The sequence below is a fragment of the Actinosynnema sp. ALI-1.44 genome, assembly GCF_001984155.1.
In the GTDB taxonomy this organism is placed as follows: Bacteria; Actinomycetota; Actinomycetes; order Mycobacteriales; family Pseudonocardiaceae; genus Kibdelosporangium.
This window is the reverse complement of sequence record NZ_MTQO01000040.1, coordinates 171,840-227,944: the sequence shown is the minus strand read 5'-3', so window position 1 is coordinate 227,944 and position 56,105 is coordinate 171,840. Positions and strand designations below refer to the sequence as shown.

General features: G+C 67.9%; 53 protein-coding genes, 8 tRNA genes and 1 pseudogene (2 of these 62 cut by a window edge). 34 read left to right on the top strand and 28 right to left on the bottom strand.

The features are described from left to right. Positions 1-390 carry the end of an SLC13 family permease gene (locus tag ALI144C_RS15080; protein WP_076987707.1) on the top strand. 885 nt of this gene lie to the left of the window's left edge, so 390 of the gene's 1,275 nt are visible here — the last part of the coding sequence; its start codon lies beyond the left edge, outside the window; the stop codon is at positions 388-390. Here the strand turns inward: ALI144C_RS15080 and ALI144C_RS15075 are convergent. The 3 genes from ALI144C_RS15075 to ALI144C_RS15065 all read right to left on the bottom strand — a co-directional run bounded on the left by ALI144C_RS15075 (position 373) and on the right by ALI144C_RS15065 (position 3,182). Then, a complete protein-coding gene (locus ALI144C_RS15075) occupies positions 373-1,071 on the bottom strand; it encodes a hypothetical protein (protein WP_143230653.1) in 699 nt (232 codons plus the stop codon). The genes ALI144C_RS15080 and ALI144C_RS15075 overlap by 18 nt on opposite strands. A gap of 57 nt (positions 1,072-1,128) precedes the next feature. Then, complete coding sequence (locus ALI144C_RS15070) at positions 1,129-2,319, bottom strand: glycosyltransferase (protein ID WP_076987706.1); 1,191 nt, start codon at positions 2,317-2,319, stop codon at positions 1,129-1,131. Positions 2,320-2,525: 206 nt separating this feature from the next. Further along, positions 2,526-3,182 carry a transcriptional regulator gene (locus ALI144C_RS15065; RefSeq protein WP_076987705.1) on the bottom strand — a complete coding sequence of 219 codons (657 nt, stop codon included), beginning with the start codon at positions 3,180-3,182 and terminating at the stop codon, positions 2,526-2,528. 17 nt (positions 3,183-3,199) lie between these two features. Between ALI144C_RS15065 and ALI144C_RS15060 the strand changes: the two genes are divergently transcribed. Further along, positions 3,200-4,441 (top strand): PEP/pyruvate-binding domain-containing protein, encoded by a 1,242-nt coding sequence (locus tag ALI144C_RS15060; protein WP_076987704.1) that lies wholly within the window; start codon positions 3,200-3,202, stop codon positions 4,439-4,441. A 118-nt stretch (positions 4,442-4,559) separates the two neighbouring features. Here the strand turns inward: ALI144C_RS15060 and ALI144C_RS15055 are convergent, their stop codons facing one another. After that, entirely contained in the window at positions 4,560-5,240 is a 681-nt protein-coding gene (locus ALI144C_RS15055) for a class I SAM-dependent DNA methyltransferase (RefSeq protein ID WP_076987756.1), read from the bottom strand. 68 nt (positions 5,241-5,308) lie between these two features. Between ALI144C_RS15055 and ALI144C_RS15050 the strand changes: the two genes are divergently transcribed. Continuing rightward, positions 5,309-6,475, top strand: a complete 1,167-nt coding sequence (locus ALI144C_RS15050) for a cytochrome P450 (RefSeq protein ID WP_237774147.1) — start codon at positions 5,309-5,311, stop codon at positions 6,473-6,475. Here the strand turns inward: ALI144C_RS15050 and ALI144C_RS15045 are convergent. From ALI144C_RS15045 to ALI144C_RS15025, 5 genes are all read right to left on the bottom strand, one after another. Beyond that, positions 6,472-6,852, bottom strand: a complete 381-nt coding sequence (locus tag ALI144C_RS15045; RefSeq protein ID WP_143230652.1) for a hypothetical protein — start codon at positions 6,850-6,852, stop codon at positions 6,472-6,474. The genes ALI144C_RS15050 and ALI144C_RS15045 overlap by 4 nt on opposite strands. A 432-nt stretch (positions 6,853-7,284) precedes the next feature. After that, a complete protein-coding gene (locus tag ALI144C_RS15040; RefSeq protein ID WP_076987702.1) occupies positions 7,285-9,666 on the bottom strand; it encodes an FtsX-like permease family protein in 2,382 nt (793 codons plus the stop codon). Beyond that, on the bottom strand, positions 9,663-10,424 hold the full coding sequence (locus ALI144C_RS15035; RefSeq protein WP_076987701.1) for an ABC transporter ATP-binding protein: 762 nt from the start codon (positions 10,422-10,424) through the stop codon (positions 9,663-9,665). Before ALI144C_RS15035 ends, ALI144C_RS15040 begins: the two co-directional genes overlap by 4 nt. A gap of 121 nt (positions 10,425-10,545) precedes the next feature. Then, positions 10,546-11,979, bottom strand: coding sequence for an alpha/beta hydrolase (locus tag ALI144C_RS15030; RefSeq protein WP_076987700.1), 1,434 nt, complete (start codon positions 11,977-11,979; stop codon positions 10,546-10,548). A 71-nt stretch (positions 11,980-12,050) separates the two neighbouring features. After that, positions 12,051-12,683, bottom strand: coding sequence for a class I SAM-dependent methyltransferase (locus tag ALI144C_RS15025; RefSeq protein ID WP_076987699.1), 633 nt, complete (start codon positions 12,681-12,683; stop codon positions 12,051-12,053). 77 nt (positions 12,684-12,760) lie between these two features. Here ALI144C_RS15025 and ALI144C_RS15020 point away from each other — a divergent pair, with 77 nt between their 5' ends. From ALI144C_RS15020 to ALI144C_RS15010, 4 genes are all read left to right on the top strand, one after another. Further along, positions 12,761-13,813, top strand: a complete 1,053-nt coding sequence (locus ALI144C_RS15020) for a sensor histidine kinase (protein WP_143230651.1) — start codon at positions 12,761-12,763, stop codon at positions 13,811-13,813. 92 nt (positions 13,814-13,905) lie between these two features. Then, positions 13,906-14,076: a hypothetical protein gene (locus ALI144C_RS55465; protein ID WP_168211257.1), complete on the top strand. Its 171-nt coding sequence runs from the start codon at positions 13,906-13,908 to the stop codon at positions 14,074-14,076. Next, complete coding sequence (locus tag ALI144C_RS15015; protein WP_076987697.1) at positions 14,073-14,729, top strand: response regulator; 657 nt, start codon at positions 14,073-14,075, stop codon at positions 14,727-14,729. The genes ALI144C_RS55465 and ALI144C_RS15015 overlap by 4 nt, the downstream gene beginning before the upstream one ends. A 15-nt stretch (positions 14,730-14,744) precedes the next feature. Then, entirely contained in the window at positions 14,745-15,320 is a 576-nt protein-coding gene (locus tag ALI144C_RS15010) for a GNAT family N-acetyltransferase (RefSeq protein ID WP_076987696.1), read from the top strand. Positions 15,321-15,410: 90 nt separating this feature from the next. Here the strand turns inward: ALI144C_RS15010 and ALI144C_RS15005 are convergent, their stop codons facing one another. Together ALI144C_RS15005 and ALI144C_RS15000 are read right to left on the bottom strand one after the other, a co-directional pair. Then, entirely contained in the window at positions 15,411-16,187 is a 777-nt protein-coding gene (locus ALI144C_RS15005) for a class I SAM-dependent methyltransferase (RefSeq protein ID WP_237774146.1), read from the bottom strand. Positions 16,188-16,231: 44 nt separating this feature from the next. Continuing rightward, positions 16,232-16,849: an HD domain-containing protein gene (locus tag ALI144C_RS15000; protein WP_076987694.1), complete on the bottom strand. Its 618-nt coding sequence runs from the start codon at positions 16,847-16,849 to the stop codon at positions 16,232-16,234. 103 nt (positions 16,850-16,952) lie between these two features. On the opposite strand from ALI144C_RS15000, the gene ALI144C_RS14995 reads away from it, so the two are divergent. The 11 genes from ALI144C_RS14995 to ALI144C_RS14955 all read left to right on the top strand — a co-directional run bounded on the left by ALI144C_RS14995 (position 16,953) and on the right by ALI144C_RS14955 (position 20,776). After that, on the top strand, positions 16,953-18,722 hold the full coding sequence (locus ALI144C_RS14995) for a chitinase (RefSeq protein WP_330359588.1): 1,770 nt from the start codon (positions 16,953-16,955) through the stop codon (positions 18,720-18,722). A gap of 39 nt (positions 18,723-18,761) precedes the next feature. Continuing rightward, the gene (locus ALI144C_RS14990) at positions 18,762-19,322 is read left to right on the top strand and encodes a pentapeptide repeat-containing protein (RefSeq protein ID WP_076987692.1); all 561 of its coding nucleotides are present in this window, start codon (positions 18,762-18,764) and stop codon (positions 19,320-19,322) included. Positions 19,323-19,666: 344 nt separating this feature from the next. Beyond that, positions 19,667-19,754, top strand: a tRNA-OTHER gene (locus ALI144C_RS55460). A gap of 14 nt (positions 19,755-19,768) precedes the next feature. Next, positions 19,769-19,840, top strand: a tRNA-Glu gene (locus ALI144C_RS14985). Between the two features lie 4 nt (positions 19,841-19,844). Beyond that, positions 19,845-19,918, top strand: a tRNA-Leu gene (locus ALI144C_RS14980). 3 nt (positions 19,919-19,921) lie between these two features. Then, a tRNA-Leu gene (locus ALI144C_RS14975) sits at positions 19,922-19,994 on the top strand. 11 nt (positions 19,995-20,005) lie between these two features. After that, positions 20,006-20,076 (top strand) — tRNA-Gln (locus ALI144C_RS14970). Positions 20,077-20,090: 14 nt separating this feature from the next. Further along, a tRNA-Ser gene (locus ALI144C_RS14965) sits at positions 20,091-20,177 on the top strand. A gap of 2 nt (positions 20,178-20,179) precedes the next feature. Then, positions 20,180-20,253, top strand: a tRNA-Lys gene (locus ALI144C_RS14960). A 10-nt stretch (positions 20,254-20,263) separates the two neighbouring features. Then, positions 20,264-20,334 (top strand) — tRNA-Cys (locus ALI144C_RS55455). A gap of 109 nt (positions 20,335-20,443) precedes the next feature. Further along, a complete protein-coding gene (locus ALI144C_RS14955) occupies positions 20,444-20,776 on the top strand; it encodes a winged helix-turn-helix transcriptional regulator (protein WP_076987691.1) in 333 nt (110 codons plus the stop codon). Here ALI144C_RS14955 and ALI144C_RS14950 read toward each other — a convergent pair. Genes ALI144C_RS14950 through ALI144C_RS14940 form a run of 3 tightly spaced genes read right to left on the bottom strand, consistent with a single transcriptional unit; the run spans position 20,757 to position 24,342 of the window. Continuing rightward, a complete protein-coding gene (locus tag ALI144C_RS14950) occupies positions 20,757-22,838 on the bottom strand; it encodes a xanthine dehydrogenase family protein molybdopterin-binding subunit (protein WP_076987690.1) in 2,082 nt (693 codons plus the stop codon). The genes ALI144C_RS14955 and ALI144C_RS14950 overlap by 20 nt on opposite strands. Next, positions 22,838-23,824 carry an FAD binding domain-containing protein gene (locus ALI144C_RS14945; protein WP_076987689.1) on the bottom strand — a complete coding sequence of 329 codons (987 nt, stop codon included), beginning with the start codon at positions 23,822-23,824 and terminating at the stop codon, positions 22,838-22,840. The genes ALI144C_RS14950 and ALI144C_RS14945 overlap by 1 nt, the downstream gene beginning before the upstream one ends. Then, a complete protein-coding gene (locus tag ALI144C_RS14940; protein ID WP_076987688.1) occupies positions 23,821-24,342 on the bottom strand; it encodes a 2Fe-2S iron-sulfur cluster-binding protein in 522 nt (173 codons plus the stop codon). Before ALI144C_RS14940 ends, ALI144C_RS14945 begins: the two co-directional genes overlap by 4 nt. A 185-nt stretch (positions 24,343-24,527) precedes the next feature. Here ALI144C_RS14940 and ALI144C_RS14935 point away from each other — a divergent pair, with 185 nt between their 5' ends. Continuing rightward, positions 24,528-25,295: an SDR family oxidoreductase gene (locus ALI144C_RS14935; RefSeq protein WP_076987687.1), complete on the top strand. Its 768-nt coding sequence runs from the start codon at positions 24,528-24,530 to the stop codon at positions 25,293-25,295. A 106-nt stretch (positions 25,296-25,401) separates the two neighbouring features. Here the strand turns inward: ALI144C_RS14935 and ALI144C_RS14930 are convergent, their stop codons facing one another. Continuing rightward, positions 25,402-25,752 (bottom strand): DUF7919 family protein, encoded by a 351-nt coding sequence (locus tag ALI144C_RS14930; protein ID WP_076987686.1) that lies wholly within the window; start codon positions 25,750-25,752, stop codon positions 25,402-25,404. A 300-nt stretch (positions 25,753-26,052) separates the two neighbouring features. Between ALI144C_RS14930 and ALI144C_RS14925 the strand changes: the two are divergent. Further along, positions 26,053-26,925 (top strand): annotated as a pseudogene (locus ALI144C_RS14925) (RNA polymerase sigma factor); the annotation flags it as partial. Here ALI144C_RS14925 and ALI144C_RS14920 read toward each other — a convergent pair. From ALI144C_RS14920 to ALI144C_RS14915, 3 genes are all read right to left on the bottom strand, one after another. Then, positions 26,905-29,022, bottom strand: a complete 2,118-nt coding sequence (locus ALI144C_RS14920) for a putative bifunctional diguanylate cyclase/phosphodiesterase (protein ID WP_076987684.1) — start codon at positions 29,020-29,022, stop codon at positions 26,905-26,907. The pseudogene ALI144C_RS14925 and the gene ALI144C_RS14920 sit on opposite strands and share 21 nt — an antisense overlap. Positions 29,023-29,026: 4 nt before the next feature. Beyond that, positions 29,027-29,161 (bottom strand): hypothetical protein, encoded by a 135-nt coding sequence (locus tag ALI144C_RS58400; protein ID WP_269086679.1) that lies wholly within the window; start codon positions 29,159-29,161, stop codon positions 29,027-29,029. Positions 29,162-29,500: 339 nt separating this feature from the next. After that, positions 29,501-31,072 carry a Na+/H+ antiporter gene (locus ALI144C_RS14915; protein ID WP_237774145.1) on the bottom strand — a complete coding sequence of 524 codons (1,572 nt, stop codon included), beginning with the start codon at positions 31,070-31,072 and terminating at the stop codon, positions 29,501-29,503. A gap of 205 nt (positions 31,073-31,277) precedes the next feature. Here ALI144C_RS14915 and ALI144C_RS14910 point away from each other — a divergent pair, with 205 nt between their 5' ends. Genes ALI144C_RS14910 through ALI144C_RS14890 form a run of 5 tightly spaced genes read left to right on the top strand, consistent with a single transcriptional unit; the run spans position 31,278 to position 36,942 of the window. Then, positions 31,278-31,778, top strand: coding sequence for a formate dehydrogenase subunit gamma (locus tag ALI144C_RS14910; RefSeq protein ID WP_237774144.1), 501 nt, complete (start codon positions 31,278-31,280; stop codon positions 31,776-31,778). Continuing rightward, a complete protein-coding gene (locus ALI144C_RS14905; RefSeq protein ID WP_076987683.1) occupies positions 31,775-33,316 on the top strand; it encodes a formate dehydrogenase beta subunit in 1,542 nt (513 codons plus the stop codon). The genes ALI144C_RS14910 and ALI144C_RS14905 overlap by 4 nt, the downstream gene beginning before the upstream one ends. Continuing rightward, positions 33,313-36,123 carry a formate dehydrogenase subunit alpha gene (fdhF, locus tag ALI144C_RS14900; RefSeq protein ID WP_076987682.1) on the top strand — a complete coding sequence of 937 codons (2,811 nt, stop codon included), beginning with the start codon at positions 33,313-33,315 and terminating at the stop codon, positions 36,121-36,123. The genes ALI144C_RS14905 and fdhF overlap by 4 nt, the downstream gene beginning before the upstream one ends. Positions 36,124-36,131: 8 nt before the next feature. Further along, the gene (locus ALI144C_RS14895; protein ID WP_076987681.1) at positions 36,132-36,347 is read left to right on the top strand and encodes a formate dehydrogenase subunit delta; all 216 of its coding nucleotides are present in this window, start codon (positions 36,132-36,134) and stop codon (positions 36,345-36,347) included. Between the two features lie 55 nt (positions 36,348-36,402). After that, positions 36,403-36,942, top strand: a complete 540-nt coding sequence (locus ALI144C_RS14890; RefSeq protein ID WP_168211256.1) for a zinc-binding dehydrogenase — start codon at positions 36,403-36,405, stop codon at positions 36,940-36,942. Here the strand turns inward: ALI144C_RS14890 and ALI144C_RS14885 are convergent. Then, positions 36,931-37,689: a TetR/AcrR family transcriptional regulator gene (locus ALI144C_RS14885; protein WP_076987679.1), complete on the bottom strand. Its 759-nt coding sequence runs from the start codon at positions 37,687-37,689 to the stop codon at positions 36,931-36,933. The two genes, ALI144C_RS14890 and ALI144C_RS14885, sit on opposite strands and share 12 nt — an antisense overlap. Before the next feature lie 107 nt (positions 37,690-37,796). Here ALI144C_RS14885 and ALI144C_RS14880 point away from each other — a divergent pair, with 107 nt between their 5' ends. After that, complete coding sequence (locus ALI144C_RS14880; RefSeq protein WP_076987678.1) at positions 37,797-38,729, top strand: ATP-binding cassette domain-containing protein; 933 nt, start codon at positions 37,797-37,799, stop codon at positions 38,727-38,729. A 156-nt stretch (positions 38,730-38,885) separates the two neighbouring features. Next, positions 38,886-39,674 carry an ABC transporter permease gene (locus tag ALI144C_RS14875; RefSeq protein WP_076987677.1) on the top strand — a complete coding sequence of 263 codons (789 nt, stop codon included), beginning with the start codon at positions 38,886-38,888 and terminating at the stop codon, positions 39,672-39,674. A gap of 130 nt (positions 39,675-39,804) precedes the next feature. On the opposite strand, the gene ALI144C_RS57435 is transcribed toward ALI144C_RS14875, so the two are convergent. The 3 genes from ALI144C_RS57435 to ALI144C_RS55450 form a co-directional block, all read right to left on the bottom strand. Continuing rightward, on the bottom strand, positions 39,805-41,361 hold the full coding sequence (locus ALI144C_RS57435) for an acetylserotonin O-methyltransferase (protein ID WP_237774143.1): 1,557 nt from the start codon (positions 41,359-41,361) through the stop codon (positions 39,805-39,807). A 36-nt stretch (positions 41,362-41,397) separates the two neighbouring features. Next, a complete protein-coding gene (locus ALI144C_RS14865) occupies positions 41,398-42,555 on the bottom strand; it encodes a 4-hydroxybenzoate 3-monooxygenase (RefSeq protein ID WP_076987676.1) in 1,158 nt (385 codons plus the stop codon). A gap of 202 nt (positions 42,556-42,757) precedes the next feature. After that, positions 42,758-42,910, bottom strand: coding sequence for a hypothetical protein (locus ALI144C_RS55450; protein ID WP_168211255.1), 153 nt, complete (start codon positions 42,908-42,910; stop codon positions 42,758-42,760). Between the two features lie 86 nt (positions 42,911-42,996). On the opposite strand from ALI144C_RS55450, the gene ALI144C_RS14860 reads away from it, so the two are divergent. Together ALI144C_RS14860 and ALI144C_RS14855 are read left to right on the top strand one after the other, a co-directional pair. Then, complete coding sequence (locus ALI144C_RS14860; protein WP_076987675.1) at positions 42,997-43,965, top strand: GlxA family transcriptional regulator; 969 nt, start codon at positions 42,997-42,999, stop codon at positions 43,963-43,965. A gap of 113 nt (positions 43,966-44,078) precedes the next feature. After that, entirely contained in the window at positions 44,079-44,492 is a 414-nt protein-coding gene (locus ALI144C_RS14855; RefSeq protein WP_076987751.1) for an SsgA family sporulation/cell division regulator, read from the top strand. Between the two features lie 115 nt (positions 44,493-44,607). Here ALI144C_RS14855 and ALI144C_RS14850 read toward each other — a convergent pair whose 3' ends face one another. Further along, positions 44,608-45,828, bottom strand: a complete 1,221-nt coding sequence (locus ALI144C_RS14850) for a helix-turn-helix domain-containing protein (RefSeq protein ID WP_168211254.1) — start codon at positions 45,826-45,828, stop codon at positions 44,608-44,610. A 749-nt stretch (positions 45,829-46,577) separates the two neighbouring features. Between ALI144C_RS14850 and ALI144C_RS14845 the strand changes: the two genes are divergently transcribed. From ALI144C_RS14845 to ALI144C_RS59030, 3 genes are read left to right on the top strand one after another with little or no spacing between them, the layout of a single operon-like run. Then, complete coding sequence (locus ALI144C_RS14845) at positions 46,578-47,282, top strand: hypothetical protein (RefSeq protein WP_076987673.1); 705 nt, start codon at positions 46,578-46,580, stop codon at positions 47,280-47,282. Next, positions 47,279-47,632, top strand: coding sequence for a hypothetical protein (locus tag ALI144C_RS14840; RefSeq protein ID WP_076987672.1), 354 nt, complete (start codon positions 47,279-47,281; stop codon positions 47,630-47,632). The genes ALI144C_RS14845 and ALI144C_RS14840 overlap by 4 nt, the downstream gene beginning before the upstream one ends. Positions 47,633-47,646: 14 nt before the next feature. After that, a complete protein-coding gene (locus tag ALI144C_RS59030; RefSeq protein ID WP_441297560.1) occupies positions 47,647-48,123 on the top strand; it encodes a DUF6545 domain-containing protein in 477 nt (158 codons plus the stop codon). Here the strand turns inward: ALI144C_RS59030 and ALI144C_RS14830 are convergent. Next, positions 48,017-48,502 carry a sigma-70 family RNA polymerase sigma factor gene (locus ALI144C_RS14830; RefSeq protein ID WP_237774142.1) on the bottom strand — a complete coding sequence of 162 codons (486 nt, stop codon included), beginning with the start codon at positions 48,500-48,502 and terminating at the stop codon, positions 48,017-48,019. The two genes, ALI144C_RS59030 and ALI144C_RS14830, sit on opposite strands and share 107 nt — an antisense overlap. 391 nt (positions 48,503-48,893) lie before the next feature. On the opposite strand from ALI144C_RS14830, the gene ALI144C_RS14825 reads away from it, so the two are divergent. Continuing rightward, the gene (locus tag ALI144C_RS14825) at positions 48,894-51,077 is read left to right on the top strand and encodes an ATP-binding protein (RefSeq protein WP_076987669.1); all 2,184 of its coding nucleotides are present in this window, start codon (positions 48,894-48,896) and stop codon (positions 51,075-51,077) included. A gap of 71 nt (positions 51,078-51,148) precedes the next feature. On the opposite strand, the gene ALI144C_RS14820 is transcribed toward ALI144C_RS14825, so the two are convergent. The 3 genes from ALI144C_RS14820 to ALI144C_RS14810 all read right to left on the bottom strand — a co-directional run bounded on the left by ALI144C_RS14820 (position 51,149) and on the right by ALI144C_RS14810 (position 54,950). After that, positions 51,149-51,352 carry a cold-shock protein gene (locus ALI144C_RS14820; protein ID WP_033381005.1) on the bottom strand — a complete coding sequence of 68 codons (204 nt, stop codon included), beginning with the start codon at positions 51,350-51,352 and terminating at the stop codon, positions 51,149-51,151. A gap of 144 nt (positions 51,353-51,496) precedes the next feature. Next, entirely contained in the window at positions 51,497-52,381 is an 885-nt protein-coding gene (gene rarD, locus ALI144C_RS14815) for an EamA family transporter RarD (protein WP_076987668.1), read from the bottom strand. After that, a complete protein-coding gene (locus ALI144C_RS14810) occupies positions 52,368-54,950 on the bottom strand; it encodes a helix-turn-helix domain-containing protein (protein ID WP_076987667.1) in 2,583 nt (860 codons plus the stop codon). The genes rarD and ALI144C_RS14810 overlap by 14 nt, the downstream gene beginning before the upstream one ends. A 424-nt stretch (positions 54,951-55,374) precedes the next feature. On the opposite strand from ALI144C_RS14810, the gene ALI144C_RS14805 reads away from it, so the two are divergent. After that, positions 55,375-56,082, top strand: a complete 708-nt coding sequence (locus ALI144C_RS14805) for a hypothetical protein (protein WP_143230650.1) — start codon at positions 55,375-55,377, stop codon at positions 56,080-56,082. Here the strand turns inward: ALI144C_RS14805 and ALI144C_RS14800 are convergent. Next, positions 56,063-56,105, bottom strand: partial view of a hypothetical protein gene (locus ALI144C_RS14800; protein WP_143230649.1) — the final stretch only. 377 nt of this gene lie beyond the right edge of the window; 43 of the gene's 420 nt are visible here — the last part of the coding sequence; its start codon lies beyond the right edge, outside the window; the stop codon is at positions 56,063-56,065. The two genes, ALI144C_RS14805 and ALI144C_RS14800, sit on opposite strands and share 20 nt — an antisense overlap.

Here is a 56,105-nt window from a genome sequence, read left to right as displayed (position 1 = left end):
GGCCTGTTCCTGGTGATCGACACGCTCGGCAGGCACGGCCTCGGCGACCTGATCCAGGCCGTGGTCGGCGCGGATGACGGCGCGCTCGGCGCAGCCCGTGCGGCCGGGGCGGGCGCCGGACTGTCGAACCTGGTGAACAACCTGCCCGCGTACGTGGCAGGCGAGGCGATCGTCCCACCGGACAACCACTTGCAGTTGCTGGCGCTGCTGATAGGTACGAATGTCGGCCCGGTCATCACGCCATGGGCGTCATTGGCGACATTGTTGTGGTACGAACGGTGCCACGCGGCCGGTGTCAAGGTGCCGTTGGGGCGATTCATGTGGACCGGCGCCATACTCGCGGTGACGGCACTCGCCGCGTCCGTCGGCGTGCTATTGGTGGTCGGTTAACTTCACACAGGCGGCAATGGCCTGGCTCGCGACAGCCGCGGCGGCAATCGTCTCCGGCCGGTCGCATTTCTGCCGCCGCACGCGATGAGTGGACACATCGAGGTCAGCGAGTGACAGATCGACCGCGTTCGGATTGGTCAGGCCGAGCGCGACGGTCACCACCAGTTGCGCGGGATCCGGTACCACCGTCTGGTGGAACACACCGGCGGGCAACTCGTAGCAGTCACCGGAACGGTAGACGTCGACGACGGCCGTCTCATGGCGAACCAATCGGCCGGTCGCTCTGATCTCGTCGCCTTCGGCACTGCTGTGCACTTCGAAAACGCGGTGCGTCGGGGCCGCATTGTCGTCGAGCACCCTGATCACCAGGTTGTGCAACTCACCGGCGAGCACACAGCTGAGCAGTTCCCAACTGTGGCAGTGCGTCGGCAGGGTCGTCAGCGAGGTGTGCCACTGCGGGCCCCACAGGTGCACGCACACGCCTTCGTCCCCGTCCCTGTGCACTGGCAGGCACAGAAAGCCGAGTGGGTGCCTTATCGCGGTCATGGCGGCGCGGCCGGACGCCACATCGTCGAGAACACCGGCGGCCCATTCGCCGACCTGGCCGGTCCTGCCGTTCTTGATCGCCTCGGAAAGAGTGAAGTACAGCGTCATGCCGAACACCCGGGGAATAGGGTTCACTTTCCCCGAGTGTATCCGACTGCCGCGCTCACCCCAACGGCGTGATGAGCCGATGGATCAATTCGCCGGAATGCCGGACAGCACGTGCCGTGCGGCGATCTCGACGCCGTCGACCGCGATTTCGGCCGACACCTCCCCGGCCCGTGCGACGACCTCGGATCGCAGCGCGTGGTCCAACGCCGCCGCCAACGACTCGGCCGTCGGCGCTTTCGACAGGTGCGCGTGCCCGATCCCCAGCGCCCGCACCCGGTCGGCGAAGTAGAACTGGTCGAACATCTGCGGGACGACCACCTGCGGCGTGCCCGCCCGTGCGACGGTCGTCGTGGTGCCCGCACCGCCGTGGTGGACGACGGCGGCCAACCGCTTGACCAACTCCTGGTGGTTGACCTCGCCGATGGCGACGCAGTCCGGGGAACTGTCGACGACGGACAGATCGGCCCAGCCCCGCAGGACGATCGCGCGGCGGCCGAGTTCCCGTGCCGCACCGATCGCCGCGGCGCTGTACTCCGGCCCGACCCGCATGCTGCCGAATCCGAAGTAGACCGGCGGCTCGCCGTCGTCGAGGAACTTCACCAGGTCCACGTCCAGCGGGCGCTCGTCGGCGCGGATCCACGCCCCCGTCTGCAGCACGCCGCCGGGGTCCGGCCATGGCGCCAGCACGGGGTCCGCGGCCAGCATCGGCCGTTCGCCGAGCATGTGCTCGCGGACGTCGGCGATCTCGGGCATTCCGGCCGACGTCCGGCAGGAGTTGAGCACGGCGAGGAAACCGGCGTTGAACCGGTCGGCTTCCCTGGCCCACAGCGTGGTGTTGCCGACGCCGGGCTCGTGCGTCCAACCACCGAACTGCAGCGGAGGGTGCGCCGCGGACGGCAGGCTCTGTGGGCAGAAAGTGCCGAAGGCGTACGGGATGCCGAGGCGCTCGGCGGCCGAGTGGGTGGCCGGCTGCAGCATCCCGGTTCCCACGACGGCGTCGAATCCCTCCGCCTGCGCGGAAACCGTTTCGAACTGGTCGATGACGCTCTGTTCACCGGCCTTGCGCAGTTGCTCCGGCGTGAGCTTCGCCGACGCCTTCCCGCCGAGGTCCGGTCCGATCGGGACGAACGAGATCCCCGGTGTTCCCATCAGGCCGCGGAAATCCGGCGGCGCGACCAACCGCACCTCGTGGCCGAGCGCGTACAACCGAACTGCCAGCGCCAACGTCGGCTCGAACTCCCCACGCGACCCGATCGTGGACAGCAGTACTCGCATCAGCTTTTTCCTCACGTCCGACACGTGAGCGCCACCGCTCACGGCCGACGATTGTGGAGCGTACCCGGGGTCTTGCCGCAAGCCCCCCACCCTGCTATACGTTGAAGTGGGAAGAAATCCCCTCGCCTTTCGGGCAACTCCAGCGAATCGCCGAAACCCGTCGCCTCGCCTGCCGCCGGGATGATTGGGTCATTCAGATGTTATCATCATCCGAACTGGTGGTCACGCGGGATGCCGAGGGTGGTGAGCAGGTCTTCATGCAGCTGGAACCAGGTGGAGTGGTACGAGTCCATCCGGTCGGTCAGGTAGTCGAGCCGACCTGCTTCGGCGTGCGCGAGCGCGTCGCCCAACCGGATCTGGTATCGACCGAACCGCGACAGCGCCGACGTGAGAACCGAGCAGACAGCCACAGCCCGCTGGTGGAACTCCGTGAACCGGGCGAGCACCCTGCTGTCGTACGCGGCGTCGGTGTGGTCGTTCATCCGCGCAGTGCCGCCGACGGGTCGCATCTGCCACGCCGAGCACAGGTCGAGCAGTTCCGGGTTGAGCACGAGGAAGTCCTCGAACGCCTTCGTGATCACCGCCCGCGCCCCCGAAGCGTCGAGCTCCGCGGCGATCCGGTCGGCGTCGGCCACGCGGCCGTCGCCGGTGAGGTTCCAGCCGCCGCCGAACTCGCCCGTCGACCGGGTGACGAGCCCGGCGACCGCGAGGTCGATCAGTTCGGACTCCACATCGGACTCCGACATCCTCGCGCCGGAAGGGTCGAGAGCGGCGGCGATCCGGTCGATCGTGGCATGGCCCATGCAGCGCAGCGTGTGCAGCACCAACAGATCGCTGCCGGTCTTATCAGGAGAGTTCGACACGACCCCAGGCTACCGCCGTGAAGTGGATCCGCCACCTCTCGCCCGAGATCGAGGAATCCCCGGAAACCATTGGCGGCAAGGCGTTCGGCCTTGTCACGCTGATGCGCCTCGGCCTGCCCGCACCACCGGGGTTCGTCATCACGACGGCGGCCTGCCGCGCGTTCCTCCACACCGGACAGTTCCCCGGCGGGCTGGTGACCGAGCTGGCGTCGGCGCTCACCGAACTCGGCGCCCGGCAGGTGTCAGTCCGGTCGGGCAGCGAGGTGTCCATGCCCGGCATGATGGACACGGTTCTCAACGTGGAACCGGAGGACGTCGAACACTCGGTCGCCGCGGTGTTCGGATCGTGGAACACACCACGCGCCAGGACCTACCGCGCGCTCAACGACATCCCGGACGACCTCGGCACAGCGGTGACCGTGCAGAAGATGGTGTACGGCAACCGTGACGAACACAGTGGTACGGGCGTCGCGTTCAGCCGCAACCCGAACACAGGCGAGCCTGCCCCGTACGGCGACGTCCTGTTCGGGCACCAAGGGGAAAGTGTCGTCTCGGGAGCGGCATCGCCCCTGCCGCTGGCCGCGCTCGACCGCGAGCCCCAGGTCCTCGAAGCGCTCACCGCGGCACTGGCCCGGATAGAGGGCCACTACCGCGACGCGTGCTACGTGGAGTTCACGTTCGAATCAGGCGAACTGTGGCTCCTGCAGACACGACCGGGCCGGTTCGTCGGACGCGCCGCGATCCGTGTCGCCGTCGACGTGGCGGACGCTGGAATCATCAGCCGTGCCGAGGCCGTGCACCGAGTCTCGCAGCACGACATCGAGACCGCCCAGACGGCTCATATGGAGGCAACCGCCGTCCTTGCGCGCGGCCTCGGCGCGTGCCCGGGCGTCGCCACGGGCACGGTCGTCACCACCTCCGACAAGGCCGCGCAGGCCAACGGACCGGTCATCCTCGTCCGGCCTGAGACGTCACCGCTCGACATGCACGGCCTGGCAGCGGCCAAAGGCGTGGTCACCGCACGCGGCGGCCCCACCAGCCACGCGGCTGTGGTCGCCCGTGCCATGGGCAAACCCGCTGTCGTCGGTGTGCCGGGCCTCGCGGTCGATCACGGCTCCATCAGCGTGAACGGCCAGGCGGTCCCGGAAGGAACACTCGTCACGATCGACGGCACGAGCGGCGAGATCGCACTCGGCCGGGTAGAAGTCACCACAGCCGGAAGCGACCCGCACCTGACCCGGCTGCTCGGGTGGGCATAGTGCGCACGCGCGAAAGGGCGTACCGGCGCACCGCGATTCGGCCCAACAGGGCATGATCGGCCCGGTGTTCGGTGTCAGCGTCATCACCCCTGCTGCCCTCGCCCGTTCGGCCGCACGGCTAGGCGTCGGGCATCGGGCTGACTGTGTGGGCGAGGATGCAGGCCTGCGGCCACTTGCTGCCTTCGGACAACAGGTGAGCGGTGACAGTGAACCCGGCTTGAGCGAGCAGTTCCGTGACGTGGTCGGGCTGCAGCAGATATGCGTCGTACGAAACCGGGTGGCCGTAGGAGGTCTCCGGGTGCAAGTGCTCGTCACCGACGTGGAACCCGACGAGCAAGTGCCCACCTGGTGCGAGCGTGCGCTGGAACTCGGCGAACACCACTGGCAGGCTCTCCGGGGGCGTGTGGAAGATCGACCACCACGCCACGATGCCTGCCAACTGGCTGTCCGGCAGGTCGAGCCCGGTCATCGAGCCGACCTCGAAGCGCAGGTCGGGATACGAGCGGGTGGCGATGTCGACCATCCGCGGCGACAGGTCGATCCCGAACGCGGACAGGCCGAGGGAGGTCAGGTGCGCGGTGACGTGCCCGGGGCCGCAGCCGATGTCGGCGACCGGTCCGCCGCCGCAGTCGAGCACGATTTCCGAGAACGCCCCTAACATCGCTCTACCCAAGGGCTCCTGCGCGAAGAGGGTGGTGACAAGTTTGGTGTAGTCCTCGGCGACGGTGTCGTAGGAGTCACGGGTCGCGGCAAGGTATGCGGGCTCGCTCACGGCCGGAGACCCTATCGGTTGACACATCCGGCGGCTGGCGAACCGCGTGGACTCGATCAATGATTGTCGTCGGCATGACAGGAAAGGGAGAGCAAGTGGCTGCGAACGTGCGCAAGGTCGACCGGGGCGAAGCCGAAAGCGACTGTCCAGTCCAGCGGAACCCCGACGGGACTTGGCAGATCAACGGCTACTCCGCCGGACGAGCGTTCCTGCGCGAACACGCCACGGTACAAGCAGGTCTCGGTATCGAGACCGTCGAGAACTTCCCGGAGAAGATCCGCAGGCCGGTGCTGTACCGGGACGGCAAGGAACACCGGGAACACCGCAAACAGACTGCCCGGTTCTTCACACCCCGGCGTGTCGACGAGTCCTACCGGTCGGTGATGGAACGAGTCGCCGACGCCCAGGTCGCGTTGCTGCGCAAGGGCGACGCGGTCCAACTGGCCGACATGAGCTTCCAGCTGGCGGTGGACGTGACATGTGCCGTGATCGGCCTGACCGAGAGCAAACCTGGGATCAAACGACGACTGGACCGGTTCTTCCCGGAAAAGTTCGGCAGTCCCGGGTTCACCAGCCTGAGCGGGCTCTACTGGACCTGGCGCCAACTGGCGGGCTGGTCGTCGATCTACTTCAACGACGTCCGGCCGGCGGTCCGCGTCCGGAAGGCCGACCGCAGGGACGACCTGATCTCGCACCTGCTCGACGAAGGCTGCAGCGCGGCGGAGATCCTCGGCGAATGCCTGACTTTCGCGGCTGCCGGAATGGTCACCACCCGTGAGTTCATCGTGATGGCGGCGTGGCACATGTTCACCGACGACGACCTGCGATCCCAGTACCTGGCGGCCGACGAGCCGAACCGGTTGCTGATCCTGCACGAGGTCCTGCGCCTGGAACCCGTGCTCGGTCACCTGAAACGGCGGACGACCAACGACATCGAGGTGGAGTCGGTGACTGTGCCCGCGGGTTCGACCGTGCGGATCCACATCGATCACGCCAACCTCGATACCGGGGTGGTCGGCGAGGAACCCCTTGCGCTCTGCCCCGGCCGCACGATCGGCGACGGCGGCAGCACGACCGGTCTGTCCTTTGGAGAAGGTGCACACAAGTGCCCAGGCTCGCACGTCGCGATGCTGGAGTCGGATATCTTCCTGCACAAGCTGTTCTCACTGGACAAGGTACGGATGGTCGAGCCACCGCGGATCGCGTTCAAGGACGAGATCGCCGGATACGAACTGCGGGGCATGACGGTCGCCGCCGGCTAACGGATGCGCACGGCCTCGACCCAGGCAGGCGGCTGCGGTGGCCTGTCGCCGACGAGTCCCGCGATCATCCGGCACGCGGGATTCTCGTCCGGCCAAGGCGTGTGGCCGTCGGTCAAGACGATGACGAGCTGCGGTCGGCCCGGTGTGGACAGTGCCGCGTTGATGCCTACGCGCATGTCCGTCCCGCCGCCGTCCGCGAGCTCGTCGACCGGCGTCCGCGCCACGAAGCGCGCCGCGAGGAGTTCGATCCGGGCCACCATGACGCGGGCGGTCAGCTCGTCGGCGCCCTCGAATCCATGAACGCTCGACCCAGGAACCCCGAATCGGCGGCCCCGGGCCCAAACGCTGAGAACCTCGGAACTGAACAACGCCCCCATTGCCCCCTCCACACCCCGAAAGTCCACCCGGGAAAAAGCCCGGCGAGCAGAGAGACCAGCCGCCTACCTGCTTCTCCGCCAGCTAGGTCACTGCTGTGGCGAGGTCGGCGAGGTGGCGCGGCGGTGGACTTGGCCGTCCTGATCCCAGCCAACCCGGTTCTTGCTGACCTGATCTCCGCCAACGTGCCCTCCGTTGCTGAGCCCTGCGGGATCCTGGCCGTCGATATCTAGGGCGGGCGGGGACAGTGCAGCGTTTCCTTCGCGGGTCGCCGAGTGGGTGACACGGTTTGCTGCCCTGGTTGATCCTTGGCGGGCGGGGTCATGGGATCGTGGTCCATACTCCTGAGGAGATCGGGGTACTGGTGCGTCCTTTGCGGTGGTTGATCGGCTGGAAAGCCTGATCGGGATGGTGGCGGGCACGTCCGAGTGGGCTTACTCCGTGGCCAGGGCTGTTACGGGTGCTGAGCGGGCTGCTCGTCTGCCTGGCAAGACTGAGGAGATCACTCCGGCGACTATTGCCACTATGGCGACCACTGCTGTCTGGGGTGATGACATCGAAAAGGTCACCGTAGTGAAGTTCAGTTCTTTGCTGACCGCCTGTGTTCCGATCCAGCCGAAGAAGGTGCCTGCCGCGATGCCGACTGCTGTGCCGACTGTGCTCAGGAGGATGGCTTCGATGGCCAGCATCTTCCTGAGTCCGGTGCGTTGCATTCCCAGTGCGCGGAGTAGTGCGGATTCTCTGGTTCGCTCCAGCACTGACAGGCCCAAGGTGTTGCCGACGCCGGTGAGGGCGATCAGTACGGCCACTGCCAGGAGCATGGTGGTGAGCATCAGTAAGCGGTCGAGGAATTCGGCGTAGCTGGCCTTGGCTGACAGGCCTCCGCCGACCTCGGCGCCTGTGATGGGGGCGACCACTGCGCGCAGTTGGGAGCGCAATGCGGTGATGTCCACGTCCGGGGCTGTGGTCGCCCACACCGTTCCCACTGCCGCTGTCGAATCCACTGTGGCCAGTGTTTTTGGCGAGACCACCACTGTGTCGGCGGGTGCCAGGTAGTCACTTGTCGCCGGCAGTGTGACCGATCCGGTTTTGCCGAGGAGGGTTGCTGTTGTCAGCTTCAGGTACGGGTCCGCGAGTATCTGGTTGTCGCTGACTCCTGGGACGCCGAGGACACGCAGGTTTGTGCCGTTGGCCTGGACTCGCGTTGACCGGAGTTCCTGAGTGCTTGTGATTCCTTGCACTGCGGCGATGTCTCGCGCCGCGCCTGGTGGTAGCTCGCCGTCGAACAGGGAAACCGTGACATCGACGGGGAACCGGTGGCTGAGATTGGCGTTCGCCGTTGCCTTCATGCTCGCCGCGCCGACCTGGAGGGTGACGACGATGCCCACGGCGACGATCAGTGCCGCGCCGGTTGCCGCCGCTCGACCCGGGTTCCGTGTCGTGTTGTTCGCGGCGAGCCGGGCTGTTGGGCCGAAACGGGCCAACAGCCCTGTCGCCACTCTCAGGAGAGCGGGGAGGTAGATGCCCGTTGCCGTGAGCAGTCCAGTCGCGAACACCAGCAATCCTCCGACGGAGAACAGCAACGCGAACGGCGACTCACCCGTTCCCAGCCAGACCCCCGCCAATCCCACCACCATCAGTACGGTCGAGAGCACGGCACGAGACCTCGACGCGCGCCGCTCGGCCTGCCTGTCCGCGACTGGCCGCAGTGCTTCCAGCGGTGAGATCCTGATCGCCCGGCGCGCCGGGACGACGACCGACAGCACGGCCAGCACCACGCCGACCAGGGCGACGGCCGCTATCTGCCCCGTCGGCACCGTGAGCACTTGACCCAGCCGGTTGGCCACGATCGCGGACACGCCGACGCCGAGTACCAGCCCGAGCGACGAGCCGATCAGGCCGATCGCGGTCGCCTCGACGAAGAGCCCGCGCCTGATCTGCGTGTTGCTCGCGCCAAGAGCTCGCAGCAGACCTATCTGCCTGCGCCGCTGGGTGACCAGGATGAGGAACGTGTTGACGATCATGATTCCGCCGACCAGCAACGCGATCGCCCCGAACACCAGCAGGAGCAATTGGAAGAGGAACACGCCGTTGGTCTGCTCGCTCATCTTCCGTTGCGCGAACTCGGACGAGGTCTCCACCGCGTTGCCGCCCGCGACCTGCTCGATCCGCTCGGCCAGGCGCTCCGGCGTGGCAGCCCCTGTTCCGATCACGAGGATCTCGGTCTGCAGCGAAGTCCGGATCGACGCTGCGCCGGTGTAGAACGCCGGTGCCACGAAGGAACTCTGCGCCAGGCCGGACAGGAGCGAATCACCTTCGTCGGTCAGCCCGACCACCCGCAGCGTCGCCGAGGAGTTCGCGTCGTTGATCGTGATCTCGTCGCCGACGGTCATGGTCAACTGCTTGGCCGTCACTGTCCCGAGCGCGATCTCGTCCGGCCCCTGAGGCCAGACTCCCTGCGCCACGCCGGTCCACCGCAACGCCGGGTTGTCCGGTACGGACTGCTGCTGCACCCACTCCGACGAACCTGTCACCCGCCCGTGTGACAGGTAGCTGAGGTTCGCGGACGCGACACCGTCGATCCCGCGGACACGCTGCACCAGGCCTGGATCGTCGGCGGTCACGGTGACCACCACGTCCGTCTTCGCCGTGCGGGCGATCACGCTCCTGTCCAATGTGGCGCTTTCGCTGGCCAGCACCGTCGCCGATGCGGCCAGATACCCGACGCTGATCGTGATGGCCAGGACGACCGCGACGATCCGCCGGGGATTCGCGCGCACCTCCGCCAACGCCATGCGCAGCACGACCGCCCTCATGACGCCAGGCTCCGCATCGCGCCGAGCACCGCATCAGGCGTGGGGGAACTGACATCGTCGACTATGCGGCCGTCGCTGAGCACCAGGGCACGGTCGGCGAACGACGCCGCGATCGGGTCGTGGGTGACCATCACGATGGTCTGGCCGAGGTCGCGGCACGACGTACGCAGGAAGGACAGCAGCGTCGATGCCGTCGTCGAGTCGAGCGCGCCCGTCGGCTCGTCGGCGAAGAGCACGTCGGGTCTGGTGACCAGGGCACGGGCGATCGCCACCCGTTGCTGCTGGCCGCCGGACAGTTCACCGGGACGGTGGTGCAGCCGGTCGTGGATCTTCAGCGAACAGACCACCGAGGACAACAGGTCCCTGTCCGGCTGCCGCCCGGCCAGGTCGAGTGGCAGCAGGATGTTGCTCAGTGCCGTCAGCGTCGGGACCAGGTTGAAGGACTGGAACACGAAGCCGACGCGGTCCCGGCGCACTCTCGTGAGCTCGCGGTCGGACAGAGCCGTGATCTCCTGGCCGCCGATGTGCACTTCGCCGCCGTCGGCGCGGTCGAGCCCGGCGAGGCAGTGCATCAGGGTGGACTTGCCCGAGCCCGATGGCCCCATGATCGCGGTGAACGTGCCCGCGGGGAACCCCACGGTCACGCCTCGGAGGGCCGATACCGCCGTATCGCCCGTGCCGTATGTCTTCGTCAGGCTTTTCGCCGCTGCTGCGCTTCGCACGTGATCGAAGCTACGGATCCGGGGCCTGGCGCACATCGGACCACGGTCCGGAGTTGTCTATGACCGTGGTCCGATGCCGGATGTCCTGTCAGGACGCCGCGAGAACGTCGGAGACCCACACCCGGTTACTCATGTCTGAAACGACCTGTCACCGGCGTCACCGGGCGCACCGGACATCACCACCTGGTCGCTGACCCGTCACCAGGAACGCCGTCACCAACCGGTCACCGCACTCGCTGCCCAGTTGCAGGTACACGCCGTGCCCACCGGTACCCACCGTCACCATCGCCGCGCGCTGGCCGAGTGCCCGCCGCAGCCGCAGCGCTCCGACCAGGGGCGCCGCCGGGTCACGGGTGCTCTGCACCATCAGGATGGTGCTCGGGCCGTCGGCCGACACCCGGACCGGTTTGTCGGCGGGGAACGGCCAGAACGCGCACGGCGCGACGTTCGCGACCATGCCGGCGGTCATCGGGTACTGCGCACGCGACCGCAGCACGTCCCGCTGGTAGACCTGGACTGATGTCGGCCACGCGACGTCGTTGCAGATCGTCGCCCCGGCCACGGCGGCGATGTTCTGCAGCACGTTCTCCGGCGGCAGCGGGAACGGCGGCGGAGTGCCTCCGGTTCGCGCCGCGTTCATGGTTTTCGCGATGAGCGGGAACCCCGCGTCGGTGTTCATCCCGCGCACCACCGCTTCGCGCAGCGCGTTCCCGTTGAAGGAGCCGATCGGTGCCTGGTCGAGCCGGGCGGCGAGCTCCAGGTACAGCGGGCGGACAGCCTCCGGCGAGCCGGCCACGCGATCCGGGTTGTCCGGGCGGCTGGCCCACGCGGCGAAGTCGGGGAAGCGGTCTTCCACGCCGATCGCCTGGTTGGCCATCACCTTGCGCCACAGTACGTTCGGGTCGACCTCGTCACTGCTGTCGAGCAGGACGCGGTCGGTGTTGCCCGGGTGGAGCGTCGCGTAGTAGGCGCCGACAGCGGTTCCGTACGAATGCGCCCAGTACGAGATCTTCCTCTGTCCCAATGCCTTTCTGATCTGGTCGATGTCGTGTGCCTCGTTGCGAGTGCTGATGTGCCGCAGCAACGGTCCGGCGTTGCGGACACATGTGTCGGCTATTCGTTTGGCACGCGTGACGTTCTCGCTGATGTCGCCGCCCGGCCCGGGCCACTGGCTCAGGCTTCTGACGTCGTCGGAGGTCAGGCCGCAGCTGACCGGGTTGCTGCGGCCGACTCCGCGCGGGTCGAAACCGATGATGTCGTAGCGGTCCTTGACCTCCTGCGGCAGCCGCGCCCCCAGCTTCCACGGCCGGTCAAGTCCGGAATTGCCAGGGCCGCCGGGGACGAGCAGCAGCACACCGCGCCTGCTCTCCGGGCGTGCGGCGGCGATCCTGGACACGGCAAGGGAAATCCGGCCCCCAGCCGGGTTGGCGTAGTCGACGGGGACGGACACGGTCGCGCATTCCTGTCCCAGGTCGACGGAATCGGGCGGGCACTCGCCCCAGTCGAGTGCCCCCGCCGCCGACGCTGACGCCGCCGCCGGAACTGCCGTCAACGCGGCGGCGGCGACCAGCACAGTCGCTAGTTTCCTCATACGGCCAAGACTGGCTCGCGGCGCCGGGGCTGACCATCAGGCCAGCCTGACGGGCAGTGGTGAGGGCAGCCCTACGGCTTGCGCGCCATGAAGTACCCCTGCGGTCCTTTGTCGTAGTCGGCCGCCACTCGCTCCAACCGGGCCACCTCGGTGAATCCGGCCCGTCCAGCGAGTTCCGCGACCCGGTCGACCGGCATCCAGTACACGTCTATGGACACGTCGTGACCGTAAGCGCGTGTCAGGTGCCGCCGCTCATCACCGCTCTTGAACGCGAGCAGCAGCTGCCCGCCGGGTTCGAGCACCCGGAAGAACTCGGTGAAGACGCCGGGCAGCTCGTCCTGCGGCAGGTGGATGATCGAGTACCACGCGACCACGCCGCCGACGGAACCGTCCGGGAGGTCGAGTGCGGTCATCGAGCCGACGTCGAACCGCAGGCGCGGGTACTCGCGCCGAGCGACTTCGACCATCGCGGGCGACAGGTCGATGCCGAAGACATCGAGGCCGAGGTCGGCCAGGCGCGTGGTGATCCGGCCGGGACCGCAGCCGATGTCGACGACGGTGCCCCGCACGCCTTCGGCGAACGCGGCCAGCATCGCCCGGTCGAACGGCATGCTGTCATGCGCGTCTTTCAGCGTGTCGTGGTAGGCGTCGGCGACGGTGTCGTACGAGTTCCTGATCTCGGTCAAGTAGCTGGGTTCGGTCACGGCCTCAGACCCTAGTCATAGGATGTTTCGGACCGTGGTCGGATGCGGGGGCACCCCGAAATGCCTAGTTTGGACCCGTGCCCCCACGCCCATGGATCGCGGACACGGTCTGGGCGGCCGTGCTGGCCGCCCTGAGCGTCTACTTCGCGTACCCCTATCCAGCCGGTTGCCTGCTGGCGCTGCCGTTGTGCGCGGCGCTGGCCATCAGGCGCACCTGGCCCGTCATCGCGCTCGTGGTCGGCGCCGTCGCCGCAGGCGTCCAGGCAGTCGTGCTGACCCAGGTCACCGTGTCGATCCTGGCCGTGCCGATCATGGTGTACAGCCTGCGGCGCTGGTCGGGCCGGACGTTGGGGGTGATCAGCCTGGGCATCGCGTTACTGGGCGCGGTCGCGGCGCCGGTGATCTGGCTGCAGGGCACAAGCGCGCGGGACATCGGGGTCACGGTGCTCTGCTACGCGCTGGTGATCGTCGTCGCGTACGGCGTCGGCCTGCGCGTACGCGAGCGGGAGGAGGCCGCGCTGGCCACCGCGCGTGCCGAAGCGGCCGAGGAACGCGCCGAGATCGCGCGCGAGGTGCACGATGTCGTGGCGCACTCGTTGTCGTTGATCGCGGTCCAGGCCGAGGGCGGCCGTTCGAAGGCCATGCGCGATCCGGCCAGCGCACCGGCGATCCTCGGTGTCATAGCCGACGAATCGCGGCACGCGCTGGACGAGATCAGGGACATGGTCACGGTGCTGCGCAAGGGCGGGGTGTCGAACGACCAACGCGGCGCAGCGGGGATACAGGATCTCGTCGCACGCCTGGGTGACCGTGCCCGGCTCACGGTCGTCGGCGAGATCGGCCCGTCGATGGGCTTCACCATCTACCGCGTCGTCCAGGAGGCGTTGACCAATTTCCTGCGCCACGCCGGGCCGCTGGCGACGGTCGCCGTGACCGTGGCTGTGGACAACGCCCAGGCCGAGGTCACTGTCCAGGACGACGGCCTCGGCACGGCGGCGTCGACCGACGGCAAGGGCCACGGCCTGACCACCATGCGCGAACGGGTGCAGGCTCGCGGGGGCACTTTGACCGCGGGTCCGCTGGCAACCGGTGGTTATCAGGTCCGCGCAACGGTTCCGGTGATGTCATGACGCCACAACACACTTCCCCCAGCGTCCCGCCGCCGATGACCACGGCCTCCGATCGCGTTGAGCGCCACCGCGCAGCGCCTTGCGAGTGGACGATGTCGATGCTGATCCTGATGCGCGCGATCGTGGAAACGCGGAATCCGGTTCGCCGCACCGGCCCGACTGTCGCGGAAGCCTTGCGTCACACCGCTTCCACGCTGGACGCGGTTCGCATGGTCGACGATGGTGTGCCGCGGCCTTGGTCGTCTGGTGGTATCGGGGCATGAGCCTTTCGGTTTTCCTTGTCGACGACCAGCGGCTGGTTCGGACCGGGTTCCAGATGATGATCGAGTCCGATCCCGGTCTGCGGGTGGTCGGCGAGGCCGGGGACGGGGCCGCCGCCGTCGAGGCCCTTCGGTCGGTGGATGCCGATGTCGTGCTGATGGACGTCCGGATGCCGGTGATGGACGGGGTGCAGGCGACTGCCGCGCTCACTGAATCGGGGCATCGGGCCAAGGTGCTCATCCTGACCACTTTCGACGTGGACCAGTACGTGTTCGCCGCGCTCAAGGCCGGGGCCGCCGGGTTTCTGCTCAAGGACGCCCGTCAGGAGGAGTTGCTGTCGGCCATCCACGCTGTGGCCGATGGCGGGTCGGTCGTCGCGCCGACCGCGACCCGCCGGTTGCTTTCCCATGTGCTCGGCTCCTTGCCCGGCAAGACCGCGGACCCGCGGGTGGACACGCTCACCGGGCGGGAGGTCGACGTGCTGCGGCAGATCGCCGCGGGCGCCACCAACAAGGAGATCTCCGATCACCTCACCATGGCCGACGGCACTGTCAAGACCCATATCGGCAACCTGCTGGCCAAGCTCGACTGCCGGGATCGCGTCGGGCTGGTGCTGTTCGCGTTCGAAACCGGATTGGCGAAACTGCCGGGTTAGCGGTGTGATCAGGGTGTGACATCGATCTGGACGGGTGAACGAGTTCGGCTGCGTGGCGTCGAACCCACGGACTGGGAGGTGTTTCGGCGGTTCGACGAGCACTCGGCGGACATGCGAGCGGCCGACATGATGTATCCACCCCGCTCCGCGGAGGGATACCAGCGGTGGGCCGAGGACCAGTCCACCCGCGAGCCTCGGGACGACGAGTTCGCACTGGCCATCGAGGCCGACGGGGCGTTGGTCGGGTCCATCTCGACGAGCGATGCCGACCGGCTCGCCGGAAGGTTCAGCTACGGCGTCGCCATCGGCGACGAACACAAGCGGCGTGGATACGCCAGTGAAGCAGCCATCCTGGTGATGGCGTACATGTTCGCCGAGCGCCGCTATCACAAGTGCGAGGTCAGCGTCTATGCCGTGAACGAGCCGTCCATCCATATGCACGGAAAACTCGGCTTCGTCACCGAGGGGCGGCTGCGTGAGCACGTGTTCTTCGCGGGCAGGTATCAGGATCTGGTCATGCTCGGCATGACCGCCCACGAGTTCTGGGCGCGTCACGCCGAACGTGTGTCCGCTGTTCTCAGACCGAGCTAGGGAAGGGCTGGTTGCTCAGGAAGCCGTTGATCACGCCGAGCAGGAACGCGGGCTCCGGTCAGTGAACCGCTACACACAAGCGGGACCAGCTCAGCCTCGGCAGAGGATCTCGCCGTGCAGGATGGCGAACCAGCCGTCGGGAGCGGCGGCCCATTCCCGCCAGCCGTCGGAGATCCGGTCGAGGTCGGCGCGAGTGGCGTAGCGGTAGGAGATCGCGTGCTCGGCGATCTGCGTCTTGAGGATGCGGTCCGCCCACATCCCGCCCCACCACTCGCGCTCCGCAGGGGTGGCATAGGACCAGACCGAGCCGCCCGCCTCGACTTCGGCGAAGCCCGCCTGCCGGGCCCAGGACAGCAGTTTGCGGCCCGCGTCGGGGTCGCCGCCGTTTCGCCGGGCGATCCTCCGGTAGAGCGCCAACCAGTCGTCCAGTGCGGGAACCTCGGGGTACCACACGAATCCGCCGTAGTCGGAATCCCGCGCGGCCACGACGCCTTTGCTGACACGGCGCATTTCCTTGAGCGCGCCGACAGGGTCGTGCACGTGTTGCAGCACTTGGTGCGCGTGCACGACGTCGAATGTGTTGTCCTCGTACGGCAGGGCGTGCACGTCCGCGACGTCGAAGCGCACGTTCGACCGCGTCACGAAGTCGCGAGCGAGAGCCAACGCGTCCGGCGTGGGCTCGATCGCCGTCACCTGACCGACCAGACCGGCCAGGTCCGCGGTGATCGTCCCCGGGCCACAGCCGACGTCCAGAAGGGACATGTCAGCGGTCAGGTGCGGCAGCAGGTACGCCGCCGAGTTCGCGGCCGTCCTGGACCGGTGCGACCGGAGAACGGCTTCGTGGTGTCCATGGGTGTAGGTCGGCACCTTCCCCACGGTAACCGTCCATCTCGTAGATTGGGAGAGTAATCTCATGATTCGAGAGATTCCAGGTGAGACAGCTCCCGGCGCAGGTTGCCGCGAGCCCGCTCGTCCCATCGGGATTTCCCAGCCGTGGTGCGGAAAAGGACGTCGCGGTCGAGCAGGTTCCGCAGCACCGCCGCCCTGCCTCGCCGCCACGCGTCGTCCGGGACGCTCGCATATTCCTTCCGGACCGCGATGGCGTAGCCGTCGTAGACGGCCGGTTCGGCGCCGAGGATCGACAGGTCCGCGTCGAGCAGGACGTGCGCGAGACCGTCCTCGGACTGGTGACCGAGCGTCGCCAGCACGAGTTCTTCGACCTTCTCCACGTGTGCCTCCGGCACCCCGGCCGCGGTCAGGTGCCGCCGGGCCCATTCCGCGCTGGCCCGTTCGTCGTCGCCCGGCTTGGAGTCGTAGACGACATCGTGCGCGCAGATCGCCAGCGTCAGGATCGCCCAGTCCTCTGCCGACACGTCAGCGATCGCACGCGCCTCGCGCAGCACCGCTGCCACGTGCTCGGCGTTGTGGTACGCGCGGTGTGGTTCGCCATAACGCCGAGTCAACTCGTGCGCCGCGTCGGTCGCGTTGCCGCCGAGGACCTGGACGGCCTGGTTCCACTGTTCTTCCACAACGCCAGGCTAGTAGCGGATTTGGTCTAGACAACTTGCCGATCCGGTTCGCACAATGTGGGTCCGGTGGTCCCCTGCCAAGCCACCCCCATGGAGGCCCGCAATGTCGCGACCCAGCATGCGGAGACTGTCCGCGCTGTTCACCGCGTTCGCCCTGATCGTCACGGCCTTCGTGGCCGGTGCCGCACCGGCCGGTGCGGCCAATCTGCTCGCCAACCCCGGGTTCGAGGCCGGTTCCACCTCCGGCTGGTCGTGTCAGAGCGGCACCGTCGTCTCCAGCCCCGTCCGCACCGGGAGCTACGCGCTCGCGTCGACCGACTTCGGCAAGTGCGCGCAGACCGTCTCGGTCGTCCCCAACACCACCTACGCGATTTCCGCCTGGGTACGGGGAAATCCCGTGTACTTCGGCGTCACCGGCGGACCGTCGACGTGGACGGCGGCGACCGGTTATGCCGAGTTGAAGCTGAGCTTCACCACCGGAGCCAGCCAGACGTCCGCCGAGCTGTACCTGCACGGCTGGTACGGCGCGGGAACGTTCAACGTCGACGACGTCACGCTGGACGGCCCGGGCGGCGGAACGCCGGGTGCCCCGGGCACGCCGGGCAACCCTGCCGCCGGCACGGTCACGAGCTCGTCCGTCACCCTGTCCTGGGGCGCCGCGGCCGGGACCGTCACGGGCTACCGCGTCTACGAAGGCAGCACGGTTCGCGCGACCGTCACCGGGACGTCGACCACGATCTCCGGGCTGACGGCCTGCACGACGTACAGCTATTCGGTGGCCGCGTACAACAGCGCGGGCGAGTCTCCCAAGACCACACAGGTGTCCGCGACCACGAGCGGGTGCCCGTCGGTCGGCCTGCCCAAGCACGCGCTGATCGGCTATCTGCACGCCAGTTTCGCCAACGGCTCCGGCTACCTGCGGATGGCCGACGTGCCGGACGCGTGGGACATCATCAACCTCGCGTTCGGCGAGCCGACCTCCGTCACCTCCGGTGACATCCGGTTCCGCCAGTGCCCGGTCGCGGAGTGCGCGAACGTCGAGTCCGAGGCCGACTTCATCGCCGCGATCAAGGCCAAGCAGGCCAAGGGCAAGAAGGTGCTGATCTCGATCGGCGGCCAGAACGGCCAGGTGCAGCTGACCTCGGCGGGTGCGCGGGACGCGTTCGTCAACTCGGTCAGCGCGATCATCGACAAGTACGGCCTCGACGGCCTCGACATCGACTTCGAGGGCCACTCGCTGTACCTGAACTCCGGTGACACGGACTTCCGCAACCCGACGACGCCGGTGATCGTCAACCTGATCTCCGCGTTGCGGACGTTGAAGAACAAGTACGGCTCGCGGTTCGTGCTCACGATGGCCCCGGAGACGTTCTTCGTGCAGGTCGGCTACCAGTTCTACGGCGGATCGGGCGGCTCGGACAACCGAACCGGCTCGTACCTGCCGGTGATCCACGCGATGCGGGACGCGTTGACCGTGCTGCACGTCCAGGACTACAACTCCGGCCCGGTGATGGGCCTGGACAACCAGTACAAGAACATGGGCGGCGCGGACTTCCACATCGCGATGACCGACATGGTCAAGGCGGGCTTCAAGGTCGCCAACACCGGCCACACGTTCCCCGGCCTGCGTGAGGACCAGATCGCGTTCGGCGTGCCCGCCGCGGTCAGCGCGGGCAACGGTCACACCGCTCCGGCTCAGGTGCAGGCCGCGGTGAACTGCCTGGCGCGCAACCAGGGCTGCGGCGGATACACCTTGCGGGGCGGCGCTTCCCCGGCGTTCCGCGGCCTGATGACGTGGTCGATCAACTGGGACCGGTACTACAACTGGGAGTTCCAGAACAGCCACCGGCCGTTCTTGAACTCCCTGCCCTAGGGAAAAACGCTCATGGGGACGGCCGATAGGGTCGTCCCCATGAGTCGGAGCGCGAACCTGGCGGAGCACGATTTCGAGGACGACGTCGCCTACCGCGCACTCGACTACACCGGGCTCGACCTGTCCGGCCGGGCCGTGCGGTCGCTCGAGGTCGAGGAGTGCCGGTTCACCGACTGCGACATGGCCAACATCCACGCCAGCCAGGCGACAGTGGCCGGTTGCACGCTGCACAACAGCAGGTTGACCGGGTCGAAGTGGCCGGAAGGCGTGTTCCGGGACGTCGTGTTCTCCTCGTGCCGGATCGACCTGTCGAGTTTCCGGTTCGCGACCTTCCGGCGGACGGTGTTCCGGGACTGCAACCTCAGGGAGGCCGACTTCCAGGACGCCGACCTGCGTCGTGTCCGGTTCGAGGCGTGTGACCTGCGTGGCGCCCAGTTCGCCAACGCACAGCTCGGCGAGGCGAAGTTCACCGACTGCCACCTGCTCGGCATCGGCGGTGTGACCAGCCTCCGAGGCGCCACTGTGGACAGCGACGACCTCGGAGGGCTTGCCTACAGCCTCGCGGCGGCGTTGGGGATCAAGATCGCCGACCGAGGGTGATCACGACCGCGCTGCCCGCCTTGAGGTTCAGCGCGAGCGACCCGTCGCCAGCCGACCGCCCTGAACTCGCGCGACCCGGTCTCCTCGGACGCGGAGGTGGAACCGGCGGCGAGACCGAGGGAAAAGGGCATTGACGTGAATGCCGTGCGTCCGCCATAGTTCATCTATCGACACCACGATTCGGGCACGGGAGGGACAGCGATGAAGAGCAAGCTGGAGTGTCAATCATCCAAGCTCGAACTGTCCCTTGAGCTCGGCAGGCTCCTGGTGTGATCCCAGCGCTCACCACACAGGAGCCGCCCGTCGGAGCACCGACCGGGCGGCTTTCTCTTTGTGCTGCTTTCCAGGCCGATTCGGCTTATGGGAAGGCCGCCACCTGTTTTCAATGAACACAGCACCGTGGATGCCCGGGTTCGATTCCCGGATCGCTGCTGTGCACACATCAAGGCGCGTTGGTCCAGTGGAACGGACATTGGTCTCTCACACCGAAGACACGGGTTCGACTCCCGTACGCGTCACGATGCGGTCCTAGCCCAACTGGTAGAGGCACCAGGTTGAGGGCCTGGCCAGTGGGGGTTCGACTCCCCCGGGCCGCACACACCCCTGTAGCCCAACGGAAGAGGCAGCGCGCTCAGAACGCGTCCAGTGCAGGTTCAAATCCTGCCAGGGGTACGAGGAAATGGTCCCGGTTGGTGCAACGGCAGCACAACGGGCTTTGGATCCGTTGATCCAGGTTCGAATCCTGGACCGGGAGCCCGCGTGCACAAGGGAGGATTGGCCGAGTCCGGTAAGGCAACCGTCTCGAAAACGGTAGTCGGCGGAAACGTCGCGCAGGTTCGAATCCTGCATCCTCCGCGGGGTTGCTAGCTCAATTGGTCAGAGCTGCTGACTCTTAATCAGTAGGTTCGGGGTTCGAGTCCCCGGCAGCCCACGTTTTTTCCGGCCCACGTCACGACGGTCGTGTGGTGGTTTGCAAAACCATTGGTTCCGGGTTCGACTCCCGGGTGGGTCTCGATCACGGTTCGCGCCGCCGCCGTGTACAAAGGTGCTGTCGGTCCGCACGGATCTGGGCGCGGTCGTCGGGCGGCTACCCTGGGGTGATCAGCAGGAGGGGGCTCAGGATGGTGAGTCGGCGGCCGGGTTCGTACGTCTGCGGGATCGACGCGGCGGTTGACGTGATCGGCGGCAAGTGGAAGGTGCTGATCCTGTGGGAGCTGGCCAGAAGACCGCACCGGTTCGGTGAGCTGCGCAGGCTGCTGCCCGGGGTGACCGAGAAGGTGCTCGCGTCCCACCTGCGGCAACTCGAGGACGACGACGTCGTGCACCGCCAGGTGTTCGACGAGGTCCCGCCACGCGTCGAGTACTCGCTGACAACGCGTGGCGTCGCGCTCAACGAAGCCCTGGTGCCACTGGGTCTCTGGGGTCAGCACAACGTCATCGAGCGAACCGGCTGACCACCAGCTTGTCCGGGGTGATCGGCAGGTCGCGGATCCGGACACCGGTGGCGTGGTTGACGGCGTTCGCGACGGCCGCCGCCACTCCGATAACCCCGTTCTCGCCCGCCGGCCGGATTCCCATCTCGTTGGCGTACGGGTCGGGCTTGTCCAGCCAGACCGCGTCGATGTCGGCGACGTCGGCGTGGGTCGCGATGTGATACCCCGCGAAGTCGTTGTTGACCACGGCACCGACGTGCTGGTCGACGGCGGCGGATTCGTGCAGTGCCATGGAAAGGCCCATGGTCATGCCGCCGATCAGCTGGGACCGCGCGGTTCGCGGGTTGACCACGCGGCCGATGTCGAACACGCCAAGCAGTCGCGGCACCCGGATCTCCCCTGTTTCCGCGTGCACCGCCGCCTCGGCGAACACCGCGTGGAACGAGTCGATCGTGACCCGCTCGGTGTGGGGATTCCCGGTCATCGCGCCCTCCGCCCGGGCGCCTGGCCGCGGGTCGGTCCCGTGCAGGCGGCGGAATTCACCGGCCGCGGCCACGATCGCCGAGCCCCACACCATCGTGCCCATGGACCCGGCGGCCAACATGGCTCTGGGCAACGCATTGTCACCGAGTTCCAGGTCGACATCCGAAAGGGGGACGCTCAACGCGTCGGCAGCGATCTGGCTCAACGCGGTCCGCGCACCGGTTCCCGCGTCCGAAGCGCCAGTGCTCACCAGGTATCGGCCGTTCCCGACGTGCTCGACGGCCGCGTGCGAAGGGCCATAGGCAACGCTGATCAACTTGAACCAGGTGGGCAGGGTCGCTGCCGCGACCCCGGTGCCGATCAGCCAGTCGCCTTCCCGGCGTCGACCACGACCGGCCCAGCCGAACCGTTGCGCGCCAAGGCGAAGGCATTCGACCAGGTTCCGGCTGGACCACGGCAGACCGGTGTCGGCGTCAGCGGACGGCTCGTTGCGGATCCGCAGCTCGATCGGGTCCATCCCGATGGCCGTGGCCAGTTCGTCCATCGCGCTCTCGGTGGCGAAATGGCCCTGCGCCTCGCCTGGCGCGCGCATCGGGGCAGGCATCTGCACGTCCAGGCGCACCGCGCGGTGTGTGGTCCGGCGGTTCGGCGTGGCGTACATGTTCCGCGACGACGTGGCGACCCACTCCACATACTCCTCGTAGCGCGCGGTCGACAGGATCGCGTCGTGGACGAGCGCGGTCAACCGGCCGTCCGCGTCAGCACCGAGCTGAACCCGCTGGACAGTGGCCGGACGGTGGTTGGTCAACGCGAACATCTGCCTCCGTGTCAACGCCACCTTCACCGCACGACCGCCGGTCATGCGTGACGCGAGCGCGGCGAGTACGGCATGCGGTCGTGCCAGGCCCTTGGAGCCGAACGCGCCACCGACATGCGGTGCGATGACACGAATGCGGTCGGCAGGAAAGCCGAGCGCCTGCGCCAGCAACGCGGTGAAGTCGTGGACGCCTTGGCTGGCCTCGTAAACCGTCAGGTCGTCGGCCCAGATCGCCGTGGTGGCGTGCGGTTCGATCGGGCTGTGGAACATCGCGGACGTGGTGTACGTCTGGTCGATCCGGAACGGGGCTGACGCCAGCGCCGCGTGCGTGTCCCCCGTGGCGGAGTCGGCCGGGGCTCCGATGGCGACCATGTCGGGCGTGTACAGATCTGGGTGGTCGGCGCGCAACCGGACGTCATGCGGTCGCGCGTCGTAGGTGACTCGGACCAGGCCGGCGGCGTGCCGCGCGATGTGCGGGCTCTCCGCGACGACACCGGCGATGACCTGGCCGTGGTGGACGATCTCGCCGGACTGCAACGCACGGAACTCGGCCGGTGCGTCCGGGGCGAGCCTCGGCGCGGTGTGGTGCGTGAGCACGGCGGCGACACCGGGCAACGCCTCGGCCGCGGCGACGTCGATGGCCGTGACCTGCCCGCGCGCGATGGTGGACTGGATCAGGTGCAGGTACAACGGGTCAGCGACCTGGTGTTCGTACGCGTACGGCGCCGTCCCCGTGACCTTGGCCCGCCCGTCCATGCGTTCCACGGGGATTCCGATCGACATCAGTGCTCCCTGGCGAGACGGCGAAGCACGGAAACCAGCGTATTCCGCACCATCGGTACCTTGAAACCGTTGTCGGACAACGGCTTTGCTTCGGCAAGCTCGGCGTCGGCCGCGGCGCGGAAAACGTCTTCCGTCGCCGGAGCGCCGCGCAACAGAGCTTCGGCTCGGTGGGCCCGCCACGGTTTGTGGGCGACGCCGCCGAGGGCCACACGTACATCGCGGACGACACCACTGTGGATATCTACAGCGATTGCCGCTGATACCTGTGCGAATGCATAGGAGGCTCTGTCTCGGACCTTGTAGTAGGCGGACCGCTTGGCGAGCGGCAACGCAGGCAAGTCGACGGCGGTGATCAGTTCGCCGTGGTTCAGCGTGGTGTCCTGGTGCGGCTCGTCGCCGGGCAGCCGATTCAGTTCACCAATCGGCACAACGCGTTCCCCAGCAGGGCCAAGCACACGCACGGTGGCGCCGAGCGCGGTCAACGCGACCGCCATGTCAGAAGGATGCGTGGCCACGCAAGCCTGTGACGCGCCCAGAATCGCGTGCTCACGGTTGTGGCCGGTGATCGCCGAGCAGCCCGAGCCGGGTTCGCGTTTGTTGCACGGCGTGTACAGCGTCTGGAAGTACGGGCATCGCGTGCGTTGCACCAGGTTTCCACCTGTGGTGGCGAGGTTTCTCAGCTGACCGGACGCACCGGACAGCAGGGCGGCGGCCAGCACCGGGTAGTTCTGCCGGACCAACGGATTCGCTGCCAAGTCGCTGTTGCGCACTGCCGCGCCGATGCGAACACCACCGTCGGGCAACGGTTCCACACGGTTGAACGGCAATGCGGTCACGTCCACAAGCAACTCGGGCTCGACGAGGCCGAGTTTCATGTGGTCGACCAGATTCGTGCCACCGCCGAGGAATCTCGCGTTCGGCCGTTCCGCGACCATAGCCACCGCTTGTGTCGCGTCGTCTGCCCGCACGTACTCGAACGGCTTCATTCGGCTGCCTCCCGGATCGCGGCGACGATGTTGGCGTATGCGCCGCAGCGGCACAGGTTCCCGCTCATCCGTTCGCGGATTTCCTCGTCGGTCAACTCGACGGGAGCGGCGAGGTCCCCGGTCACGTGACTCGGCCAGCCTTCCTGGACCTCACGCAGCATGCCCACCGCCGAACACACCTGTCCCGGAGTGCAGTAGCCGCACTGCAGGCCGTCTCGGTCCAGAAACGCCTGCTGGACCGGGTGCAGGTCGTCGCCGTCCGCGAGTCCCTGTGCGGTAACGATCTCCGCGCCGTCGTTGGCGACGGCGAGCGCCAGGCATGACACGACACGCCGCCCGTCGAGCAGCACTGTGCACGCGCCGCACTGCCCGTGGTCACAGCCCTTCTTCGGTGAGGTGACCCCCAGTTGGTCCCGCAGCGCGTCCAGCAGGGTCGTACGGGTGTCGACCGACAGTTGCCTCTTGTCGCCGTCCACGTGGATGGCGATGTCGGCGAGTACGGGATTCGTCCTTGTCACCACTCTCTCCTCGGTCGGCGATCAGCCTGGCGCGCTGCGGGAAGTGGTTCAAGTACGTACTTCGTTGTCACCACTTACCGGGAGGTAAGCATCGAGGTGAGGAGCTAACGGAAAAGTTCGTACTGACAAAGGTTGATCTTCCGCTGTTACTTTTACGCCAAGGAAAACGAGTCAGGGGGCAGAGAGTGCGAGCATCGAAGGGCGTCGCGGTGGTCACCGGCGCGGGCCGTGGACTGGGCGCCGCGACCGCACGGGAACTGGGTCGACGCGGTTACCACGTGATCGTCAACTACCGAAGCAACGCAGCCACAGCGCGGGCTGTCGTCGACGACATCCACGCCAACGGCGGTACAGCCACCAGCTTCGCGGCCGACGTATGCGCCGAGACGGAGGTGGCGGCGCTCGTCGAGGCGGTGATGACCGAGCACGGGCGCATCGACGTGCTGGTGTGCAACGCCAACACGGTCACACCGAACTTCGTCCCGCTGGCTTCCCTTGCCTGGGAGGACTTCATCGGCAAAGTGACCGGGGAACTCGCGGGTGCCTTCTTCATCACCAAGTCGGTGCTCGGCGTCATGCGGCACGGCGGGCGGATCGTCTACATCTCCAGCACAGCGGCGGACTACGTCGGTTCCGGCCGGACATCCCACGGGACAGCGAAGTCCGCGCTCACCACCTTCGGCGGGCACGTGGCCGCCGAGGCGGCGCCACTCGGGATCGCCGTCAACACAGTCTCGCCCGGCGCGGTCATGACCGAGGCAAGCGCCGACAGAATCAGCGGTGACCGACTGAAGATGGTGACCGACAACTCGATCCTGGGTCGCGTGATGCAGCCGGACGACGTGGCCACAGTCATCGGACTGCTCACCGATCAGGGCATGAGCGCGGTCACCGGCGCCGTGCTGCGGGTCGATGCCGGATTCGGTGTGTTGGTCGGCGGCCCGTCGTCATGACCGGAGGGCTGTTGCTCCTGGACGTGGACGGGCCGCTGAACCCGTACGACCTTGCTGTGCCACGTCGATCCCGCGGTCGGACTGCTGGACGTGCACATCGACGCTGTCAGGCGATGGCGCGCATCGGGGTGAGCACGGCGTCGACGAACTCGGCAGGCGGGCGGTACCCGTGGGCGAAGATGTAGTGGATGACCAGCAGCGGCGCCGCGTAGCGAGTCCCGGTCGGGCCGACCACGTGGATCTCCCCCGAGCCGCGGTAGTGGTTGCAGAAGCCGCAGAAGTGAAAGCCGCGCAGCTTGTTGCGGGGGCGCGTGCCGAGTTTCAACAGGGCGTCGACGAGACGTACCGGAACGTGGCCCCTGGTGTACTCGTGCCCGGGTTCCAGCCAGCCGACGTTGACCATGGCCTGGTCAGCCAGGGTGTACCGGTACGGCGTCAGGTCGGCGTAGTACGTCACTCCATGGTCCCGCGTCAGACTGTTCTGCCTGGTGGGAGCCCGGTGACTGGGGTGACCGGGCTCCCTGGAACACATCTTGCCAACTGGACATTTCATATCCCTGTCACGACGTTGACAGCGTCGCTGCCGCTGAACCGCCACGACCGAGCGGCAGACGGGTTTCCAGGTACAAGCAGTTCACCCAGATCCTCGGGGTGCCCACTGGGAGCAATCTGAGCTGTTGATGTCGGTTTCACGCGTTCTCGTTCGTCGTACGGGTAGGACGAAGGAGGACGCGTGACCTACGTAGAGCTCCCGCCGGAGGACCAACTCCGGCTGATGTACACCTGCTGCCACCCCGCGCTGTCACTCGAAGCCCAGGTCGAGCTCACCCTGCACACGTTGGCCGGGCTGTCGACGGCCGAGATCGCCAGGGCCTTCCTCGTGGACGAACACGAGATGGCCGAGCGGCTGGCCATCGCACGGCGGACCGTCAAGAACGCCGAACCGTTGCCGGACAACGACCGCACCCACGCGGTCCTCACCGTCCTGTACCTGCTGTTCAACGAGGGCTACACGGCGACGAGAACCGGTCTCGCCGACGAGGCCATCAAGTTGGCTCGAGTGGTGGCGCGGTCAGGCGCGCCCGAAGCGGTCGGCCTGCTCGCCCTGATGTTGCTGCACCACGCCAGGCGGGAGACCCGTCTCACGCAGGACGGCGACCTGGTCACGCTGGAGGACCAGGACAGGTCGCGCTGGAACCACGGGGAGATCGCCGAAGGCAACCGGCTGCTCGCGACCGCGGAGAGCTACGGGCGACCGGGCCCGTACCAGATCCAGGCCGCGATCGCCGCCTGCCACGCGACCGCGACCAGCGCCGAGACCACGGACTGGGTCACGATCGCCCGCCTCTACGGCAAACTGCTCGACCTCGCACCGTCACCCGTCGTCGAACTGAACCGGGCGGTGGCCGTCGGGATGGCCTACGGGCCAGGCGCGGGTTTGGCGCTGGTCGACAAGGTGATGGACCAGCTCGGTGACTACCACCTCGGGCACGCGACGAAGGCGGATTTCCTGCGGCGACTCGGCCGCAAGCCGGAGGCCGCCGAATCCTACGCGCAGGCGCTCGCCCTGACGTCCAACCCGGCGGAGCGGCGCTACCTGGCCAGGCGCTTACGTGAGACGAGCGGATAGATCGCCCGGTGGCCGGGCTCCACCGGACATGTCGCCGATCGCGAAGTCGGCTCCGACGGTGTCCCACCACTTCTCGCGCTCCTCGTCGTGCACGCCGTCGACCACGACGCTCGCACCGAGCTGTTGCACCAGCGGGACAAGCGTGGTCAGGGCGGCCGTGAGCGGCGCACCGGCAGGCGAACGTGCCTGGCGCTCAACGAGTTCACGGGCGAGCCGGACGTAGCCGACCGGCACGTCCTCGATCAGGGCCAGTTCGTCCGGCGCGGTGCCGAAGCCGTCGAGCATCGTCTGGAAACCCGTGTCGGCGAGGACTTTTAGGCTCTCGACGACCTCGGCCGACCGCATCGCGGCGACCGGGAACCCGACGATCACCTGTCCGGGGTCCGCGCCGCCCGCGGCACGCAGCACGCGGGAGACCAGGTCGGCGTCCGCGGCCTGGTTGCGGGTCAGCCCGACGACCAACGGCAGCACGTGGCCGGTCCGCTGCCGCCACCACTCGGTCTGGCCGCTCGCCTTGTGCATCATCCACTCGCCCAACGGCAGGATCAGACCGGTGTGCTCGGCGAGCTCCAGGCACTGGTCGTGGTCCAGCACACCGAGGTCGGGCCGTTCCCAGCGCAGCAACGCTTCCACGTGCGCGATCCGGCCGCTGCCCAGCTCGACGACCGGTCGGTAGACCACGTCGATCTCGCCGATCTCCCACGCGCCTGGCATCGCGGCCGCGAGCGTGTACGTCCTGCGGTCGCGCTCGTCCTGGTCGGAGTGGAACAACTCCCACTGGCCGCGACCGGCGGCCTTGGCACGGCGCAGCGTGAAGTCCGCCGCCCGCAACAGTTCCAGCGGATCCATCGCGCGCGACGGCTGGTGCACCACGCCGATGCTCGCGGACACCGCGACGCCGTGCCCCTCGACGTAGATCGGCTCGGCCAGCTCGGTGTTGATGTCCTCGACGATCGTGCCGACACCGGGCGTGGTGTCGGTGTTCTCGATCAGGATGCCGAACTCGTCGCCGTCGAACCGGGCGACCATCGCCTTCTCGGCGGCCACCACCGCGCGCAGCCGCTGGGACACCGAGACCAGCAGGTGGTCGCCGACCCTGCGGCCGAGGCCGTTGCAGATCATCGCGAACGCGTCGAGATCCAGGTGGATCAGGGTGACGCCGTACTCGGGGTCGGCACGCCGCAGCGCGATCTCCACGTTCGTGCTGAAGTACTGCCGGTTGGGCAGGCCGGTGAGCACGTCGTGCAGGGCCTGGCGGTTGAGTTCGCCTTGCAGGAGCATCAACTCCGTGCCGTCCTCGACGACGGTGACGAAGTGGCTCGGTCCGCTGTCGTTGCGCAGCACCGAAGCCGTGAGCGTGATCCGCGCGATGTCGCCGTCCTCGCGGAGCAGGCGCTGCGGCTGCCGGATGCGTTCCTTGTTGCCGGCCAGCAACTCCTGGTAGTCCTCGCGCAGCACCGCGGCGCTGTCCGGGTGGACGAAGTCGAACAGCGATCGGCCGGTCAGCTGTTCGTTCGTGTAGCCGAGGATGTCGGCCACGGCGCCGTTCGTCCGGACCATCCGGCCGTCCAGCTCGGTGATGATGATGCCGCTCGCCGACGACATCGCCACCTCGTCGAACTGCGCCTCGCTCTGCCTGAGTCGCCACTTGGCGTCCCTGACCGCCTTGAGCAGCGAGATCTTCATCGTCTCCTGCTGGTCGAAGGTCGACTGCCGGTACGCCTTGGCGAACCCGCTCGAGAGCGCGCCGAGCGCGAGCATGATCGGCTCGGCGTGGGTGGCGACCGACTGGAACTCCGGCAGCGAGAGCAGGCCCCTGGTCAGGGTCTCCATCGTGCACGGCAGCACGGCGTCGCCCGCGCAGCCCAGTTCGACCAGCTTGGTGCCCGCGTCGAACGCGGGCTGGGTGTCCGCCGCCTTGGCGTGCGCCACGGCGCAGAGCGTGTCGACGACATCGGACAACCCGCGGTCCAACTGCTCCTGCTCGACGGTGAAGTAGACGTTGTCGTGCAGGATGTACGCCCATTTGCGCGCGAGGATCAGCCGGTCACGAGCATGGTCGTGCGGCTGGTGGGTTCCACGAATGGACTCCGGCACGGATTCAGTCGCCCTTCCGCCCGACGCCTGCGTACACGAGCATGGTCATATCCGGGTCGTCGACGATGCCGACACCAGGTGTAACCCGGCCGTGCGAGTGCTGCATCACCGAGAACACCTCTTCATCACGCGAAAGCATAGAGCTTACCGAGCAGGTGACGAATCATAGTTGACCCATCGGTGTGACCGCTTCCCACCCGATCGGGCGCTATCACGGTTCGGTCAACACACCTATTGTGAGCGGTTGGCCGCCATCGCCGCGAACAGGGGCGTCACCTGCGACAACACCGGCCGGGACGGCACGTTCCCGCAAGCGCTTGCGAAGCGAAACTTCGTTCCCCGACAACCCGGCCAATTCGTTGGCATATACCCCGGAGAACGTGATCACCACCACGTCGGCTCGCCCGATACCCGGAAGCGAAGTTTCCGCTCTTCGCGGCGGTCAGGGAATGGACATAAACACGCCGGGGAAAGTCGATCAACTGAACGCCGCGGCCTCTTCGTAGTCGAGGCGGTCCAACTCGCGGCGCACGGTCTCGTCGTCGAGTTCCCCGCTGTCACGGGCCCTGCCCAACGCCTGACGTTGTGCCGCGAGCACCGCCCGGCGAACGGTGACACTGACCTCACGCAGGCTGCGCATCCGGCTGTCCATGTCGTCGTCGGCCGCACGGCGGGCCTGGGCCGCGGCGACGTACCGCTGCTTGAACCGCTCGACCACTTCCGGGGTCACGCCAGGCGGCGGCTGGTTGTAGAGGTCCACCATCGCCTGCCTGACCGCGTTCATCGACACCTCCCGCGCCTTCTGGTTGGCCGCTTCCTCCTCGGCCTGCTCCTGCGGCGCGGAGATGTCGAGCTTCCTGATCAGCCACGGCAGCGTCGGCCCCTGGATCAGCAGCGTGCCGACGGCGACGACGAAAGCCAGCGCCTGGATGGCGTCCCGGCCGGGCACGGAGGCGGGCACACCGGCGGCGGCGGCGAGCGTCACGACACCACGCATGCCCATCCACGACATGACCACGAGGTACTTCCCCGGCAGGGGCTCGCCGCGGCGTCGCCCGAACAGCTTCCTGGTCAGCCTGATCCGGCCGTACGTCAACAACATCCACAACGGCCGGACGACGAGCACGGCCAGCAGGACGGCGACTGCGGCAAGCGTGAACTCGAGCCAGTCGTCCGGGTGCAGTTCGGCGAACACGAACCGGCACTGCAAACCCATGTAGGCGAAGACGAACGCCTCGAGCAACACGTCGAGGCTGCTCCACACCTGCCGCGCTTGCAGGCGCGTGGCGAACCCGGCATCGGTGTTGTGGTGGCCGAGCGTGAAACCGGCCATCACCACGGCGAGCACGCCGGACGCGTGCACCTCCTCGGCCAGCAGGTACGCCGCGAACGGCACGACGAGACCCAGTGCGGTCTCCAGTCCGCTGTCCCGCAGGCGCATCCGGATCCAGTGCACGAGGTTGCCGAGTACGAAGCCGATGCCGACGCCGACGACCGCGCTGTAGGCGAACAGCAGGACCGGGTTGTCGAAGAAGGTGTGGTCACCGGTGGCGGCGGCGACGGTGAGCGAGAAGATGGTGAGCGCGGCGGCGTCGTTGACGAGGCTCTCCCCGGTCAGGATCGCCATCAGCCGTTTCGGCAGCCCCAGTTCACGCCCGACCGCGAGCCCGGCGACCGCGTCCGGCGGGGCGACCACGGCACCGAGGACGAGCGCGGGCACGAGGGTGAGCCCGGGGACGACCCACCAGGCGACCATGCCCGTCGCCAGCGTGGACACGACCACCATGCCGACGCCGAGTGCCATGATCGGCTTGAAGTTGCGCGTGAAGGTGGGGAACGAGAAGTTCAGCGCGGCCGAGTAGAGCAACGGCGGCAGCACGACGCTCAGGATCAGCTCCGCCTCGAGTTCGAACCTCGGCAGGCCGGGGATGAACGACACAGCCGCCGCGAGGATCACCACGACCATCGACGACTGCATTCCCCGGCGGTGCGCGACGGCCGTCACCGCGATCGCACCGACCACCACAAGCAGGAGCTGAATCGTCCTCACCTCACCCGTCTCCGCCGCGCGTGATCGGACGATAACCGGGTCACGGATCATGTTCAGCACGAGCGCCGCGCGTCGTGCCGGTTGCGCCTGGAGGAACTGTCCAACGACGGCTGGCCAGCGCGGAGTGCGCCGACTTAGCCTGGACGGGACCGGGGCCTTTCCCTCGGCGCGGCGAGTGGGTACGGTGGCTGTATACCGTATGCAGATGGTGTTGGGAGATGAGATGACCCCCGATGCGCTGGGGCAACGGGTGCGAGCAGTGGTGGACGCGCATCGCGGCGACCGGGGTGCCCTGCTGCCCATCCTGCACGGCCTGCAGGCCGAGTTCGGCCACGTCAGCCAGGAGATGGTGCCCATCCTGGCCGATGAGCTCAACATCTCCCGTGCGGACGTGCACGGCGTGGTCACGTTCTACTCCGACTTCCGCGCCGAACCGGCCGGTCGCACGGTCGTCAAGATCTGCCGCGCGGAGGCGTGCCAGTCCGTCGGCGCCGAGCAGCTCGCCGAGCACGCCCAACAGGTCTTCGGCGTCAAACTCGGCCAGACCACGCCGGACGGCTCGGTCACCCTCGAGCAGGTGTTCTGCCTGGGCAACTGCGCGCTCGGTCCGGCGGCCCAGATCAACGGCCGGATGTACGGCAAGCTCGACGAGCGCCGCCTCGACACGCTCATCCTGAACGCCGACGCGGGGACGGGAAACACATGACCACCACGATCTACGTCCCCCGCGACTCGGCGGCGGTCTCGGTCGGCGCGGACGCGGTCGCCGGGGCGATCCAGCGTGAAGCCGAAACCCGCGGCCTGGACGTCCGTCTGGTCCGCAACGGGTCGAGGGGCATGCTGTGGCTGGAACCGCTGGTCGAGATCGCCACGCCCGAAGGCCGCGTCGGCTACGGCCCGGTCGCGCCGCACCAGGTGCCCGAGATCCTCGACAACCCCGACCACGAGCTCAAACTCGGCCTGGTCGAAGACCTCAAGTGGATGAAGGACCAGACGCGGCTGTGTTTCAAGCGCGTCGGCGTCACCGACCCGCTGTCCGCGGACGACTACCTCGCCAACGGCGGCATGGCGGGCCTGCGCAACGCACTGGAGACGCAGCCCGCCGACGTCGTCAAAGCGGTCACCGAGTCCGGGCTGCGCGGCCGGGGCGGTGCCGGATTCCCCGCGGGTATCAAGTGGAAGACGGTCCTCGACACGCCCGGTGAGCTGAAGTTCGTGTGCTGCAACGCCGACGAGGGCGACAGCGGCACGTTCGCCGACCGGATGCTGATCGAGGGCGATCCCTTCTGCCTCATCGAGGGCATGACGATCGCGGCGTACGCCACCGGCGCGACCGAGGGGTACGTCTACCTCAGGTCCGAGTACCCGGACGCGGTCCGCACGCTGCGCCAGGCCATCGAGATCGGCTACGCCCGCGGCTGGCTCGGCGAGAACGTCCTCGGCTCCGGGCAGAAGTTCGACCTGTACGTCCGGGTCGGCGCGGGCGCGTACATCTGCGGCGAAGAGACGTCGATGCTGGAAAGCCTCGAAGGCAAGCGGGGCATGGTCCGCGCCAAGCCGCCGATCCCGGCCATCACCGGCCTGTTCGGCAAGCCGACGGTGGTCAACAACGTCCTCACGCTGGCGTCCGTGCCCACGATCCTGGCGGACGGCGCTGCCGCGTACGCCGCCCTCGGCACCGGCCGATCCCTGGGCACACAGGTTTTCCAGCTCGCCGGGAACATCGCACGCGGTGGCGTCTACGAGACCGCGTTCGGCATGTCCCTCGCCGAGCTGATCAACTCCTACGGCGGTGGCACCCGGTCCGGGCGCCCGGTACGAGCGGTGCAGGTCGGCGGGCCACTCGGCGCGTACCTGCCCGCCGACAAGCTCGATCTCCCGCTCGACTACGAGGCGTTCGCCGAAGCGGACGCCATGCTGGGGCACGGGGGTATCGTGGTTTTCGACGACACCGTCGACATGGCTTCGATGGCGCGCTTCGCGATGGAGTTCTGCGCCGAGGAGTCCTGTGGGAAGTGCACCCCGTGCCGGGTGGGCTCGGTGCGCGGTGTCGAGACCATCGACAAGATCGTCGCCGGTCAGGACACCGACATGAACCTGGCTGTGCTGAACGACCTGTGCGAGCTGATGACAGACGGATCGCTGTGCGCGATGGGCGGCCTGACGCCGAACCCCGTACTGAGCGCACTGCGGCACTTCCCGGACGACTTCGCTGCGAGGACTCCCCACCAGGAGACATCATGACGCTGATGAAAGAACCCGACCTCGGCACACCCGCCGTCGCGGGCGAGGCGACCGTCACGGTGGAGATCGACGGCATGCCGATGACCGTGCCCCCGGGCACGTCGGTCATGCGCGCGGCCGCCATGACCGGCATCGACATCCCCAAGCTGTGCGCGACCGACAGCCTGGACGCCTTCGGGTCGTGCAGGCTCTGCCTCGTCGAGATCGACGGCCGCAAGGGCACTCCCGCCTCCTGCACCACACCGGTCGCCGACGGCATGAAGGTCCGCACCCAGACGCCGAGGGTGGAGAAACTCCGTCAGGGCGTGATGGAGCTCTACATCTCCGATCACCCGCTGGACTGCCTGACGTGCTCGGCCAACGGCGACTGCGAACTGCAGGACATGTCCGGTGTCGTCGGCCTGCGCCAGGTCCGGTACGGCTACGAGGGCGAGAACCACCTCGACCTGCTGACCGACTCCAGCAACCCCTACTTCGACTTCGACGCCTCCAAGTGCATCGCGTGCTCGCGGTGTGTCCGGGCGTGCGGCGAGATCCAGGGCACCTTCGCGTTGACGATCGAAGGCCGCGGCTTCGAGTCCAAGGTCTCGGCCGGTGGCGTGGACTTCATGGACTCCGAGTGCGTGTCGTGCGGTGCGTGCGTGCAGGCGTGCCCGACGGCCACACTGCAGGAGAAGTCCGTGGTGGAGCTGGGAATGCCGACGCGCAGCGTGGTCACCACGTGCGCGTACTGCGGTGTCGGCTGCTCGTTCAAGGCCGAGATGCGCGGCGACCAGCTCGTGCGGATGGTGCCCTACAAGGACGGCGGCGCCAACGAGGGCCACTCGTGCGTCAAGGGCCGTTTCGCCTTCGGCTACGCCACACACCCGGACCGCGAGCTCGAGCCGATGATCCGCGAGTCGATCACCGACGAGTGGCAGGTCGTCGACTGGGACACCGCGATCGAGCACACCGCGCGGAAGCTGCTGGAAGTGCAAGCACAGCACGGGCCCGGCTCGATCGGCGGCATCACCTCGTCGCGCACCACGAACGAAGAGGTCTACGTCGTGCAGAAGATGGTGCGCGCGGCGTTCGGCAACAACAACGTCGACACGTGCGCCCGCGTCTGCCACTCGCCCACCGGTTACGGGCTCAAGCAGACGTTCGGCACGTCGGCGGGGACCCAGGACTTCAAGTCCGTCGCCGAGGCCGACGTGATCGTGGTGATCGGCGCGAACCCGACCGACGCCCACCCGGTGTTCGCGTCCCGGATGAAGAAGCGGATCAGGGAAGGCGCCAAGCTGATCGTGCTCGACCCGCGCACGATCGACCTCGTGCGCTCTCCGCACATCCAGGCACAGCACCACTTGCGGCTCCAGCCGGGCACGAACGTCGCCGTGGTCAACGCTTTCGCGCACGTCGTCGTTACCGAAGGACTGGTGGACCAGGACTTCGTGGACGCGCGGTGTGAGGGCTTCGAGGAGTGGGCCGAGTTCATCGCCCGTCCGGAGAACAGCCCGGAGGCCACCGAGGCGATCAGCGGCGTCCCCGCCGACGAACTGCGCGCGGCCGCCCGGTTGTATGCGACCGGCGGCAACGCGGCGATCTACTACGGCCTTGGGGTGACCGAGCACAGCCAGGGCTCGACGATGGTCATGGGCATGGCCAACCTCGCCATGGCCACCGGCAACATCGGCCGGGACGGCGTCGGCGTGAACCCGTTGCGCGGCCAGAACAACGTGCAGGGCTCGTGTGACATGGGCTCGTTCCCGCACGAGCTGTCGGGCTACCGGCACGTGTCGGACGAGGCCGTCCGCGAGGTGTTCGAGACGCTGTGGGGCCGCCCGATCCTGCCGGAGCCGGGCCTGCGGATCCCGAACATGTTCGACGCGGCCATCGACGGCACGTTCCGTGCTTTGTTCGTGCAGGGCGAGGACATCGCGCAGTCCGACCCGAACACCAAGCACGTCACCGCCGCGCTCGCGGCGATGGACCTCGTCGTGGTGCAGGACCTGTTCATCAACGAGACGGCCAAGTTCGCGCACGTGTTCCTGCCGGGGACGTCGTTCCTGGAGAAGGACGGCACGTTCACCAACGCCGAGCGGCGGATCAACCGGGTGCGCCCGGTGATGGCGCCGAAGACCGGCATGCACGAGTGGGAGATCCCGTGCCGCATCGCGCAGGCGATGGGTTACGAGATGTCCTACGACAACCCCAGCGAGATCATGGACGAGATCGCAGCGGTCACGCCCACCTTCGCCGGTGTCTCGTTCGAGAAACTCGACAAGCTGGGCAGCGTGCAGTGGCCGTGCAACGACGCGGCGCCGACCGGAACGCCGATCATGCACGTCGACGGGTTCGTGCGCGGCAAGGGCGCGTTCGTGCCGACCACGTTCGTGCCGACGGACGAGCGCAGCACGCGCAAGTACCCGTTGATCCTGACCACCGGCCGGATCCTGTCGCAGTACAACGTCGGCGCACAGACCCGGCGCACGGCCAACGTGGCGTGGCACCCGGAGGACGTGCTGGAGATCCACCCGCACGACGCCGAGGTGCGCGGGATCGAGAACGGCGACATGGTGTCGCTGGCCTCCAGGGTCGGTGAGACGTCGCTGAAGGCCGTGATCTCGGACCGGATGCCGGTCGGTGTGGTGTACACCACGTTCCACCACCCGGTGACCGGAGCGAACGTGGTGACGACGGAGAATTCGGACTGGGCGACGAACTGCCCCGAGTACAAGGTGACCGCCGTCCAGGTCGGTCTGCGCACGCCCGCCGGACCGGCGCAGGACGTGGCCCGGCAGGACATCCCGATGGCAGTGGACTGAGCCAACACATGACACACGCAGTCAATCCGCAGGTCCGCCTGGCGAACGAGATCGCGGTGCAGTTCCACCACCGCCCCACCGACGAGGCGGCGGCCGCGATAGCGCAGCACATCAAGCTGTTCTGGGACCCGCGGATGAAGGCGGATCTCCTGCGCCGCGCGGAGACCGAGGCGGCGTCACTCGACCCGCTCGTGCTCCGCGCGGTCACGCACCTGCGGCCTTGACCTCGACAGAGGTTGCGACGGCAGCACTGCTCTTGCCCTGACGGAGGCGGTCTCGTTGCGTGCCGGGCACACGGTGCTGATCCAACCGGCGGCGGGCGGTCTCGGCACGATCCTGGTCCAACTCGCGGTGGCCGCAGGCGCCCGGGTGATCGGCGCGGCTCGTGGCGCGGAGAAACTGGCGCTGGTGAAGGAACTCGGCGCCGATGTCGCGATCGACTACAGCTCCCCCGACTGGATCGAGCAGGTCGGCGCCGTGGACATCGCGTTCGACGGTGTCGGCGGCGCGCCGGGCCGAGCGGCGTTCGGTGCTGTGCGCACCGGCGGCGTGTACTCGATTCACGGCGACGCCAGCAGTTCAGCGGACTTCACCACGGAAGAACAAGCCACCGAGCGCGGTGTCACCATGCGGGGCATCGAGCAGCTCTCGACGTTCCACCCGGATCAGCGCCGCCGGATCGAGCACCTCTTCGAGCTGACCGCGGCGGGCCGGATCAGGCCGGTGATCGGCCGGACCTACCCGCTCGACCAGGCTGCCGACGCACACCGCGCGAAGGAGGCACGCGAGGTCGTCGGCAAGATCCTGCTACTGCCCTGACCCGGCCCGGCGTTCGAGGTAGGCGGCGACGCCGTCGAGGTAGAGCTGGAGGCTGAAGTCGAAGTCGGTGTCGATGTCGCCTTCGGCCCACAACGAATCCTGGTCGAACACGCCGGCGGCCACGAGCTTGGTCAGCGCCGGGTACTGGCTCGGATCGAGCAACCGCGTCAACACCGCGTGGTACTGGCGGCCGAAAGCCGCCGGGTTCTCCTGGAACCCGGCCGACAGCTGTGCTCGCAGTTGGTACTCGCCGCGCACGAAGGTGAGCAGGCCCATCACGATCCCGGCCTTCTCCGGCTCCGACAGGTCCGTTTCGCCCAGCGTTGCCAGACCCCGGTCGTACCACAACAGGTTGTGCGGACCGAAGGGCGGCGCGGACACCGGGATCTCGTGGTACCACGGGTGCTGGGCCACGGCTTTCATGATCGCGTGCGACCACAGGTGGAGGCCTTCCCGCCAGCCGATGCCCTCGGGGAACGGCGGTGGCGGCTCCAGCGCCGCGTCGGCCATCAGCATCAGCAGTTCGCTCTTGCTCTTGACGTACCGGTAGAGCGCCATCGTGGAGTTGCCGAGCTGGGCCGCGACCTTCGCCATCGACACGGCGGCGAGACCCTCGGTGTCGGCGACCGCGATGGCGGCTCGCGTGATCTCCGAGGGCGTGAGGGTCCGTTTCGGCCCGCGCCTGGCCGTTTCCCGTGTGCCCCACAGCAACGCGATGTGGTCAGGCAGCTCGGTCTCGTCTGTCATCGCTCCCTCTCTTCCCGACCGAGTCTAGGAGAAGGTCTTGCGGACCTTTACTGCGTAGATGCTACGCTATTTCGCGTATCACATACGCAGTAAATGGGGAGGGACCGATGATCGTCGACGTCCAAGGCCTGCGAAAGGCCTACCGGGACAACGTCGTGCTGGACGGCGTGGACCTACACGTGCCGGAGGGATCGGTGTACGCGCTGCTCGGTCCCAACGGCGCGGGCAAGACCACGACCATCCGGATCCTCACGACGCTGACCCGCCCTGACGCCGGGCAAGTGCTGGTCGCGGGGCACGACGTGGTGCGCGAACCGGCCAAGGTCCGTGCGCGGATCAGCCTGACCGGGCAGTACGCGGCGGTCGACAACGAGCAGACCGGCCGGGAGAACCTGGTGATGATCGGCCGGCTGATGCACCTCGGTCCGGCGGCGGCGCGCAGGCGTGCCATGCAGTTGCTGGAGCGCTTCGACCTCGTCGAGGCGATGAACCGCAGGGTGTCCGCGTATTCCGGGGGTATGCGCAGGCGCCTCGACCTGGCGATGAGCCTGGTCGCCGAGCCGAGGGTGATCTTCCTCGACGAGCCGACGACCGGGCTGGACCCGGCCAGCCGCACGACGATGTGGGACGCGATCTCCGACCTGGTCCGCGCGGGCACCACGATCGTGCTGACCACGCAGTACCTGGAGGAAGCCGACAAGCTGGCGGACTGGATCGTCCTGATCGACAACGGCAGGGTGTCCCTGTCCGGCACGGCCGACTCGCTCAAGGCCCAGGTCGGTGGCGAGCGCCTGGAGCTGACGTTCGACGACGAGGGCAGCGCCCTGCGTGCCGGAGAACTCCTCGGCGGAACGGTCGACCGTGAACGCCGTCTGCTCGACCTCCCGTCAGACGGGTCAGCGGCACACGTCCACACGGTGCTGAACAACCTTTATGCCGCGCGGGTCCCGGTCGCCCGTGTGTCAGCGCACAGGCCGACGCTCGACGACGTGTTCATGACCGCGACGAAGAACCGCACCCTGGAGAGAGCGAATGCATGACACCCTTTGTGTCAACCCCAAGGCCCAACACAGGCCACGTGGCACCCAACCGCACCTCAGGGGAACGTGGCGCGAACCAGCCACCAGTACGCACCGAACTGAACGGTGCCAGCCCAAGGTGACCAAGCGTCGAATTATCGGGGAGGCGGAACTGTCATGACGACGACAGCGATCCGGCACGGCGGCCTCGGCAACGCGATCAGCGACGCGCTGACGATGATCGGCCGCTCCATCCGGCTGAGCCGGCGCGACGTGGAAACGCTGATGATGGCGATCCTGTTGCCACTGCTGATGATGTCGCTGTTCGTGTACGTCTTCGGCGGCGCGATCAACACCGGAGTGGAGTACATCAACTACGTCGTGCCCGGCACGATCCTGCTGTGCGTCGGTTACGGCGCGGCATCGACGGCGATGGCCGTTGCCGACGACATGAACAACGGCATGATCGACAGGCTGCGTTCCATGCCGATCAGCAGCTTCGCCCTGCTGACCGGTCACGTCGTGGCGAGCATGGCCAAGAACGCGCTGTCCACCGCGATCGTGATCGGCACGGCGATCGCGATGGGGTTCCGCCCCAACGGTTCCGTGGTCGACTGGCTGCTCACCGCCGGACTGCTGGCGCTGTACGTGCTGGCGTTGTCCTGGCTGGCCGCCGGTTTGGGCGCGGTGGCGCGCAGCGTCCAGGCCGCGAGCGGGCTGAGCTTCTTCATGCTCTTCCTGCCGTACCTCAGCAGCGCGTTCGTTCCACCTGGCACGATGCCCGCGTTCCTGCGGGTGATCAGTGAGAACCAGCCGATCACGCCGGTCATCGAGACGACGCGGGGCTTGCTCACCGGAACACCCATCGGCGACAACGGCTGGACGGCCCTGGTGTGGACAGCGGGTCTGCTGCTCTTCTCCTTCATCCTCGCGACAGCGCTCTACCGCCGCCGCATCAGCCGCTGAACCGCCGAGCCGACGACGCCACGGCAAGTCGCGAGCGGCCCCACGACGCCCGCGACTTCCCGTGGCTTCACTTCGAGGGCGCGAAACCCTATCCGGTTCCCGCCCGGCACGAAAAACCGGCGCCGAACGATCAGCCGACCCGCGCGGTGATCAGGGAGAAGTCCAACGGCAGGTCCGTTGCCGATGTGACGACCAGCCCGACCTCGGCGAGCAACCCCCGGTAGTGCCCGAGAGTCCGTTCCCTGCCACCGACGTTGCACAGCATGTGCACGTCCCACGCCACGGCGAGGGACGGCGAGCAATCCTCCGGGAGCAGCCGTTCGACCACGAGCAACGTCGCCTCCGGCCCCATGGACGAGGCACACCGCTTCAGGATCGCCAGGCACTGCTGGTCGTCCCAGTCGTGCAGCACGCGGGACAACAGGTAGACGTCACCGCCGCCCGGCACGGAACTGGTGAAGTCACCGCCGACGAACGTGCACCGCTCGACGCACCCGGCCAGGTTGGCCCGCGCGGCCGGGATGACATCGGGCCGCTCGAACAGCGTGCCGCGCAGGTGGGGCACCGTGTTCAGCACCTGCTTGAGCAGTTCCCCGGTGCCGCCCGCGACATCGACGACATGCCGGGCCGACGTGAAGTCGAAGGCCTCCGCGACCTGCCCGAAGATCGCCGCGCTCGCGGCCATCGCCCGGTTGAAGCCCAGGTCGGGGTGCTCGGCGAAGTAGTCGAAGTGGTGCTTGCCGAACACGCCGTCGAAGGATTCGCGGCCGGTGCGCACCGCCTGTTCGAGCTGGCCGAACGACTGGTAGAACGAGTCCCCGTACAGCACTGCCAGCGGCTGCAACGAGTTCGACGCGTCCGTCCGCAACAGCTCACCCAACGCGGTCAACGTGAACGTGCCGCCGTCCGTCCGCAGCACCCCCAGGCTCGTCAGGTACCGCAGCAGGCGGTGGAGGCTGTCGCGGTGCAGACCGAGATCGGCACTGATGTCCGCGACGGACCTCCCGACGGCCAGGTGGTCGGCCAGCCGGAGCGACGCGGCGACGGCGACGGCCTGTGTCCGCCACGCACCGGTCATCACCTCCAGCAGCCGGTATGCCGGGTCGTGCCGCAGGTGTTGCTTCAGCGCACCGTCGTGTTGCCCCGCGGAGATCAGCTCGAGGCGCTGCCCGCCGCGGCGGAAGTAGAGCACGGTGCAGTCGACGTGCGAGTTGTAGCCGCCGCCGTCCGGCACCAGCCCGGCGTCGTGCAACGAGGTCGCCAGTCCTGAAAGGACTATCGCGTCCGGGTTCGCCACCGACAGGGCGAAGTGCTTCTCGTGCTGGTGTTCCCGTTCCGCGGTCACGATGTCCGCCGTCGCGCCCGCCAGCGTGAAGATCTCGATCTCCGCGTCACCGACGGGAGCGCGCAGGATGCCGACGTCCAGACCCGCGACGCCGTACCGCCGCATCAATCTGCCGCGCACCACGACGCTCGGCACCATCTCGCCGACTGCCAGCCCCTCCGCGCGGAGCGCGTCCGGCGCCTGCGCCGAAGACTCCGGGAAGACCAGTACCGCACCGTGGTCGAACGAACAGTGCGCGGCGACGTCGGCGTCCACGCCGAACATCGCGAGCACACTGTGGGTGTCGCTGCGCCGGATGACGTCACGCATCCGATCGAGCACGTCAAGGTCAGGCCGTGCCAAACACACGTCTCCCCCGAAATGGGTCGAAGTTACTTGTCAGATTCCGACGTAGCCCTCAGCGAAGTGGTCCTGGTGCGCCCGCGAGTCCCGCAGGCTCTCCAGTCGCGCTCGCTGCAACGACCGCGTGAACACCGCGTGGTCGTCGTTCCCGGCCGGGCTGTGCAACAGGTTGATCATCCAATGCGAGAACTCCTGTGCACGCCAGATCCGGGGCAGGCAGTCCGCCGTGTACCTCGCCAGCGCGCGATCGTCACCGTGGTTGATCGCGCCTGCCAGTGCTTTCGCGAGCAGTTCCGCCGCCATCAGCGCGAGGTTCGCGCCCTTGGCCGCGGACGGGCTGATCAGGCTCGCCGAGTCACCGGCGAGGAAAAGCGACGCGTGCTGGATCGGATCCATCACGTGTGAGGTCATGTCCACTACCCGGCGCTCGATGATCTTTCCCGTACGAAGCGCCCCATAGTGATCGGCACGCATCCGCACGTGCAACTCGTCCCAGACTTTTTCATCCGACCATGTATCGGGATCCGTCCCCCTGGGCACCTGGAGGTAATAGCGAGTGATCACGGAACTGCGCGCCATGTGCCCGGCGAACCCGTTAGGGTGAATCGCGTACATCACCGCCGCCATGCTGGGCGGCGCCTCGGCCAGCAACGCGAGCCACGAAAGGCCATGGTCCCGCTGGTACACCTTGGCGGGCACCGCTTTTCGGGAGACACCGTGCTGTCCGTCGCACCCGACGACGAACCGCCCGGTCAGCCGCGAGCCGTCCTCGAGCACGAGCTCCGCGCGTTCGGCGTCGATGTTCGTGACGACTGTCGAGAACAGGATTTCGCCGTCCCGGTCGAGGAATTCCCCGATCAGGTCCCGGACCAGATCCTGCTGCGGGTACACGGTGTGCACTTCGCCGTGCCCCAGTCCGCTGTACTTGAGCTCGAACTCGCCGTGGTCCCCGCGGAAGGCGCAGGTGTCGTGCTGCTGCCCGTTGGCACGCAGGCCTTCGGCGAGACCGTTCTCGGTCAGGACGCGGACGCTGTTGGCGGCGAGGAACCCGGCGCGGGCGCGTCGCTCGACGTGGGCGCGACTCCGCCGCTCCACGACCAGACAACGAATTCCCGCTGCCCGCACCATGTTCGCCAGGACCAGCCCGGCAGGACCAGCACCGCAGACGAGCACGTCGGCGCTCAACGTGGACATACGAAACCCCCATCTGGTCCTCACCACCGTACAGGCAGCAAGGCCGAATGGAGGCAGACTTCTTGCCCTGGCGGGCAAACGAGTGTGCGTGCGCAGGCAAACCCGTGCTCGAGGCGCACGGGTCTGCCACGAACGTGGTAACCCTGACAGCGTCCACAATGTACGCATCAGGGGACAGCGGATGATCCTTTTCGAACGGGTCCTAGGGAGACAGGATCGGGTGCGTTCTGGTCGCGTCGCGGACGTCGAAGTCCGCCGCGCCCGCGAGGGTGTTGCCGGGCCGCGGGTGGTGGTTGCGCTGCAGTCCGTAGACCAGCACTGCCAGGAGGATGAGGAGAACGAGTGTTTCAGCCATGGCAGTAATTTTGCTTTGGCAGATTTCCCGCCAACAGTGGCAGTAGGGACCTTGTCCGTCAAAATCCTGCCAACTACCATGGCGGCATGCTGAGAACCGTGGCCGCCGTGCTCGTCGACGAGTTCGCCCCCTTCGAGTTCGGCGTGCTCTGCGAGGTCTTCGGGATCGACCGCAGCGAGGACGGAGTGCCGCCGTTCGAGTTCCGGGTGTGCGGTGAGCAGCCGAACGTGCCACTGCGCACCTCAGTCGGTGTCACCCTCACCCCGGACCACGGCCTGGCCGCGTTGGCCGACGCGGACCTGGTCGCGATCCCCGCGTGCAACATCCGTGACGAGTACCCGGAGACCGTTCTCCAAGCACTGCGGGACGCATCCGCGCGGGGCTCGACCATCCTCACGGTCTGCAGCGGCGTCTTCCTGCTCGGCGCCACCGGGCTGCTCGACGGCAGGCTGTGCACCACGCACTGGCGGCACGTCGACCAGTTCGCCGCCATGTTCCCCCACGCCAAGCTCGACCCGGACGTGCTCTTCGTCGACGACGGCGACATCATCACCAGCGCGGGCACGGCGGCCGGGATCGACGCCTGCCTGCACCTGGTCCGCCGGGAACTCGGCTCGGCGCACGCCGCCGCGATCGCGCGCCGGATGGTCGTTCCGCCGCAACGCGACGGCGGCCAACGCCAGTACGTCGAACTCCCCATCCCGCGCACCGGCGACAGCCTCGAACCGGTGCTCACGTGGATGCTCGAACACCTCGCCGTCGAACACACCGTGGCAGACCTGGCCAAGCGGGCGCAGACCTCCGAACGGACCTTCGCGCGCAAGTTCGTGGCGGAGACGGGGACCACACCGCTGCGCTGGCTGTCCACGCAACGCGTCCTGCACGCGCAGCGGCTGCTGGAGGACACCACGCTGAGCATCGAACAGATCGCGCAGCAGTGCGGTTTCGGCGGAGCGGCGCTGCTCAGGCACCATTTCAACAAGGTCGTCGGGGTGGGGCCGAAGGACTACCGGCGCACGTTCGCCGCGAGCCCCAAAGGGCAGCCTTCCGGGTGACGGGCGCCACTATCCGACACGTTCGAGTGATCATCGCGGATAACGGCATCAGACAGGCCGTGGGGAGGCGTCTCATCGCCGCAAGGCCCTGAAGCTGACAGGAGGCAGCGATGATGCGCGAAGAGCACACCGAGATCGTCATGACCGTCACGTTCGAACTGGTTTCCGAACACCCGGTTCCCGTCGACGTCGAACTGCGCTACGACACACGCGACCCGTTCGCCGTGTACGCGTTGTTCGAGCCGGAGGGCGCGCGGGCTGTTCAGTGGATCCTGTCGCGTGACCTGCTGGCCGACGGCCTGATCGTGCGCACGGGCGAGGGTGACGTGCGGATGTGGCCGGACAAGGAGAACGACGAGCTCGTGCTGATCGAGTTCGTCACGCCGAAGGGCCAGGCCCGGTTCGAGGCGCACGCACAGGACATCGCCGACTTCCTCGACACCACCTACGAGGTGGTGCTGCCGGGCGGCGAGGACCAGTGGTTCGACTTCGACGCGGAGATCGAGCGGATGATCGCCGCGGGCTGATGACCACCATCGCTGCCACCGCCTTGCACCCCCGGAGTGCCGTTCACGGCACTCCGGGGGCGGAAATCCCGGTACGCGGCAACGATCACGACAGCAGCGATCACGACAGCGGCGATCAGATGCGGGGAACAGCCACGCCGACCCCGGCCAGCTGGCTGTACAGCGTCCTGACCGAGACGTCGTCGCCGTACTTCGACAGCCGCCGGACCACCGACGTGAGGCACACCTGGTCACGGACCGGGCGGATCGGCGCGACGCGGGGCACGATCTGCGACGTGACCGCGCACGCTTCCTCGATCTTGCGCTGGTCGGCCAGTGCGGAGGCCAGCAGTGTCCTCGTGCACAGCCGAACGCCCGGCCAGCGTTCGCTCAGTTTGACCGCGGTGCGCGCGAAGCCTTCCGCCTCGCGCGGCCAGCCGAGGAAGCGGAACGACAGCGCACAGCCGGAGGCCAGGTACAGCCGGTCAGTCGGCTCGGACGTGCCGTAGGCCTCGAGCGACTTCTCCGCCCTGCGCAACACCTGCAGGCACGTGTCGCGGTCGCCCATCATCGCGTAGCAGGACGCCGCCATCGAGGCGACCTCCACCCGCAACAGGGTCAGACCGGTCCGTTCAGCGGCCTGCTCGGCCATCCGGATCACGGGAACCGCCGACTCGAGCGTGCCGTGGAACAACGACTGGAAGCTCAGCGCCGCGAGGATCTCCGCGGACAGCGCCAGCTCACCGGAGCGCCTGCTCAGGTTGAGCGCGATCCGCAGCCGCTGGCTGCCCAGCGCGACCTCTCCTTCGTCGAACGCGAACCAGCCGCCGCGCAGGTACGACTCCGCCGCTGCCCGGAAGACGTTCTCGTGCTGGAGTTCCGACTCGTCGGTCAGCTCGTTGCCGAGCCACCGGAACAGCTGACGCATGCCCAGGCCGACCTGCCCGTCCGGCCTGCTCACGGTCCGCAGTGCGTTGAACCCGCCGTCGCCGCCCGAGAACTCCGTCTGCCGGGCCCCCGACAGCTGGAACCACAGCAGCCGCTGCGGGATCTTCAACGCCTTCGCCCAGCGCTCGAGTTTGTCCAGGTCGTGCACCTGACTTCGGTCACGTTCGATCCTGCTGATCTGCCCTTGGCTGACGCCCAGCCAGTTGGCGACCTCGGCCTGGCCGACGTTGCTCGCCCGCCGGTACTCGCGCAGGAGCTGGCCGAAGTGCCGTTCCGCCGCGGCGGCGCGCATGGGCGCGGCGTCCCAGAACTCGTCCGGCCGGGATGGCGCGCCTGCCCTGCCCGACCGGCGAGGGGTGGTGTCCACCCCGCCATGAGCGCTGGTCCGCCCACCTAGTTGCTGCTTCATGTCGAGACTCCGCTCCTTCTTCGCGGCCGAGGACCAGGGGTTGCTCAGCACCACCGGAGCGCCATCGGATCGCATTTCGTCCCGCTGGAGGGTCCGGACCCGGTTGTGGACCAGTCCGGGTACCAGGTTGTCGCTGGCCTGAGCGCCGGTCGCGGGGTACCGGCACTGGCGGGGGCGGGGGCCTGGTTGTGCCCCGGGTTCGTCGTGGCTGGGGAATCCGTCTCGCTTTGTGTCACGGATGCACCGGCGAGATCGTTCATCACCATCGCGATCACACCCGCGGTCCCGACAGCCGCGGCGGTCAACACGATCTTGTGGGGGGTGAAGCGCTCACCTGAAGAACGGGCCCGGCCGCGGGTCGCTCTATGCCGTGCGCGCATGGAAGGAACCTCCCTATCAGCTCTAACCTGCACCCTGGTCTGGCTGGCGGCGGTGACACCACGACTTCAACTGACGTGGAAGATCTAGAGAATCACCCCCAACGGGAGTAGAAATACGCCGACCGGAGCATAGGGGGGCGACGCACAGTGTTCAACCCTTGCCGGAGGGTTTCCAACGAGTCCATAGTCGACCCGATCGAATGAGGGGAGGGGCATGACACCCGTTGTGTCAATCTCATGGCCGAAAGCAGGCCGCGCGGCTGCCAACCGCACCTCAGGGGAACGTGACGCAAGCCAGCCACCAGTACGCACCGAACTGGACAGGGCGAGCCAAGGTGACCAAGCGCAAAAATCCGGGGAGGCGGAACAGTGACGACCCGTGTCGGGGAGGGTCTGTTCGCCGCGGTCCTCGATGATCTCTGCCGCCACCCGCCTGCCAGGCGCAGGCGGCTGAGCAACGTCGAGCTCGCCACGGCGATCCGGGAGCGCGGGGGCGACATCGGGCACGCGTACATCGCGCAGCTGCGCAAAGGTCTGAAGGACAATCCGACCCGCCAGGCGATCGAGGACCTGGCAGGCGCGCTGGGGGTGCACCCGGCCTACTTCGTCGGCGGGCGCCGCGAACTGGCCGAGGGGGAAACGCCGCGCTGGCGGCACGAGGCGCTGAAAACGCTGTTCGACACCACCCACGGCACCGTGTCGCCGGAGGACGTGGCCACCACCATCAGCAGAGGCGGCCGGTTCGGCTCGATCTCGGCCAGCTACATCAGGGAGCTGCTCAACGGGGTCAGCGACAACCCGAGGCTGAAGCACATCCTCGGCCTGGCCGAGCACTTCGACGTCCCGCCCGCGTACTTCTTCGACGACCGGCTCGCGCGCTGGATCGACAGCGAACGCGCCGACCTCGTCCAACTGCGGGAACTGGGCGTGGTCGAGTTCGTGACGCGGCTCGCGGGCAAGGTCCCCGAGCTGTCCCAGCAGACCAGGCGGGCCACCATCCAGGCGATCGCGGACGCACTCGAACCGGGCCGCTACGAGGGCTGGTTCATCCGGCGGGACCATGAGCCCCGATGAACAGACGCACCCGCCGCGCACTGGTCACCCGGGTCGTGGAAGAGCTCGGGCTCGCGCCGGGCGCCACCCACCTCCAGTCCGCGCGGCGGGTGTGCGAGCTGATCGCCCAGCACCTCGGCAAGCACGTGGAGGTCCGGTTCGCGCCGCTGCCGGACACGGCGCGGTGCGTGGCGGGCCGCACGGCCTTCGGCGACCACGACGAACGGGCCGCGGAGGAACTCGCGGACGAACTGCTCGACGCCATCACCGACCACCGCTCGTTCGACGACCCCGGTATGCCTGGGCACGTGCGCCGGATCGTCTCGTCGTTCTCCACCGACCACGAGGTCGCCCATGACGTCCACATTTGACGCAAGTCGTCTTCGTGGCGCGGGGCAAGCGGCTCTGCCCGCATCATCGCGTGCGCAGGCAACTGCTGGAGCTGAGCGAGTGGCGGTGGGCGCTGGCACCCAGGTTCGACCCCGATGTCCGGTCCGCGGCCGAACGCACAGCAAGAGTGCGCGGACTTTCCGGGACGGACCTGGATTCCGCCGTCGAGGCCGCGCAGCTGAAGGCCGCGGTCAACCACTCGCGGCGGGCGGCGGGCACGGCGTACCCGGAGGCCACGCAGGACGGCTCCGGATTGGACAGTGAGTGCGCGTGGTGGGTCGCCGTGGCGCAGGCGTTCCGCGGCTCCCCCGTGGTGAACGCCGCCATCACCGAGGCGCGCGTGCACAGGGTACGCGGCGTGCTGTTCACGTCTCCCGGTCGTCAAGGGCCCGGCGCAGCGCTCGAACCCCGTGGTACATCCGGGATTTCACGGTTCCCGGCGGAACACCGAGCATGTCGGCGACCTCGTTGACGGTCCGCCCGCGCAGGTAGGTCTCCTGGATGACCTCGCGTTGCGCGCGCGGCAACTTGTCCAGCGCGCGGTGCACGACCATCGCGGACACCGCCTGGTCGGCCGGATCGGGAACGCTGACGTAGTCCTCGTGCACCTCTTCGACCTCGTACGGCCGTGCCCGCCTGCTGCGCCGGTCGTCGATCACGACCCGCCGCGCCACGGTGCACATCCAGGCACGCAACAGATTCGGCCGCGGATCCAACCTGCTCGCGTTGCGCCAGGCCCTGATCAAGGTCTCCTGCACGACGTCTTCCGCCCAGTGCCGGTCGTAACCGGTCAGCCGCAGTGCGTACGGCATCAGCGAGACGCCCAGCTCCTGATACGCGACTTGACCCATGCGCCCATGGTCTTTTGTTGTGGCACAACGGTCCATACGCTAGTCACGATCCGCATACGGGCTGCGACGGTTGTCAGATCTGTGCCCGATCACACGGGCAAAGGAAGGAAGGGAGGGACATGGTCGGCTTGGGGGTGAAACCGGCCAGGCCCCTCCCAAAGTCGGCGGCTGGTGCTGGGGACACCGCGATGCCGCCTGTCACCGCGCAGCTGTCACGCTATGGTGCGCGGTGCCATGCGAGCACGACCAGCGTGGGTACTACTACCGTTGCAGATAGTCCCAGCCGGTTGGCACGCTTGTGCTCTCAACTATCACTGAGCGGGGAGCGGCTCGGGAGTGGTTGGCTGTTGCCTCGTCAGCAGGCAACGAACGGGGGAGATGGGAGGACGCCGTGTCCGCGTTCGGCAAGCGGCTGCGGGAAGCCAGGCAGGCCGCTGGGTGGTCGCTGCGCGAACTGTCCGCCCGTGTGCACTACAACACCGGCTATCTCAGCAAAATAGAGAACGGTCTGCGCCCTGCGTCCATCGAGCTCGCCAAGAGGTGTGACGCCGAACTCGGGACGACGCTGGCCCAGCTGATCCCGCCCGCGGTCGCGCGGTCGGCACAACGCCCGGCACCACGGCAACTGCCCGCGCACCACCCGCGGATCGTCAACCGCGCCGAGGACATCGCGGCGCTGGACGCGATGCTCGACAGCGACCGGATGACCATCGCCGTCATCTCCGGGACCGCCGGGGTCGGCAAGACGACCCTGGCCCTGCACTGGGCACACCGGATCCAGCACCGCTTCCCGGACGGCCAGTTGTACGTGGCCATGCACGGATTCGGGCCGCAGCCACCGTTGGACGCCAGCCGGGTGCTGCGCGGATTCCTGCAGGACCTCGGGGTCGCACCGCAGGCCATCCCCGCCGAGGAGGACGAGCGGGCCGCGATGTTCCGCAGTCTGCTTGCGGGCAAACAAGTTCTTGTCGTGCTGGACAACGTGGCCGACAGCGACCACGTGCAGTCGTTGTTGCCGGGCAGCCCGGACTGCGGCGTGATCATCACCAGCCGGGACCGCCTCGACCGACTGGTCGCCCTTTCGGGCGCACAACGCCGCACACTCGAACTGTTCGACGTGAGCACCAGCCGTGAACTGCTCGCCATGCGGCTCGGCGCGCAAACCGTTGTCTCGGAATCGGATGCGGCGACCGAACTGGCCCAGCTGTCGGCGGGGCTGCCGCTCGCGTTGAGCATCGTCGCCTCACGGGTCAACACGAGCTTCGTGACCCCGTTGCGGTCACTGGTCGACGAGCTGACCGAGGCCCGGCTCGACGGGCTCGACCTCGGCGAAACCCTGGACCTCAGAACGGTGTTCTCCTGGTCGTGCGACCGGTTGTCGCCGACCGCGGCCCGGATGTTCCGGCTGCTCGGCGTCTTCCCCGGCCCCGACATCGGGGTGCACTGCGCCGCCGCGCTGGCCGGGAGCGACGCCGGCCAGGCGAGACGCGACCTCACCGAACTGGTCCGCGCGCACCTGCTCAGCGAGCAACACCCCGGCCGGTACGGGTTCCACGACCTGCTGCGGGTCTACGCGACCGAACAGGCGGCGTTGGAGTACACACGGGACCCGTTCGGCCGGGTGCTCGACCACTACCTGCACACCGCGATGTCCGGTGACAAACAGCTCTACAGCAACCTGACGGGGTTCGAAGCCGATCCACCCGCCGACGGCTCGAACCCGCGCGAGCTGACCGACTACCCGAACACCATCCGCTGGTTCGACGACGAACACCACTCGTTGATGGCGTGTGTGCAGCAGGCCGCCGACCAAGGCTGGGACAACCACGCGTGGCAACTCCCCCGCGCACTGGCCGGGTTCCTCCGGCTGCGCGGGCACTGGCAGGACTGGGCCAACACGCAGCGGATCGCTTTGCGGACCGCGCAACGGATCGGCAACAAGTCCGCCGAGGCGGACGCACATCGCCTTCTCGCGCAGGCGTATCACAACCTGTACGAGTACTCCGAGACCGTGCACCACGCCGAGCAGGCGATCGACCTGTACGGCCAGCTCGGTGACCGCAGCGGTGAAGCGTTGGCACACCGCCATTTGGCGTGGACGTACCACGAGAAGACCGACTACGAACGGGCAATGGCCCACCACCGGCAGGCGCTCGCCCTGTTCCGGTGGAGTGAACACCGGCTCGGCGAGGCCAGCAGCCTGAACGGGCTCGGGTGGACGACCGCGCATCTCGGCGACCACCAGGCCGCCCTCGGTCTGTGCGAACAGGCGCTGCGGATCGCCGACCAGTTGCGGGACAAGCACATGCAGGCCGCAGTCCGGGACAGCCTCGGCTACATCCACCACCGGATGGGGTCACTCGGCCAGGCGGCCGAGCACTACCGGTACGCCATCGCCGGTTTCCGGGAGCTGGGGAGTTCCTACTTCGAAGCGCTGTCCCTCAACAACCTGGGTGACGTCCAAGAGGCCGAACAGGACTGGACCGGCGCGGCCGAGTCGTGGACGGCCGCGAAGGCCATTTTGGACTACCTCCGGCACCCCAAAGCCGCCGAAGTCGGCGCCAAGCTGGGGTAGGCGTCACATGAGGTGAGAAAGGCGGAAGGCCCGCACCGGCAGGTACGGGCCCCACGCCACGATGTGCTGACTCAGATCGCGCGCACGCTCTGGGCCTGCGGGCCCTTCTGGCCCTGGCCGATCTCGAACTCGACACGCTGGCCCTCGTCCAATGACCGGAAGCCGCTGCCCTGGATCTCCGAGTAGTGCACGAACACGTCGGCGCCCCCGCCGTCCTGCTCGATGAACCCGAAGCCCTTCTCGCCGTTAAACCACTTAACGGTGCCTTGCGCCATACCACTATCTCCCTGAAATACAGCCCGGGTCGTCACAGCGATGACCCGCGGCCAGCGTCCATACTGCCACCCAATGCCCGGACTGGCATAGCGGGCTGGGGCAACTGATCGAAAAAGCATCGCTGACCTGGGGTGACAGAACGCCTACTGACTGCCGCCAACCGGCAGAGGGGCCGTTCGGCGCTGTCTGAGGCCGTCGAACGACAGCACGGCGAGGGCCAGCCAGACGAGTCCGAAGCCGAAAAGGCGCACCGGCGGCATCGCCTCACCGAACACGGTGATGCCGAGGGTGAACTGCAACACCGGGGTGATGTACTGGAGCAGCCCCATCATGGTCAGCGGCAAGCGCCGCGCCGCTCCGGCGTACATCAGCAGCGGTATCCCGGTGATCGGGCCTGCCAGCACGAGCAGCACGGTGTGCCACACCGACCCGGACACGAACGTGTTGCCCTGCGGTCCGGCGAACCAGAACGTGTACACCAGTGCGATCGGCGCCAGCAAGAGGGTTTCCACCGTGACGCCCTCCGCCGCGGGCACCGCGACGGACTTCTTGAGCACCCCGTACGTGCCGAACGCCACCGCGAGGGTGATCGCGATCCACGGCAACCGTCCATACTCGACGGTGAGGACGACCGCGGCCGCGGCGCCGACGCCCACCGCCAGCCACTGCGCGGCACGCAGCCGTTCGCGCAGCAGCGTGACGCCGAGGATTACTGTCAGCAACGGATTCAGGAAGTAACCGAGTGACGTCTCGACCACCTGGTTGGTGTGCACTCCGTACACGTAGACCAGCCAGTTGACCGCGATCACGAACGCGGCGAGCACCAGCTTCGGCTGGAACGCGTCACGCAGGCCACGCAGCCTGCGCAGCGCGGCCAGCAACAGCACGCCGAAAACCGCTGTCCACACGCAACGGTGCACCAGAACTTCCAGCGGACCAGCGGGTTTGAGCACCGCGAAGTAGAGCGGGAACAACCCCCACAACGCGTACGCGGCGATCGCGTACCCCAGGCCTTTACGGATCTCCACCCGGCCAGTGTCCCCGCAGCGCGGCGGCCAGTTGCGCGCGCCCGGCGATGCGGAGCTTGCGGTAGACCTTGGTCAGATGTTGTTCGACAGCACGCTGAGTGACGTACAACTCGGCCGCGATCTCGCGGTTGGTCCGGCCACGCACAGCCATCGACGCGACGCACATCTCTTGATCGGTCAGGCTGCACGAGTCCTGCCGTGAGCGCCGTCCTCCTGCCGCACGCAGCTCGTTCGCCGCCGTCGTCATGACGGGCACAGCCCCGCACGACTTCGCCAAGTCGTACGCACGCCGGTACACCGGGCGCCGGTCAGCGGGTGGCAGGTACGCGCCCCAGCCGAGCAGCGAACGGGCCAATTGGAGCCGGGCGGGTGAGTCGTTGAGCACCTGGACGGACTCCGCCAGCAACTCGGCGCCCTGTTCCTGTGCGGCGATACCCGCCACTCGCAGCGCGTTGCCCAGCGCTCGCGGGCGCCCCCACCGCCGGGCCAGCACGACTTCCTCTTCGACGAGCCGCAGCGCGTCCATCGGCCGCCCGAGCGCGAGGTACTCCTCGGCCGCGTGCGACCGCCACGCCGTCCCGCCCGGGTTGACGACCCCGCGCTTCACCAGCCGCTTGCCGCATTCCAACAGGTCGAGCAGGGCACCGCCGTGGTCGCCGAGCCGGGCGCGGACGATGCCGCGGTGGTAGAGCACCCGGTCGAACCGCCGTGCCGCGGGCACCGCGCCGTCCAGCCGGTGCGCGGCGAGCAGGTCGAGCCCCCGCTGGGGGTCGCCCATCTCCGCCCAGGTCGAGCAGAGCGCGGTGACCGCGAGGGTGACCACCCGCTGACGGCCGAGCTTGAGCTGGTCGAAGATCTCCAGCGCCGCACCACCCGCGGCCGCCGCGTCGGCCAGCCTGCCCAGCCGCAGGCAGATGTGCGCGCGCAGGGAGTGCACCTGCGCCGCCGCGACCGGCACGTCCCGGCTGGCGGTGACCGCGAACGCCGCGTCACACAGCTCCAGCGCGGCTTCGAGCTCGTCCGCGATCATCAGCGCGATCACGATGTGGGTGAACGCCGCGCGGTCGATGATGTCGCCGACGGCCCCGTCGACCAGGCTGGACGGCACGGCGCGGATCAGCGCGGACGCCCGGCTGGGGTCCTCGCCGCGCATGCAGTCGCGGAACGCCAGCAGCGCGTCGAGGAACAGCGCGTTCTTCGCCGACATGTCCGGTTCCGCACGCAGCCGCGCCAGCCTCGGCGCCAGCTCGGCGTCGACGCAGGACTCCTCGAGAATCAGCCGGGAGGCGTAGAGCCGCAGCGAGTGCCCGAGGTCCGGGTCCTTGTCGGCGACGGCCTGCGCCGCGGTGTCGAGCGCGGTGACCGCACGGCCGCGGTCCTGGCGTTCGGCGATCTCGTAGGCCAGCGTGAGGGTCAGCCGGGCCTCGTCGACCGGGTCGGCGATGTGCCCGCTGGCCTGGGTGAGCGACTCGAACGCGGCGTCCGGATCGAGGTGGGTCTCCAACTGGCCGAGCTGCCCGACGATCTCCGCGCGCAACCCGTTGGCGGGCAACGGCTCGCGCAACAGCCTGCGCAGGTACCGGGCAGCGCGGTCCGGGCTCTGCTCGCGGCGGGCGGCGTCCCGCAACGCGTCGACGGCCCACTGCTGCCCGACCGGGCCGCTGGCCAGCAGGTGCTCACCGGCTGGTTCCCCACGGCTGTGCAGGAATTCGGCCGCGCGGCCGTGCGCGGTCTCCCGTTCGGGGCTGGTGATGGTGTGCAGCAGTGCTTTGGCGGCGATCGGATACGTGATCGCCAGTGGTTCCGCCGCGACGAAACCGAGTTCGGCGAGCTTGGCCGCGGCCGCAACGCCGCGCTCGACGTCCAGACCGGCGACCGCTGCCGCGAGCGGGATCGAGATCCCGTCGATCAGCGCAACGGCCTTGGCGATCGCGAGCACGTCCTCGCCGTACCAGCGCAGTCGTGGCACGAGGCTGGTCGCGACCGTGGACGCCGCGGCGTCGATCCCCGCGGCCGTCATGGGTTCACGCGCCGCGAGCAGTTCCCTGAGCAGGTACGGGTTCCCGTCGGTGGCGTCGCGGCAGGCGGTCACGTACTCGGCGGGGGCGGGGCCGATCATCCTGGCGCAGCCGGCCAGTTCCAGGCCACGCAGCCGGATCCGCGCCGGTGGTCCGACCAACTCGTTGACCAGGCCGGACCGCACGGGACCGGCGGTCAGGATCATGCTGACCGGCAGGTCGACCATGCGGTGGTGGACGAACGTCAGCCACCGCACGGACTGCTCGTCGGCTTGGTCCACGTTGTCGACACCGATGAAGACCGGTTGCTGCGCGGCGAGCGCGCGCAGGTACCGCGTGGCGAACCTGAGGACCTGGTGGACGTCCCTGACCAGGTCGAAGTCGTCGAGCTTGCCGGGGAAAAGCTGTTCGACGACCCCGAACGGCAGGTCGCGTTCCACCGCGGACGCCGTCGCCAGCCGAACGGCGAATCCGGACGCCTGCGCCTGCCGCGCCATTTCGGCGAGCAACGCGCTCTTGCCCGAACCGAGTGTGCCTTCGACACACGTCATTCGATGTCGAGCATGCGCTTTCAAATCGGACACGCCGTTTCCGACATCGAGAACACCGGTCATCAGAATTTCTCCCGGGTCAAGGTAGACGTGAACAATATCATCGCCACGATTACCGGGTACCTAACAAAAAGGCATAACTCTACGATTATGACCCCCTGCCGTACTGCGGGGAAACCGCCCGGATGCTGGGAACTCATGCAGCACAGCTATATCGGGCGCGGTGGATCGGCCGCCACGCGAGCCCCTCGCCGCCTGGCAGTACCGCTCAACCGGTGGCACGAGTGTGCCAGTCGCCGGTACACACTATGCGAAAGTAGGTTATTCGGCGCGGCGCCCGCTTGTATGCTCCTGCCGAACACAGCACGTCGCCACAGTCCCGTTCAGCAAAGAAGTCGAATAGTCAATGCCTACGCTCGCCGACATGTACGACGGATTTCTGTTCGAGCTGGAAGGATTACTGGACCGAAACACCGGGGTGATCCCTTTCACAGCCGACACGGTCGCCCGCCTGCGTCCCGTCGCCTTCGTCAGCGCCACGCGGACTCCTGCGGGCGCTGTCTCGCTGCTGACCAGCCTGAACCTGTACGCACCCGGGTCGCATGTGGTGACGCAGGCGCAGGCATCGGCGCGGCTGCTGGACGGCCTGGTTCCGGCCCAACGGGACGAATCCATCCTCGCCGGCGCCACGGTCACGGGCGGCCTGCCGTACCAAGCGCTGCTGCGTGAGGCCATCCGGCTGACCGGGGCCTGGTACCCGATCGCGGTCAGCCAGTCCTTGGCGTTCGTCGCGGCCGCGCGGCAGATCCACGTCCCCGGCGTGCTCGTGTTGAACGAGTCGACCGACCTGCGTTCGTTACTCCTGATCCCGCAGGGTGAGCGGCCGACGTTCGTCGCGACCGACCTGCGGGATCTGTTCCGCCACCAGCCGATCGTGGACTGCGACGCGCACTACTGGGAATGTGAGGGCTGGATCGCGACGGTGACCCACGGCAAACTGCGACTGCACCCGGGCCCGCCCGCGGCCCTCAGCGCGGGCGCACGGGTGCTGTGCGCGGCGGCGTGGAACTTCCGCGGTTCGGACCTGGAGATCGACTCGGCCGTGGAGCTGTTCACTTCCCTTGCTGTCTGAACACGACGAAGTCGTCCTCGTCG

What these genes read in the sequence shown, in the direction of transcription:
- ALI144C_RS14905 (WP_076987683.1), top strand. Translation starts at nt 31,775, where the DNA reads ATGACCACCACGATCTACGTCCCCCGCGACTCGGCGGCGGTCTCGGTC.
- ALI144C_RS14830 (WP_237774142.1), bottom strand. Translation starts at nt 48,502, where the DNA reads ATGGGTCAAGTCGCGTATCAGGAGCTGGGCGTCTCGCTGATGCCGTAC.
- ALI144C_RS58400 (WP_269086679.1), bottom strand. Translation starts at nt 29,161, where the DNA reads ATGCTTTCGCGTGATGAAGAGGTGTTCTCGGTGATGCAGCACTCGCAC.
- ALI144C_RS14910 (WP_237774144.1), top strand. Translation starts at nt 31,278, where the DNA reads ATGGTGTTGGGAGATGAGATGACCCCCGATGCGCTGGGGCAACGGGTG.
- ALI144C_RS55465 (WP_168211257.1), top strand. Translation starts at nt 13,906, where the DNA reads ATGTCGATGCTGATCCTGATGCGCGCGATCGTGGAAACGCGGAATCCG.
- ALI144C_RS14880 (WP_076987678.1), top strand. Translation starts at nt 37,797, where the DNA reads ATGATCGTCGACGTCCAAGGCCTGCGAAAGGCCTACCGGGACAACGTC.
- ALI144C_RS14945 (WP_076987689.1), bottom strand. Translation starts at nt 23,824, where the DNA reads ATGAAGCCGTTCGAGTACGTGCGGGCAGACGACGCGACACAAGCGGTG.
- ALI144C_RS14820 (WP_033381005.1), bottom strand. Translation starts at nt 51,352, where the DNA reads ATGGCGCAAGGCACCGTTAAGTGGTTTAACGGCGAGAAGGGCTTCGGG.
- ALI144C_RS15035 (WP_076987701.1), bottom strand. Translation starts at nt 10,424, where the DNA reads ATGTGCGCCAGGCCCCGGATCCGTAGCTTCGATCACGTGCGAAGCGCA.
- ALI144C_RS15030 (WP_076987700.1), bottom strand. Translation starts at nt 11,979, where the DNA reads ATGAGGAAACTAGCGACTGTGCTGGTCGCCGCCGCCGCGTTGACGGCA.
- ALI144C_RS14840 (WP_076987672.1), top strand. Translation starts at nt 47,279, where the DNA reads ATGAACAGACGCACCCGCCGCGCACTGGTCACCCGGGTCGTGGAAGAG.
- ALI144C_RS14855 (WP_076987751.1), top strand. Translation starts at nt 44,079, where the DNA reads ATGCGCGAAGAGCACACCGAGATCGTCATGACCGTCACGTTCGAACTG.
- ALI144C_RS14950 (WP_076987690.1), bottom strand. Translation starts at nt 22,838, where the DNA reads ATGTCGATCGGAATCCCCGTGGAACGCATGGACGGGCGGGCCAAGGTC.
- ALI144C_RS14895 (WP_076987681.1), top strand. Translation starts at nt 36,132, where the DNA reads ATGACACACGCAGTCAATCCGCAGGTCCGCCTGGCGAACGAGATCGCG.
- ALI144C_RS14860 (WP_076987675.1), top strand. Translation starts at nt 42,997, where the DNA reads ATGCTGAGAACCGTGGCCGCCGTGCTCGTCGACGAGTTCGCCCCCTTC.
- ALI144C_RS15045 (WP_143230652.1), bottom strand. Translation starts at nt 6,852, where the DNA reads ATGGGGGCGTTGTTCAGTTCCGAGGTTCTCAGCGTTTGGGCCCGGGGC.
- ALI144C_RS14810 (WP_076987667.1), bottom strand. Translation starts at nt 54,950, where the DNA reads ATGACGTGTGTCGAAGGCACACTCGGTTCGGGCAAGAGCGCGTTGCTC.
- ALI144C_RS14885 (WP_076987679.1), bottom strand. Translation starts at nt 37,689, where the DNA reads ATGACAGACGAGACCGAGCTGCCTGACCACATCGCGTTGCTGTGGGGC.
- ALI144C_RS14955 (WP_076987691.1), top strand. Translation starts at nt 20,444, where the DNA reads ATGGTGAGTCGGCGGCCGGGTTCGTACGTCTGCGGGATCGACGCGGCG.
- ALI144C_RS14850 (WP_168211254.1), bottom strand. Translation starts at nt 45,828, where the DNA reads ATGAAGCAGCAACTAGGTGGGCGGACCAGCGCTCATGGCGGGGTGGAC.
- ALI144C_RS14865 (WP_076987676.1), bottom strand. Translation starts at nt 42,555, where the DNA reads ATGTCCACGTTGAGCGCCGACGTGCTCGTCTGCGGTGCTGGTCCTGCC.
- ALI144C_RS14805 (WP_143230650.1), top strand. Translation starts at nt 55,375, where the DNA reads ATGTACGACGGATTTCTGTTCGAGCTGGAAGGATTACTGGACCGAAAC.
- ALI144C_RS15040 (WP_076987702.1), bottom strand. Translation starts at nt 9,666, where the DNA reads ATGAGGGCGGTCGTGCTGCGCATGGCGTTGGCGGAGGTGCGCGCGAAT.
- ALI144C_RS15070 (WP_076987706.1), bottom strand. Translation starts at nt 2,319, where the DNA reads ATGCGAGTACTGCTGTCCACGATCGGGTCGCGTGGGGAGTTCGAGCCG.
- ALI144C_RS14990 (WP_076987692.1), top strand. Translation starts at nt 18,762, where the DNA reads ATGAGTCGGAGCGCGAACCTGGCGGAGCACGATTTCGAGGACGACGTC.
- ALI144C_RS55450 (WP_168211255.1), bottom strand. Translation starts at nt 42,910, where the DNA reads ATGGCTGAAACACTCGTTCTCCTCATCCTCCTGGCAGTGCTGGTCTAC.
- ALI144C_RS15015 (WP_076987697.1), top strand. Translation starts at nt 14,073, where the DNA reads ATGAGCCTTTCGGTTTTCCTTGTCGACGACCAGCGGCTGGTTCGGACC.
- ALI144C_RS15055 (WP_076987756.1), bottom strand. Translation starts at nt 5,240, where the DNA reads ATGTGTCAACCGATAGGGTCTCCGGCCGTGAGCGAGCCCGCATACCTT.
- ALI144C_RS14995 (WP_330359588.1), top strand. Translation starts at nt 16,953, where the DNA reads ATGTCGCGACCCAGCATGCGGAGACTGTCCGCGCTGTTCACCGCGTTC.
- ALI144C_RS14875 (WP_076987677.1), top strand. Translation starts at nt 38,886, where the DNA reads ATGACGACGACAGCGATCCGGCACGGCGGCCTCGGCAACGCGATCAGC.
- fdhF (WP_076987682.1), top strand. Translation starts at nt 33,313, where the DNA reads ATGACGCTGATGAAAGAACCCGACCTCGGCACACCCGCCGTCGCGGGC.